The following is a 57671-nucleotide window of genomic DNA, read 5'->3' on the forward strand; positions in this document are numbered from 1 at the left end:
ACTGTTACCGGCTGCCTTATATTCCGTAGGCAGAACATGGTGCTCCGCCTTGAAAGCCCGCGTAAAATTTTCCTTAGAATTAAAACCGTATTCAAAAGCAATCTCTGATATGGGCCGGTCATGTTGCATTATTTCCCGTGCAATCTCTGAAAGCCGCCGCTTGCGTATGTAATCAGCAGGGGTTAAGCAGGTGACTTCTTTAAATACCCGTAAAAAATGGTATTCCGAATAACCCGCTGCCCGTGCCAGGTCAGCGACACCCAGATCAATCTTCAGGTTAAATTCTATGTATGCCAGCGCAATTTCAATATGTTCTTTATAGTTCATACCTCATTATACCCCAAAGTGGGCTTCTATGGTTGATAAAAATTGCGGAAATTAATTGGTATTAATAAATTCGGCTGCAACTTCCAGCCACTATGACTGGGCAATGAAAAAGAGGAAGGCCATAAAGGGCGGCTGCTTGGGAGGTATCGCTCCATCACCCGATTTCAGTGATGGAGCGATACCTTTGTTTGTTATAATATCACGATCCTGCCGCACTGCTTCTGCTATGGCCGGAATATCCCTATTATTTAGAGAAAAATGCATTATAGTTGCGGATGCTGGCTTTTCTGCCTTCTTCTGTCAGATTCACCAGCCCTTCAGAAAGATGAACAAAGCCTTCGTGCTTCAATGCTTTAATAATTTTCAATGTGAAATCCGCCGTCCAGTGAAGATGTGTCTGTATGGTGCCAATGCCTGCTTCTGCGATTTTCTCCTCGCCGTCTTCATGGTTGGAGAGGTGGAAGAGAAGGGTTGCTTTGGCGAAGGCAGTCTTCTGTTTCCTGCGCCGAAGCAGAGAGCTGATCAATCCTCTGCGGGGAGCAAGGATAAATACGGCCAGAAATACCAATCCGGTCACTACCGCCATGCTCCCGGCGATGGAGACATCCAGCAGTGCGGCTGCCTGGTACCCCAGGACTCCATTGACCGCTCCAATGGCTCCGCTTAAAACCAGCATCCGTTTGAGATCGTCCGTCAGCAGATAAGCCGTTACCGGAGGACCGATCATAAAGGCCACAACCAGCACCGAACCCACTGCCTGAAATGCGCCGACGGTGGTAAAGGACACCAGTGCCATCAAACCATAATGGACCAGTGCCGGGGAAAAGCCCAGCACGGCTGCCAGAATAGGATCAAAGGTTGCCACCTTCAGTTCTTTAAAGAAGATAAGAATAGCGGCGAGATTAATCAGCAGCAGGGCTCCGGTTGTATAGACCGCCTTTGCACCGATATCCACGCCGCCGATGACCATGCGGTCAAAAGGAGCGAAGGCCAGCTCTCCTAAAAGTACGGAATCCGTATCCAGGTGAACCGAACCGGCATATCGGGTAATTAAGATGATGGCGATGGAAAAGAGCAGCGGAAAAACCACACCGATGGCGGCATCCTCCGCCAGGAGATGTGTCCGGCTTAACAGCTCTGTCAACCAGACGGTTATCACCCCCATGATTGCCGCTCCGACAATCAGCAAGGGGGAGGAGAGGTCATGGGTGACAAAAAAGGCAAGCACAATACCTAACAGAATCGTGTGGGTAATGGAGTCCGACATCATGGACATCTTCCGAAGCACAAGAAACGTGCCTGGGAGAGCGCAGGCGACTGCCACAATTACGGCGATGATCTGGATTTCAATCTGAGGGGACATCCGGTGCACCTCCTTCCAATCGATATAGAATCTTGTTTCTCCTGCGCTGATGAAGCCGGTATAGCACGCCCCGGCCCGGAGCGAACAGAACACTGACGGCCACCATAGCGCTGACACAAATCACAATAGCCGGCCCGGTGGGAAGCTTTGGTACCAGAGAACTGGCGGCGGTACCCATGATGCCGGATACCGCTCCGAATAGTGCCGAAAGAGCTGCCATAACCCATAGCCTATTCGTCCACTGGCGTGCGGCAACGGCAGGGGTAATCAGCATAGCGCTCATGAGGATGACACCCACGGTCTGCAATCCAATGATAATAGCCAGCACAATCATGGATGACAGGAGCAGATTCAGCCTCTTCGGCGAAAAGCCAAGACTTTGCGCAAAATCCGGGTCGAAGGTAAAAAGCTTAAATTCCTTCCAGAACAGCAGCACCAATGAAAACAATACCAGACCGCAAATAGCCATTAAGAGGAGATCTCTTTGCAAAAGCGTGGATGCCTGACCGAAGATAAAGCGTTTTAATCCTGCCTGGTTGGAGTTGGGGATTTTCTGCACATAGGTAAGCAGCACCAGCCCCAAGCCAAAGAATACGGACATCACAAGTGCCAGCGCACTGTCAAATTTCACCCTGGTATGCCTTACGATACCGACAATGAACAGGGTTGCCAGCAAGCCGGAGAGTAAGGCACCCAGCAACAGCACCTCTGTGTTTTTGCTGCCCAGCAGGACAAAAGCCATAACTACACCGGGCAGGGCAGAGTGAGACACCCCGTCTCCCAGCAGGCTTTGCTTCCTCAGTACTGCAAAGCAGCCCAGCACACCGCTGATCAGCCCCAAAAGAGCGGAGCCCAAAGCCACTGTTTGAAATGTATAATCGGAAAGCAGAGCAATCATACCGCCCATATCACACAACACTCCTTAAAAGGGTGCCGGAGCTGTGATAGGTCTTTTTCAGATTGTCTTCGTGGAAGACCTCTTCCACAGGTCCGCAGGCAACCACGCGCAGATTAATCAGGGTCACCCAATCGAAATAGTCCGGAACCGTCTGCAAATCATGGTGCACCACCACTACGGTTTTGCCCTGTTCCTTCAGTTCCTTCAGCAGAGTTACGATAATACGTTCCGTCTGGGCATCTACTCCCTTGAAGGGTTCATCCATAAAATAAACATCTGCCTCCTGGGCCAGCGCCCGGGCAAGGAATACCCTCTGCTGCTGGCCGCCGGAGAGCTGGCTGATCTGACGGCTGCTATAGTCCTGCATGCCGACTTTGGCCAGCATCTGCTTTGCCAGCTCCTTATGAGCCTGGCGGGGGCGGCGAAGCCATCCCAGCTTGCCATAGCAACCCATCAGCACCACATCCTGTACCGTGGCCGGAAAGTCCCAGTCAACACTGCCGCTTTGAGGAACATAACCGATACGTTTTTTTAGCGTATGCATATTGCCGCCATCTAGGAAGCGAACCGCTCCGGTAACCGGTTTTAAGAGTCCCAGCATGGCTTTTATTAAGGTCGTCTTCCCGGCTCCGTTAGGGCCCACCACCGCCATCAGCTTTCCCTTTGGGATTTTCAGATCGATGTCCCAGAGAACCGGCTTGGCATCATAGGCTACGGTCAGATCCTCTACCTCAACCACATAGTTTTGTTGTTTCTCCATATACTTACCTCCCATCACTTTAAGGAATCCACGATGGTATCAATATTGGCCCTGACGGTCAGAATGTAGGTACCGGCTCCGGAATCCGCGTCACCCAGGGAGTCGGAGTAAAGTTCGCCGCCGATGGCAACATCAAAGCCCCTGGCTTTTACTGCGGCCTGCAAGGCTTCAATTGTCTTAGGCGGAACGGAAGACTCCACGAAGACGGCCTTAATCTGCCGTTCCATAATAAAATCAGCCAGACTGCTCACATCAGCCGTGCCGGCTTCCGCATCCGTGCTGATGCCCTGCAGCCCCCGTACTTCAAAGCCGTAGGCTTTACCGAAGTATTGGAATGCATCATGAGCCGTGACCAGTACGCGCTGTGCTTCAGGCAGCTCGGCAGCCCGATTGCGGATGTAGGTGTCCGTCTTATCCAGCTCTTCCAGGTAAGACTTCAGATTTGCTTCATAATCTGATTTTCCCTCGGGGTCGGTTTGAGATAATCCGTCGGCTACAATTTTTGCGGCTTCCTTCCATAGGGAAACGTCGAACCAGATATGGGGATCGTGGACGGAACTATCCTCCTCCCAGGCCAGAAGTCTGGCTTCGTCTAAGCCCTCCTCAATGCAGATAACGGTTGCTCCTTGCCCGGACAGATTTTCAAATATTTCTCCCATCTTTCCCTCCAGATGCAGACCGTTGTACACTACCGCATCCGCTTTCTGCATCAGGGAAACATCTCCCGCACTGGCCTGGTATAAATGCGGGTCGATGCCGGGCCCCATAAGACCGCTGACTGTAACCCGTTCTCCGCCGATGACGGCGGACAAATCAGCCAGCATGGTGGTAGTAGCAACAATATTTAGTTTATCTTTTGATGAATCCATATTCGCCGCCGGGGCAGAGCAGCCGGCAAGCAATAATGTGAAACTCAGGAATACGCCAATAAGGCCTTTCATTTTATGCTTCATAAGAAACCTCCTTAAATTGATTCAGTATGATTGCCCCTCTGCTATATCTACATAGATTTGACAGGCGGCCTTATAACTGATCTGAACACGTTTTTCTTCAAGGTCCAGTGTCAGCGGACCTTCATATGCTGCGGCATCCGCAATGCGGACGGGGCTTCCGATGGTAATTCCGTTCTCCTGCAGATAGTCCAGCAATTCCTTTTCTTCCGTTACACGCCGGATGTGAGAGCTTATGCCGACGGGAAGCAGGTTCAAGGTCTGCAGCGGAGTGGAGCTGACCTGCCCGTCAGGATGAGGAATTGCGCTTCCATGAGGACAGTACATCGGATAATTCAAAAATTTATCAAGGCGGGCGGTCAGGCGTGAGGGAGTAATATGCTCCAGCAGCTCCGCATCTTCGTGGGCCTCGCTCCAGGAGTAGCCCAAATGGCGCATGAGAAACACTTCCCAAAGACGATGCCCGCGCACCAGAGAAATGGCGGCGCTTATTCCTTCCGTCGTTAAACGGGACCCCTTATAGGGCTCATAATAAATAAATCCTTCCCGATTCAGCTTTCCCAGCATCTCAGTGACGGAAGCAGGGGCGATTTGCAAAGCTTCCGCAATCTGCTTATTGCTTACCAGTTCTTCCATGCCTCCCAGTTTATAGATAGCCTTTAAATAATCTTCTTTATTTGGTGTCATTTTATCTTCCTCCGTTTACAAAAATATACCCCATGAGTTGCGTAATCCTGTTTTAGAAATGTCATACTGAGAGTATCTTCACAAGCGTTCCAACCAGCAGGACGAGAGCGGTTACGATTAAAATAGGTATTTTACAACGGAAAAGCCGTTTCGTATCAGTATCCATGATGATCGTCCTCCAATAATATAATACATTTGTATAATTAAAAATAATTAGGTATACCTAAATTATATTATATTATATGCCTAAACACAAAAGATTGCAAGTCAATTATATAAAATTTATGATTATATAAAAGGAAATGTTTTTTCATCCACTTTGTTAGGGGCGGGAAATCATCTTTCCCTTGACTAATCTATGATGCCTAAGTGTAAAGTGTTACGAATATACTATATAAAATTTGAAAACAGAGGACGAATGATTATGAGCAAGGTTCCGTACAATGAATTCTATACGGTTCGGGGATATCAGCTGAAAAAGAAAAATGAGAGCGATCTCACGCCCGCTCTGGAGGATTATCTTGAAATGGTATACCGATTATGTATAGAGGAAAACTATACGCGTATCAATAAACTTTCTGACCGGCTGCATGTCAGGCCGTCATCTGCATCAAAAATGGTTTCCAGGCTGGTTGGGCTCGGTTATCTGGAATATGACAGCTTTGACAGCATTCTGCTAACCAATAAGGGAAGGGCAGCCGGATTTTATCTGCTGGAACGTCATAATATCATAGAACGTTTTTTTCTTATGCTGGGAAGTCCCCATCCTTTGGAAGAGACAGAGTTGATAGAACATACGCTGAGTCCTATGACGGTATTGGAGATAAAAGCATTATTGGATTTTTTTACACAAAATTCGGATATCGAAAGACAGTTTAAGGCATTCAGAGATTCCGTTGTCTTCCCGGAGGGCTAAGACAGCGGATATGATACAGCGCGTTTCCTTTTGGCTCACATAATGGAAAGAGAATCCCGTCCTGGCCTCATAAAAAAAGAACGCCTTCCGCGGCTGCTGTTCAGCCCCGGGAAGGCGTTTTTCAATTAAATAACCCTATCCAAAAGATATCCGTAGCCCTCCTGCTCCATCTTATCTTTCGGGATAAACCGCAAAGACGCACTATTGATGCAATACCGCAGACCGCCTGTCTTCCTGGGGCCATCGTCGAAAACATGACCCAGATGGGCGTTTCCCGCACGGCTTCGAACCTCTGTCCGGTGCATTCCATGAGAGGTATCCTGCTTTTCTTGAATGACACCCGGATCAATGGGTTTTGAAAAGCTGGGCCAGCCGCAGCCGGATTCAAATTTGTCACTGGAGGCAAAGAGAGGCTCACCGGTTGTGATGTCCACATAAATTCCAGATTGAAAGGTATTCCAGAATTCATTCCGGAAGGGCGGCTCGGTGGCATTGTTCTGTGTCACCTCATACTGTGAGGCAGTCAGGGTTTTGCGCAGCGTATCAGCATCCGGTGCCTTGTAAGTAACAGGATTTACAGTGGAGTTTGCCGCTTTTTCAAACTTGGCCTTTGAAATATGACAATAGCCTCCCGGATTCTTATCCAGATATTTTTGATGATATTCCTCGGCGGGGCTGAAGTTGCGAAGCGGCTCCGCCTGGATGGCAATGGGCTTGCTGAACCGCTTTTGCAGATGTGCCAGGGAGCGCTCAATTACCGGCAGATCCTTGTCATTGACATAGTAGATGCCGGTCCGGTACTGGGTTCCGCGGTCCCCTCCCTGCCGGTTTACAGAAACCGGATCAATGGCTTCATAATATAGCTCCAGTAAAAATTCCAGAGGAAGGATTTCAGAATCATAGGCAACACGCACCGCTTCCGCATGCCCTGTATCCCGGTAGCACACTTCCTCATAAGTGGGATTTTCCGTTTCCCCATTCGCATAGCCGACCTGTGTGGACAGAACACCCCGAATCAATGAAAAATATTTTTCACTTCCCCAAAAACAACCGCCTGCAAGATAAATTTCTGACATAATGCACCTCATTTCACTATTTATATTAACACATTTCACATCCTGAAACATCATTCTATTATTTTTCCGCTGAGGTTATTAATTATTCAAAGAATAAGGAGTTATTAGGAACGGAAGTCAGGATAAGCGAAAATATCAATATAAATTTGCTCCATGCATTTATATCTGCTGATACATTTCCCGGAAGGTTTGAACATGGCGTTCTTCGTCGAGTATGATGCGGTTTAATATGGCTGCAATGTTTTTATCGCGGATGCTGGCTGCCTGTTCACTGTATTTACAGATGGCAGTTTCCTCCGCTTTGATGGAGGCATTGATCAAGGCCCGCATTTCACGCGGATACTGGTTATAAGACGGACTCCACCATTCTTTGCATGTCCGGCCGGACCAGAGCCGCGGATCTGCCCCAAGCTGCAGTGCAAGCTCGGCAAAGATATCCAGATGATGCATTTCAACGATGCTGATATGATAAAAGCATTCGGCAATCCAACGATGCATCTGCCTTGTCACCACGGAGTTATAAAAATACCGGGCAGTATCGCTCATCTCAGAAACAACCCCTCCTATATTACTCAGTATTTCGCAGGCATAGACGGGGTTTTGCTCATCTACACGCACCGGCGGATAAGGGGCGTTTACTTTATAGATACATTGGTTTTCGGAATAAGAATGATCCATCTCCATATTCCTTTCTATTTGCTATGATACAATTTATTCGCAGAGGCAGGGGATTATGAAGTCAAATTCATCTTGACATATAGACCGATATGGTCTAAGATTGGATTTAATAAGGTTAATAACTTTTTGGGAGGTGGTCTAATGGAAAGTCGATTTGATGTGTTTCATTCCCTGGACAGGGAAAAGCAGCAGAGAATCATAAAAGCCGCTTTGGCGGAATTTGCCGCAAAAGGTTTTAAGCGGGCTTCTACAAATAAAATTGCTGAGAATGCACAAATTGGCAAGGGGATGCTGTTCTACTACTTTGGCAGCAAGGAAGAATTGTTCGATTTCCTCTGCGAATATACCCTTGCCTTTGCCAGGACGGAGTATATTAACCGATATGAAACGGATTCGGGTGATTTCCTTCAGCGATATAAGATGCTGACAGAGCTTAAGCGCAAATCACTGAAGGAATTTCCTGAGGTGATCAGCTTCTTCGAAAGCTTTTACCAGGAGGAGAATAAACATTATTTTGGAAAGTTCGCTGAAGATATTGAGGAAATGAGACAGCTCATCCTTCGGAGAATTTACGAAGGGATTGATTATTCCTTATTTCGCAGGGATCTGGATGGAACGGCAGTGGTCAAATACATGAAATGGCTGTTTGACGGCTATGAGGCCGACATTATGCATAGATTCAAAAGAGGAGAACTGAATACGTCGGATGAAGCCGCTCTGGCGGAGGAATGGTCAAAATTCTACGCGTTCACGGACGATTTGCGGCAAATATTCTATAAGGAGGAGAAGTGAAATGGAAGTCATTGATATTCGTGGTTTGGTGAAGAGGTTCGGGAAGTTCACCGCGCTGGACGGCGTAGATATGACGGTGAAGAAAGGGGAGGTTCATGCTTTCCTGGGTCCCAACGGTTCAGGAAAAAGCACGACAATCCGCTGTCTCCTGGGCATTCTCCGCTGTACGGAGGGAACGGTGCGGATCTTCGGGCAGGATGCCTGGAAGAACGCAGTGGAGCTTCACAAGCGGATTGCGTTTGTTCCGGGTGATGTTAACCTGTGGAACAATTTCACAGGGGGCGAGGTCGTAGACCTCTTCCTGTCCATGAATGGCGGAAGAGCGGACAAAGGGAAGCGGGAACGCTACCTGCAGCTGTTTGAGCTTGATCCGTCCAAGAAATGCCGTACCTACAGCAAGGGGAACCGCCAGAAGGTAGCGCTTGTGGCGGCCTTCGCATCGGATGCGGAACTGTTCGTCCTTGACGAGCCCACCAGCGGCCTGGATCCGCTGATGGAGAAGGTGTTCCAGGATGGAATCAGTGAGATGAAAAAAGAAGGAAAGACGGTTCTTCTGTCATCCCATATTATGAGCGAGGTGGAGAAGCTTGCAGACAGCGTCAGCATCATCCGCGAGGGCAGGATTGTGGCTGACGGCTCCATGGCGGATATCTCTGTGAAAGCCCAGGGACGAACACTGGAGGAGTTCTTCCTCTCGGAATATGAAGGGCGGTGAGTTTATGAACAATAGTTTTGCTCGGTTGGGAACCTATCTGCGATTTATATGCCGCCGGGAACGAATCAGCTCTGTCATCTGGATTATCTGCATTGCCGGGTTTGCGGCAATATTTGCCGGGATTTATCCGGGGCTTTTGCCCGGTCAGGCTGAGATCGTGCAAATGGCCGCCACAATGAGCAATCCGGCAATGGTGGCGATGATGGGCAATGTCTATGGAATGGAGAACCTGACCCAGGCCAGCGTAATGGCACAGGAATGCCTGGTATGGTTTCTGATCACTGCCGCGGTGATGAATATTTTTCTGATCAATCGTCACACGCGGGTGGATGAGGAGCTGGGACGCCTTGAAATCTTTCGCGCACTGCCGGTAGGCAGGCTGACCGGCAGCCTGGCGGCAATTAAGTTTGCCTTCGGTGTAAATCTGCTCATCTCCATATTTACGGCAGCCCTGCTCCTGGCTGTGAACATCGGCGGAACGACGGTCAGCGGCGTTTTTGCCTATGGTGTTGCCATTGGAGTTGTCGGATTTGTATTTGCGGGATTGACCCTCCTGGGAGCCCAGTTGTTTTCCACCGCCCATGGAGTAAGCGGCTTTAGCTTTGCACTGCTGGGGTTGTTTTATATTATGCGGGCACTGGGGGATGTGAGCTCCAACGCCCTCTCCTGGATCTCACCCCTTGGGCTTGGGCTGAAGGTCGAGGCATTTTACAGTGACGCTCTGATGCCTCTTATTATACTGCTTCTGGAGGGAGTTGTCCTCACTGTTACCGCATTGCTGATCGGTGCGATGCGCGATCATGGTGCCGGTGTTTTGCCGGCAAGAAAGGGCAGGGCAAGGGCATCGCGTTTCCTGCTCAGTCCCCTGGGCTTCGCCTGGAGGGTATCCCGCGGTTCCGTGTTGGGCTGGGCGGCGGCCGTGTTTTTGCTGGGAGCGTCCTACGGCAGCGTTTGTACCAACATCAATGATTTTGTTGAAAACAATGAGATGATGAAAAAAATATTAGGTGCGGAAGGCAGGACGACGCTTCTGGATAACTATATTGCCATGATATTTCTGATTATGTCCATCGTTGCCAGCATTCCCGCTGTAATGACCGCAATCCGGATTCATAGTGAAGAAAAACGCGGCAGGCTGGAGCAGATCTTCGCCAGATCCGTACCTCGCGGCAAGCTGTACACAAGCTTTCTTGCTGTGTCCGTGGCCGAGAGCATTGTGTTGGAGCTGCTGATGACCTTGGGACTCAGTATATCATCAGGAGGAGAGCTTACCGTGGGATCGCTCTTGAAAACAGGCTTTAATTATCTTCCCGCAATCTGGACCATGATGGGGATTGCCGCATTGCTGGCGGGTTTTATGCCGAAGCTGACCTCTCTTGTATGGGCGGTATTCGGGTATACCTTTATTGTAATGTATTTCGGCAGGATCATGAATATGCCGGAATGGGCTTCAAGAATAACGCCCTTTGGAAACATACCGCAGCTGCCCGTACAGGAATTTTCCGCGGCGCCTCTCATTATACTGACGCTGCTTGCGGCGGCATTTACCGTGATCGGTGTCTGGAGGTTCCGAGAGCGTGATATAGGATAGGGACAGAGGCATTCCATTAAAAAATGATTGACAATGTATGGGATTTGAGATAGAATTTAATTGGTTTAAATTAATTCGATGGGTTTTGATTGAGAAAGGAGTGTTGGATTATGGCAGGAAAATATATTGAGGTGACAACAATCTAACTGAATACCGGCAAGGCACACAGTGTGATTCTCGGCATGTGTAACCAGCCTTGCGCCTTCTTCGAGCAACCCGAATCGTGTATGAATCGTATTGATTAATTATGGAATATAAGCACGCTCTGGCAGCGTGCTTTTTGTATGCTCTTTTTTACCGCTGATTTGCAGGTGAGTCACGTAATCCGCCCTTAATCCGGTGAGACGAAGAAGAATATCAGAGAAGCAACAGGTAAAAGCAACAGATGGAAACAACAAATGCAAATAACAGATACAAACAACAGTATGGAAGGAATTAATGAATGAATAGAAATGACTATGGATGGAATGATTTTTTTGAAAAGGAATGGAACGAGAAGTCGGCAGCAGGAATGTTTCCCGGAAGAGTGATCGCTGACTACGGCCAGATCCTTCGTATAATGACGGAGGAGGGAGAGCTTTCCGTCAACAGACCGGTAAATAAGCAGGGAGAAGCTCTGCTTCTGGCTGTCGGAGACTGGGCCGCTCTGGAATATGTCAAAGATGCCGGAATGCATCAGATCCGCTTTATATTAACCAGGAAGACAAAATTTTCAAGGGCCGCTGCGGGAATTGAACTAAAGGAACAAATCGTGGCTGCCAATGTAGATACGGTTTTTCTGATTCAATCTCTTAACCGGGATTTTAACATGCGAAGGCTGGAACGGTATCTGATTACAGCCTGGGAGAGCGGTGCAACACCGGTGGTGGTACTGACTAAGGCGGACTGCTGCGATGATACAGAGGAGAAAACAGCCATTGTCCATACCTCTGCTCCCGGTGTGGAGGTGCATGCTGTCAGCTGCGTAACAGGAGAAGGGATCGATGGAATCAGAAAATATCTTGCATCTGGAAGAACCGTAGCATTGCTGGGATCCTCCGGCGTGGGAAAATCGACACTTCTCAATTATCTGGCGGGGGAGGAACTCTTAAAAACAGGTGAGATCCGGGAGGATGACAGAGGAAGACATACGACAACTCACAGAGAATTAGTGCTTCTTCCCGACGGAGGGCTAATACTGGATACACCGGGTATGCGTTCTCTATCCCTGTGGGAAGCGGATACCGGAATGGAGGTAATGTTCGGAGATATCGAGGAGACGGTGAGAAAGTGCCGGTTTCAGGATTGCAAGCATAGGAATGAACCGGGGTGTGCCGTGAGATTTGCCTTAAAGAACGGAACTCTGGATCAGAAACGCTGGGAAAGCTGGTTAAAGCTCCAGAAGGAGCAGGTGAGCTTTGAACATCGGAGGAGGATGAAGGAAAAAATCCGGGAAAAGCAATGGAGCAAGCAGATGTCGAGCGCCAAGGATAGCAGGCAGAGGGGAAAAACAGGCATCCGAACCATGGATATGGATTAGGTATATAGTTAATTTATACTAGACCGGAGAGATAAGCGGCTGTTGGCTTCTTGGATTTTGTATGATAAAATGAAGGCGATACAAAAGAAAGGAGCGGATAGTATGAGATCAATAAAATCAAGACTGGTCCTTATATTTACAGCAGTGATACTTTCTCTGATCGTTAGCATAAGTGTGATATCCATAAGTGTTATCAGCAAAAACCTGATGGAGGAAACATATACCAATTTAATGGAGATTGCAAAAGAGGAGGCAAAATACATCCAGTCCAGAAGAGACGGTGAACTGAAGTATGTGTATGCCCTTGCCCAGAATACAATGCTTTTGGACGAGGAGGTCTCTCTGGAGCAGAGGATTGCTTTTTATGAAACAGAAGCGGAGCGGTCCGGCTATCTGGCATTTGCCTATGCTGATAAAAACGGAAACAGCACGGTATTCAATTCCAAAAGAGAGACGACGAATATAGCGAATCGCGACTATTTCCAAACGGCGCTGAAGGGGGAGCCCATGGCTTCCGATCTGCTTATCAGCAGCGCTACCGGGGAGCTGGTACTGATCTATGCCGCTCCGGTTTATAAGAACGGGCAGGTGGAAGGGGTATTTTACGGAAGGAAGGATGGCCTGGCCTTGAACAATATCGTGCAGAGTGCCTCCTATAAGCAGACGGGTTATGCATATATGATCAACAATCAGGGCGTGACGGTAGCGGAAAAGGATGTTGAGCTGGTTTACAGACAGGAAAATGTCATAGAGGAGGCCAAGAATGACGAGTCCCTCCGGGCGCTGGCGGATCTTACAGAGAATCACATGATCAAAAGAGAGGTGGGCAGCGGAGAATATTCTTATGACGGAGTGGATTTGGTTGCGGGCTTCGCACCCGTTGAAGGCAGTCCCTGGATCGTGGTTATGGAGATGGAAGAACAGGAAGCAATGCAGGGCGTAAGGTTCCTTGAGAAAATTCTGATTGCCATATGTGTTGCGGCAATTGCGGCAGGCGTTGTCATTACTTATATTGTAAGTTCCAAGGTTGCAAAGCCGGTCAAGAAGGTGACGCAGGCTGCACGGCAGATTGCCGAGGGCAATTTTGATGTACAGCTTTCGGTAAAATCCCGTGATGAAGTGGGACAGCTGGCCCAGGCATTTAATCTCACCATTGAAAGACTGGTAAATTACCAGGGATACATTGATGAGATGTCCGACGCATTGATGCGCATTTCCGAGGGCGATCTTACGGTCAGGCTGAGGAGGGATTATGTGGGACAGTTTGAAAAGCTGAAGCTGAATATGGAATCCCTTCTCTCTAATTTGAACTATATAATGCAGCAGGTAAGGCAGTCGGCGGAGCAGGTGGCCAGCGGATCAGAACAGGTGGCAATGGGAGCCCAGGCGCTTTCCCAGGGAGCCGCCGAGCAGGCAAGCGCGGCGGAGGAGCTGTCTGCAACCATTGAAGAGATCACGTCACGAATCCGGCAGAACGCAGAAAATGCCCGGCAGGCAAGTGACAAGGCAGAGATTGCGGGAAGGGAGCTGCAGGACAGCAATGATCAGATGGAGAGCGTAGTTGCCGCCATGGATCAGATCACGTTGAAATCCTCTGAGATCTCCAAGATTATCAAGGTGATTGACGATATCGCCTTTCAGACCAATATTCTGGCCCTCAATGCTGCAATTGAGGCGGCAAGAGCCGGAGCTTCCGGAAAAGGATTTGCGGTGGTTGCAGAACAGGTGAGAAGTCTGGCTGCCAAATCGGCAGAAGCTGCCAAAAGCACGGCTGCTCTCATTGAGGAAACCATTGTAACCGTACAGAGCGGTGTGCAGATTACGGACAAAACAGCAGCCTCTTTAAGAGCGAGCGCTGCGGTGACCGAAGAAGCGGTGCTTCTGATTGACAAAATAGCGGCGGCTTCTTCCGAGCAGGCCACCTCCATTGTACAGGCAAGCCAGGGAGTAAACCAGATCTCCAATGTGGTGCAGACCAATGCCGCCACTGCGGAAGAAAGTGCTGCGGCAAGCCAGGAGCTGTCAAGTCAGTCAACCCTTCTAAAGGAACTTATTTCTAATTTTAAGCTGAACGAAGAATAGACCCGGGAAAAGACCCGGAATCATGGGAATGAAGGTTCTGTGGTTCCGGGTCTTTCTCTGCTCTAATATGGAATTAATACCTGTTTTCTTTTTTTATTGCAAGCTGTTCCCTATGTTTTAAATATTCCTGCTCCAACCGTTTCCACTCGCTGTCAGCCGCTTCAAATTTAGCGAGAGCCGTTTTCATCTGAGGAGAATCATAGGGCATCCTTTCCTCTACCAGCTGCCGCAGCTGTTCTCTGTGGTTTTCTACGGTTAGTCCCAATAAATAGAGCTTTCCGGCTTGTTTAATTAACATTGATTTTTCTTTTTCTGTCATTCTCTCTAATCCTTCCTTTTGTAACATTACAATTACCTAAGTATCATTATAGGATACAAAAAGAGAAAAGCAAGACAAAAAATAAGAAAATTCACCTGTTTTTGTTATTCTTTGTTATTCTTTCGTGGTGTGCCGGATCATTACCTCCACCATCTCATTGATCATTTCCACCTGCTCCGGCGACAGATGCTTCAGCTGCTTGCCCAGCTGCTTTACATTGTCCGGTATGACCGGATGATTCAGAAGCTCACCCAGCAGATAGTCTGCCGAGGTTCCTAGCACATTGCATATCTTCACAAAAAGAGTAAAACTGGGCAGACTACCTCCGCTTTCAATTCTGCGGATATGCACTGCATTTACTCCGCACAATTCCGATAGCTGCTCAGAGGTCATGCCTTTACTCTTGCGTAACTGATTTATTCTTTTGCCTAATCCTTGCCGCATTCGATTTCACCTCGATTTTGTAGCCTGTGACGTTTGTTTGTATGTTATAAGTTTACAAAATTAACCTTACTTACAATAGCTTTTGAAATGCTACATAAAAACATACTATGATACACTTTGTATTATTTCCATGTTTCATTAAAAAGATTCGGTTTTATTCCTCAGAAATTGTAGAAATTAATCGGATTATGAGATATAATCACAGGAAAGGGAAAAGCAGAATAAATTTTGCAGTTCCCCCCTATGAAAGTACCCGAATATCCACTATAATAACTTGTATAAAACCTATCGACTATAAACTGTATGGATTGAACGCCGGCAAGCTGACTTGTAACAATTTTAACGAATAAAGGGGCAAGTGTATATGGAAAATGTATTTTTGGCAGGAAAAAAACATAGCGTGTTCTCCTGGGAAAACATTGGTGACATTAAGGCAGGCCGTGAGGATTTAGGCGAGGATATGCCGGTCTTGGTATACCGCCTCATGCAATACACCATGCTGGATGTTCTAAGCAGGGAGATGGGGGAGGATACGGCCAATGAATATTTTCGCAAAGCAGGATTTTTAGCCGGGAGTGAGTTCGCTAAGAATGTTCTGGATTTAAAAGTGGATTTCAGCGCTTTTATTGCTAATCTGCAGACCTCTCTGCGGGATTTAAAGATCGGTATTTTGCGCATGGAGCATTTTGACATTGCCAGCGGCGATGCCACGCTCACGGTGGAGCAGGATCTGGATTGCAGCGGATTGCCGATAAGCGACGAAACGGTGTGCTATTATGACGAGGGCTTTATCTCCGGTATCCTTGAGGCATATACCGGCAGAAAGTATGAGGTCCGGGAAGTGGATTGCTGGGCATCCGGCAACAGAACCTGCCGATTTGAAGCTAAAGTCACTGATTAGGTGTACGCTTCCGGAAGAAAGAAAGGAGGGGCAGCCTTATGAATCCCAATGCACAGCTGTTATTTAACTATCTGAGGGATATAATCTATCATCCGTCCCAGGCCAGTCTGGATTTGGAGAAGCTGTCCGAGGACTTCCGGGAGCTTGGGAGCGGTATGACATTTCTGGCAAAATGCATTCAGGAGAATGCAACGCTGGCCAGAGCCCTTTCCAGGGGGAATCTTGATACCTGGCTTCCTCCTCAGGAAAATGAGATAGCGGCACCGCTGAAGGATCTGCACGCAAAGCTGAAGCATATAGCCTGGCAGGCACAGCAGGTAGCCCAGGGAGACTATCAGCACCGCATTGATTTTATGGGAGATTTTTCCGATGCCTTTAACCAGATGACGGAACATCTGGAGTATCAGCGTGCGGCACTTCTGGAGGAAATTGAAAAGGGACGGCGTAAAGCCAGGGCGTTAGAACAGAGCAACAGTCTGCTGGAGGTTATTACCGATAAGATTTCCCAGTGGATCATTGTGATGAATGGAACAACTTTTGAATGGCTGTTTTTTAATCAATGTGCCGGACAGGTTCTCAAGGATTCCGAATTTGAACCGGAGCTTCACCTTTGGATGAAGCAGCAGGCGGAGGCCTTGAGGGAGAATGGCCGACAGCCCTTTACGGCGGAGCTGAAATTACAGGGGAATGGCAGCTTTCAGTATTTTGCGGCGGAAATACATCCTATCAGCTGGCGGGGGCGCTGCGCGGTTGCATTTATGTTCACGGATGTAAGCACGGAGAAGGAGTATCTGGCTGATTTGCATGACATCGCTTATACGGACCGTCTGACCCGCCTGTATAACCGCCACTACGGTATGCAGGAACTGAATGAGTGGGTTGCGGAGCACAGGGCATTTGTTCTTTGCTTTGTGGATATTGACAATTTGAAATATGTAAATGACAGCTTCGGACATTCCGAGGGCGATAATTATATTGTGGCAGTGGCGGAGGCTCTGCGAAGCTTTTCCTCCGACGCGGTTCTGTGCCGGCTGGGCGGAGATGAATTCATGGTTCTGGCTCAAGGCTGGAAAGAAGGGAAAGCAAAGGAAAAGATGGAAGCGTTGAGAACTGCCCTGATTGGCTCCAGGCTGCTGGAGGGGAGCCATTACCACCGAGGCTTCAGCTATGGTTTGATTGAGATTAGCCAGGACAATGCTCTAACGGTCAATGATTTATTAAGCGTTGCAGATGGGAGAATGTACGAGTATAAGCACCGGAATAAAGTAAGAGCGAAGAAAAAGAGGGTGCCGTAAAACGGCAGGCCGGCATAGGGGACAGGTATGAAGGGTAAAGGATGGGTATGGATACAGAAGGAGCTTACCATAAGGAGAAAGATGTTTCTGATCTACATTATAGGCGGTTTCCTTCCGATGCTGTTTGTCAGCCTGTATCTGATTAATGGGACGAAGAACATTTTAATTCAGCAAAATAAGGATTCAGAGGTTTCAGAGCTTCAGCTGATAGGAGACGGAATTTATAAGAATGTCCGATCCATAGCGGAGGCTTCGAGGCGGCTGTATTTCCTTGAAATCATAGAAAAGCTGGGGACACATCAATACTACAGTTCGGAAGAGCTGGTCAACGATTACAATGAAATGAATAAGACTCTTCGAAATGTCTGCCTGCTGTACTATAACCAGGAGATTGAGAATGTCTGCTTCTATTTCAATAATCCTACCCTGTCCCGGAATCTAAGGGTAGCCATCATTGACGACGAGGTGAGGCAGCTGCCCTGGTTCCGGAAGACCTTGAGTGAGAACGGAAGATTAATCTGTGAATTTCACGGAGATTCCCTGAATTATAAGAAATACCTTTCCTTTTCCCGAATCATCCGGACCAAGGAGGGAGGCACGGTGGGGATTGCCGTCATCGCAATGAAGGAGGAACGAATTCTGTTTCCTTTGCGGGGGCATGATACGGAAACCGTGTTGGTATTAAATAATGATGAAGTGGTTTATAGTAATTCGGAAGGCACGGAGAAGGGCGAATTGCTGTCCCTGTTAAAAGAAATGCCGGAGAATGAAAAAAGCAGAAATGTGCTGTACAAGGGGGAGGATGCGGTGCTGACCGTGATCCCCGTGGTGTATACCGGTCTTGTGGATAAGCTTTCCGTGGTAAGCATCCGGCCCTATAAGGATATGTTGAAAAAGGCAAACCAGCAGAGCCAGCAAAGTATACTGATTATTATGGGGAGCTTCGTGTTCGCAATTTCGATTATCAGTATCTTTGCCTGGAATTTCAGCAGCAGAGTCAATAATTTCAAGATACAGATTCATAAAGCCTCCCGGGGACAGTTCGATATTGCGGAGAAGATCGGGGGAGAGGATGAGATAAGCTCCCTTTATGATGATCTGAGCCTGATGATTAATAATATAGAAGCTTTGATTAACCGGGTTTCGGAAGAGCAGATTCAGAAAGAGATACTGTACAGCAGGCAGAAGGAGATGGAATACAATATGCTTGCCAGCCAGATTAATCCGCATTTTCTGTACAACACCCTGGAGACAATCCGGATGAAGGCAAGAGTGAACGGAGAGTATGAGATCGAGGATATCACCAAGATGCTGGGCAAAATCATGCGCCATAATCTGCAGGTTAAGGATAAGCGGGTGACGCTGCGGCAGGAGCTGGCCATGGTAGAGGCGTATCTGAAGATACAGAAGTACCGGTTTGAGGACCGGGTTACCTATCATATCCAGGTGAATTGTGATGCGGAAGAGATTTATACCATTCCGCTGATCCTTCAGCCCATTGTGGAAAATGCCATGGTTCATGGAATCGAGACGAAGAAGGGAGCCGGGCATGTTGAAATTCTGGTGGACGAAGGGGAGGATACCGTCCGTATTCAGGTAATGGATAACGGGATCGGGTTTTCGGAAGAAAGACTGCAGGAGATGAGAGAGAGCATTCAGTCGGCTCCTGATAAGATGGGAAGTCATATCGGATTAAGAAATGTAAACCAGAGAGTAAAGCTGATGTATGGTGAGAAATATGGAATCACCATACAAAGCGAGCCCATGGTAAAAACAGTGGTACAGATCAGTATTCCGCGCAGGTAAGCAGCAAAGGGGGGCTTATGATACGGAGAATATTTAAGGGGAGGGTTATGTAAATGAAAAGAAGAAGGGGGACATGGCTGCTGCTGATGTGCATGCTGACGGTTATGCCGGCCGGATGCAGCATATCCGAAACAAAAAGCGGCTCTTCTGCGACAGAACCGGGAGCCGGGACATTGGAACCCATCACATTCACATTTTACAGTGCCGACGGAAGTAAAGAAGATCCCTGGATCGATCCTGTGGCACAGGAGATTACAAGGCGGACCGGAGTAACTTTGGAGCTGGATTTTCCTGTGGACGGCGATGATCAGAGAATCGCCCTCATGATCGCATCGGAGGAATATCCGGATCTGATTTTTGCAAAGGGGGATTCGGACGCCCTGGTCTATGCGGGAGCTTTAATTGATATGTCAGACCTGATCGATCAGTATGGGCCGAATATCAAAGCCTTGTACGGGGAGGAGTATAACAAGCTACGTTATACGAAGGAAGATCCCGGTATCTATCAGCTGTCCAGCAATCGTGTCGGAGGAACCTATTACAGTTCCAGCGGAACCGCGCAGCTGCAGTTTGCAGTGCTGGAGGCCAATAACTGGGAGATTCCCAGAACCTTAGAGCGGTATGGGGAGATGATCAAGGATTATAGGGAAGCCAATCCCCGGATTGACGGTCTCGAAACCATTGGTATCAGCTTATCCTGTTCCGACTGGCATTGGTATATTACCCTGTCAAATCCCTCCGGATTCATTGCCAACGCTTCACCGGATAACGGACAGTGGATTATAGATGACAAAAACAATTTCAAGGCGACTTACAAACATGCCGCGGAAGGTCAGAAGGAATATTATCAGTGGCTGAACCGGATGTATCTGGAAGGGGTTCTGGATAAGGATTTTGCCACACAGACACATGACGATTATATAGCCAAGATTTCCTCCGGACGCGTTTTGGGACTGATGGATGCCGATTGGGATTATGCGGAGGCCGAGACGGCATTGAGAGCCGCCGGAAAATCAGAGAGAAATTATGCGGGGCTTCCTGTAACCATGAGGGAAGATCAGAAGGCAGCCTCATTAATGAACCAGGGCCTTACCGTCGGCTGGGGAGTCGGCATTACAAAGGCCTGCAAGGATCCCGTCAGAGCGGTTAAGTTCCTGGACTGGCTCTGTACCGATGAAGCGCAGGTGCTGATTCACTGGGGGCTGAAGGATGTAAATTATTTTATTGATGAGAACGGACACAGATACAGAACGGAAGATGAGATCAGAAGATCCCGGGAAGAGGTGGATTACAAGGATAAAACCGGTATCGGACTTCATAACTATCCTTGGCCGTGCTATGGGGATGGTGTGGTGGATTCTACCGGGTCAACCTATACCACAACCTCAAAGGATTCCGTCATTATGAATTATACGGACATCCAGAACAAAGCAAGGAAAGCGTGGGGCGTTGATCTGCTGATTGATATCTTCCCTCAGCCCGATGAATTTGATATTCCTCCCTATGCACCGATTTATCGACAGAATGTACCGGATGAATTCAGCAGCCATGTTACAAGGCTGGATGAAATTGCCTGGCCGGGACTGATCGCCTGCGTTATGTCTAAGGAAGGCGAATTTGATGCCAATTGGGATAAGATGCAGAATGATTTTAAAGCGGCAGGAATTGATACGGCGAATGAGATGCTGACCAGGCTGATTCAGGAGCAGGTGGCATTCTGGTCAGGAGATTAACTGTAAAACCATGAGGAAATAAGAGCTCATCCTTCCTATCTATTTATGCTCTTAGTTTTTTATTTCCGTAGATCGCAATCAGCATTAATACGGGAAAGAGAATTGCCGCCAGAATCCCCAGCCTCAGATTATCACCGAAACGGCTGGAAACCAATCCTACCAGGGTAGGACCGCTGGAGCAGCCAAGATCGCCTGCCAGCGCCAGCAGTGCAAACATTGCGGTACCGCCTCGTTTAATGGAAGCGGAGGCCTGGCTGAAGGTACCCGGCCACAAAATACCTACAGATAGTCCGCACAGTGCACATCCCAATAACCCCAGGGCGGGAATGGGAATCAGGGAGATTCCCAGGTAGGAGAAGATGCATAAGAATACACTGTAGGTCATAAAACGGTCCAGATTAATTTTATCACCATATTTCCCATAGAATACCCGGGATAGTCCCATGAAGACCGCAAAGGCCATGGGACCGGCCAGATCGCCAACCGTCTTGCTCACTCCCAGACCTTTCTCTGCAAAGGTGGAGGCCCACTGACTGACCGCCAGCTCACTGGCACCGGCACATACCATCATCAGAATCAGCACCCAGAAGGTTTTAATTGAAAAAAGCTCCTTCAGTGTCAGTCCGGTCTCGCCGTCCTTGATCAGGGAAGCGATGGGAACCTTTGCGAAGAGGATGGCATTCATCAGTGGAATAATGGCCCAGATTACCGCCAGCATCCGCCAGCTGGATATCCCGAAGATACGGAAAAACAGGGTGGAGATCAGGACGACTCCCACATGGCCCCAGCAGTAGAAGGAGTGTAACAAGCTCATTGCTTTTTCCTTATTGTCCGTAGGGCAGGCTTCCAGGATGGGGCTTACCAGAACCTCCAGCAATCCTCCGCCTGTGGCATAGATCACTACCGAAATCAATATGCCGGCAAAGGGATCGGCGAAGAGATCTGGCAGCACGGCCAGGGATGCCAGCCCGACCGCCGGGAAGATATGTGCGATCAGCATGGAGATGCGATAGCCGATCTTGTCTACAAAGGATATGGCCAGTAAATCCACGGTTAACTGTATTCCGAAGTTGATTGTAACCAGCATTGTGATTTTTGACAGGGGAATGTGATAGGTCTGCTGAAAGGTGAGAAAAAGCAGCGGGACAAAATTATTGATAATTGCCTGTACGATATAGCCAATAAAGCAGGCATAGACTGTTTTCTGATATTTATTTTTCTTATTCATCATATGAATGGACTCCTCTTATTTTCCGGTGTTTTTTCTAGTGAGTATCAAGACGGCAATAATTAGAGAGTATAGCAAACTAACCCCGATACTGCAAGGGTAAAAAACCATAAGTGAAAAATTTTTATGTGATATACAAAAACATGCAACCCTGGCATTTTTTTCATCGTCTAATTGAGGAAAGGATGAATTCTGAAATCTATTTTAATGAAAGGAAGGGGTATTATGAAGAAAATGATTGCACTAATGGTAAGCGGTGTTGTTCTGGTATCTTCTTTGCCGATGCCCAGAGCGCTGGCCATGGCTGAGACTGCCGGGAAGGCAGGGATTGCAGCGGAAATAGCAGAAGAGGACGCGGTTGCGGATATCATCGCAGCTGCAGGAGAAGATAAAGCACCCGTAGTAACTGTATCAGAGGAAAAGAGGAATCTGATTGCGGCTTCCACCCCAGGGGGAAGTTCAGAGCAGCCCACCCAGGCGGCTCTTGAGGCGGCGATTAAGATGGTTAAGTCCAAGATTATGATTCCGGCAGAATATTCGGAATTTGATTACTATTTTAATGATTTCGGCTCCTACTCCGGTGCATACTGGAACATGAACTGGAGAACCAAGGACGGGAATGCACGGATTAGCGTCAGCTGTGATAAGGATTTCCATATCATAGATTACTACAAGTCCGATTATTCCAACCGGGAGACCGGGGTATCCAAGTATTTGAGGAAGGAGCTTAAGAAAACGGCTGAGGATTTCATTACCAAAACCGTTCCGGATACCTTTGGAAAGCTGAATTACATCAGCGTGGATTTCGACGGTGTGTACAACGGAAACTATGGATACCATTTCCAGAGAGTGGAGAAGGGCATCCCCTTCCCTGAGAATTATGTCAATGTGTCGGTGAACAGCATCACGGGAGAGGTTACCGCCCTTACGGTCAACTGGCTGTATGATGCCAAGATACCGTCATCAGCGACGAAGCTGTCCCTGGAGGATGCCTCTAAAAAGATCAAAGAAAGTATGCAGATGAAGCTGGAATACCGTTCAGGCTATGGATACATTCCCATATATGAAGACATAGCACGGACGGCGAAGAAGGCGTTTCTGGTATATGAGCCGACGCTGCCCTATATCTCCGTTGATGCGGTCACCGGAGAGGTATATCTGAACAAGGCGGAATGGAGGGATACCGGAGCAAAGGACAACTTTGCGGCGATGGAAACGGAGAGCGCGAAAATGGCAATGGGCGGAGACATGTCTCTTCAGCTGACCACAGAGGAGCTGGCCCGGATCGAGGAATTGGGAAAGGTCATTACCAAGGAAAAAGCCATCGAAGCGGTAACCAGTAATTCTGCTCTGTATCTGGATAAAAATCTCGTTCTGCAGTCGGCAACCCTGAACAAGCAGACGGACAGCAGCGGAAAAGCCTCCTATGTCTGGAATATCAGTCTGAATGATCCGAGAGAGATCAATTATGAGAAGGATGCAAGCTATTACCGGGCCTATGCCTATGCTACGGTAGACGGCGTAACCGGTAAGATTTTAAGCTTCCATGCTTCTGTAAAGAGCTATTATGACGAAGTGAAGCACCAGTGGACCGAAGTGAAGGTTCCCCATGATATAGAAAAAGCCAGAGCAGTTCTGGAGAAGTTTATGAAGGCGCAGGCAAAGGACCGTTTCAGTAAATCGGTTCTGTCGGAGGCCAGTAATGATTATGTCGTCTATTATAAGAATAACCAGAGCGTATACGGAGGCTATTCCTATCTCTATAACCGGACTAATGAAGGAGTAGAGTATCCCAACAACCGGCTTTACGGTTCCGTGGACGGCGTGACAGGCAAGATTTATTCCTTTGGCTCCTACTGGGATGACAGCGTTAGCTTTGAGTCCACCAAGGGCGCTATGGATGCTGCCAAGGCTATGGATGCCTATCTGGCGAAGGAAGGCTACGGGCTGAAATATGAGATTAACCAGATCGGGGAATATGATTCAAAAAGTAGCAGTCCTGCTTCCATAAAATATGAAGTACGTCTTGTATACCGTCCGGATGTCAACCCCTCCGCAATCTCTCCCTTTACCGGAGAGCAGCTGGATTATGACGGCAAGGCGTATCAGGCGGCGAAGTCCTATACCTATGAAGATGTTACGGATGAGAAGCTTTACCGCAATATCCTGCTTCTTGCAGATATGAACATCGGCTTTGACGGCGGCAAATTCCTGCCGGAGCAGGCGATTACGGCAGGCGAGCTGAATGAGCTGATGGATAAGATCGGATACGGTTATTATACCGATACCGCCCAGGCAGGCCAGAAGGATACCAGGCTGATTACGAGGGAAGAAGCGGCTCAGATCTTTATTTCCAAGCTTGGCTTAGATAAGCTGGCACAGCTGAAGGGTATCTATAAAACTGACTTTACCGATGAAGCTTCCATTGATACCAAGTATCTGGGTGCAGTTGCCCTGGCCAAGGGTCTGGGACTGGTGAAGGCGGATAATGAGCAGAGGTTTAATCCGAAGAGCAGTATCTCCCGCTACGATGCGGTGGAGCTGATTATGAATTATATCTCGGTACAGAGAAGCGGAGTATATTGATTTTGGGTATATTCGGTATGTTCTTGACAATGTATATTTTGACCTTATAATGAGAACTGCAACTTAAGATTTACTGAAGACCAAAGAGACAATATAAGGAGGAGAAATGAGAAGATTTTGCCTGTGTACTGTGCTCACATACTAACGGGGGATGAAGCCTGAGCCGGTGAGATTTAAGATACACCTACTGCTGGATGGTGGTTAGGACTGCCATACATTGACCGATACAATATAAAGTCGGTAACAGTTCGGATCAGGGGATGCGACAGGCCCTTGTGAAGCAGGAAGCAGAAGTATTCGCCGTTTCCAGAGAATGGCGGAGAATAGGTCAATGCTTTTATCAAGCCCGGAGGGATAAAATCCAAGAAAGAACAGAACCCCGCCCCTTAATATTTGAAAATTCAAATATTAGGAGGGCTCGGTGTGAGCAGAGAACAAGAAAATTGCGGATTTATCTGCGGACATTGCGGGAAGAAGGTCCTGCCGCTGTCCAACGGAAGTTATCGGAACCACTGTCCTTTCTGCCTGTATTCCTTGCATGTGGACGGAATTCCGGGTGACAGGAGCAGCGGCTGTAAGGGGCTGATGAAGCCCGTAGGAGTTGTTTATAACAGCAGGAAAGGATATCAGATCCTGCACCGATGCAATGTATGCGGCTTTGAACGGGTGAACAAAATTGCCGAGCATACGGTAATGCCCGATGATTTTGATGAAATCGTACGGTTGGGCAGGATAGGATAAGAATCAAAAAAGGGCTGCTTTCAAGGCAGCCCTTTTGTAAAACAGAATTACTTCTATTTTACACCTCTTAATTTTATAGGAGCATAAAGATTCATCTGATGGTAGCCAAGACCTTCTTTAATTTCATCGTCCACATAAATCATGTGTCCCATCAGCTCGCGATCACTGTCAATGATGAAATTTGTACCTTCAAGCCATTTCTCCATCTTGCTCCTCACCCTGTCGTGGCTTTCACCGTCCCCATCCACGCTGACCGCAACGGCATACAGCCCGCCGGTGTATTCGATAATTTTATATGGGTGGGTATCGGTTTCAGTGACTTCGTCTTTGATTGCCCAAATCCATTCTGCCTTTCCGTCTTTTCCATACAGGAAATCGGGAGAATCGAAAATAACAGGTTTAAATAAATGGTTGTGCGCTTCCTGCCACGGCCCGAAGCCTCCGCCAAACAGTTCGTCAAATGTCATAAGCCCTGAGGTCACTGCTCTGAACCTGTGTATTCTGACAATCATGATATCCGGTATCTTGTTGTCCAGTTTCTCCGTGACCTCCAGCAAACGCTTCACCGTTGAAGGATTGCCATTGTAATCCACATTTACAATTTGAGTTTCAATTTCTTTTGCCTTCTTATATAGAAAATTAATATCCGATTCCTTGCCAAAATCGGCTTGCTGGATTTGACGGATAAATTCTAGCACAATTTCTTTCAGTTCATGTAAAAGGGCGACTTCTTCATCAATATCATTAACCTTTTTCCCCAGAACCTCTAAAACAATCTCGGAACCGGATGTATGGAAGATACGTTGAATGTCCTTAATACTGATATTTAATTTACGCAGGATTAAAATTTGTTCCAATCGCTTTACGGAAGCTTCATCATACAACCGGTAAGCGTAATCCTTGCTGCGGGTGCTGGTTATCAGCCCCATATCCTCATAATAGCGGAGTGTGCGGGCGGATATATCGTACTTGACCGACACGTCTCTGATTTTTACCAACTCATTCATAAACAATCCTCCTGATCACTGATATACGTATACTATATACTGTTCCCCAACGGCAGAGTCAAGAGGGCTTTTATGTATTTATGAATTTATTATATGTCGAAGCTCTCCGCGCCCAAAGAAGCCGGTTATCTTATTCCGGCTGCGATTCTGCAGCAGTATTTTCCTCATCAGAAACAACGTGATAGAAGGTGGTCTCGTATTTTTCTATGGCTTTCTGCATCAAGTAATTCAAGTCTTCACATCCGGGCTCGCGGCTGTTCAAAGGCTTTCGTTCCCCATTGTCCTGTGCATTATGAATGGGAAGGGACTGCTTCATAGAGAGCTTACCGGAGAAAACATTGCCGTTTCCGATACGGATCAGATATTGGATATCCCTGTCTTCATATTTTTTGTGGCCGTCAATAGAGGATTGCAGGCCATTATCCTGATACTGGTCTAAATTGAAATCGACGAATGGATACTCCTCGCCGATGGCTTCCGGCCTGCTGCCAGTAAACAGTTTTTCCTGAATCCTGCGGCCGCTGTAGGACATATATTCGGATAGAAACTCTTCGAAGTTTCTTCCGGCATCCAGACTGAAATTAAGCTGGTCACCTGAGACATCAATATTGTCAAAGCGTTTCACCAGACGCTGGAGCAGGTTTCCCTGGCCATCTGCAATTTTTATGTCGATATCTATAATCATATGTCCACCCTGAAAATTTGTTAGTAAATAGTAATGTTACTACAAATATCGGCCAAAAGGGAGGATAAAGTAACTGCATTTTGATAAAAAGAATAGATCAGCCCGCGGCAGGAAAAGGGGCGCGGTGATCCTTCCTGACACAGGCTGACCTATTACAAAAAACAGGATATACATTATTGATAATGTACATCCTGCAAATTCTTATGCAATCGTATTGATAGCCTTGGATAAACGAGATACTTTTCTGGAAGCTGTGTTCTTGTGATATACACCCTTTGAACAAGCCTTATCGATCTCAGAAACTGCAGCAACCAGGTTCGTCTTTGCAAGATCCTTGTCACCGGCAGCAACAGCTGCATCTACCTTCTTGATCATCGTCTTAACCTTGGACTTAATTTGCCTGTTTCTAGCAGCCTTAGTCTCATTTACAAGAATTCTCTTCTTTGCAGATTTAATATTTGCCAATTCGTACACCTCCAATGATTAATATAATGGTCAACCGCAGTGCCAAGTACACCAAAGTGAGAGTGAGATGCAATCTTGGAGTTGGTTGCTCGAATAATTTGTTTCATTAAATCCGGACACGGACGTTCTAATGGAAACATACTATTACATAGTAGTCCATCGGGTTTATTCTGTCAATACATAATTTTTAAAATTTTGCAAAAAATAAAAAATGTGAATGTTAGCGAATGTAAGAAATCAGCCTGTGGCAGGGAGGAGGGCATGGTGCTCCCTCACATACAGGATGGAAGACATATGACTGGATTTGTATGTCACACCCGTACAAGCTTGTTCGTCTGTGCCATACAAATCCAATCACATCTCTTCCATATAGTGCATTACGGGAGCACCATGCCCTCCTCCCTGCCACAGGCTGATTTCTTACAGGTGTAGGTTACGGAGCAATAGGTTACGGAGCAAATAAGTTATGAAGCAAATAGGTTATGGAGCAAATAGAAATGCGGAATAAATAGAATACGAAATAAATAGGATGCGGAGGGAAAATAAGTGAGTTGTAAGGTTAGGACGGACTTGGCGCTGGAAATGCGGGAGAGCTTTCCGGAGGATGATGTTGAGATTAAAGGGGTTATTTTGACGGAGAATTATGACGAAGCCAATGATATAAGGGTATCCGTGGTAGAGATTAAGGATGAACGCGGAGCAAAGGCAATGGAGAAACCCATTGGGGTGTATATTACTATTGAGGCCCCTAAGATTAATAATACCTCGGAGGATTATTATCAACCGGCGGTGGAGGAGATTGCAAGGCAATTGAGAACCCTGTCCGGAGATTTGAAGCGGGAAGAGATTCTGGTGGTAGGCCTGGGGAACCGGGAGGTAACGCCGGATGCCCTGGGGCCGCAGGTGGTGGATAGCCTGTTTATTACCAGGCATCTGATCCGTGAGTACGGCAAGGAGTTCAAGGAGAGAAACCATCTGGGCAGTGTCAGTGCAATTTCACCGGGAGTGATGGCACAGACCGGAATGGAGACCTTGGAGATTATTAAGGGTATCGTTAAGGAGACTTCTCCGAAATTGCTGATTGTAATCGACGCGCTGGCCTCCCGGAGTGTCAGCCGGGTGAATACCACAGTCCAGCTGACGGACACAGGCATCAGTCCGGGCTCCGGTGTGGGGAATAACCGAAAGGCTCTGAATGAAGAGAGTCTAGGGACGAAGGTCATCGCCATAGGGGTTCCCACTGTTGTGGATGCAGCAACGATTGTGGCGGATACTTTGACAAAGTACATGGAGAAGAGCGGTTTTGATGAGCATGATATCAATCAGTTCATCAATGAAATCAGGGAGCAGCAGATTGAAAATATGTTTGTTACGCCAAAGAATGTCGATGAGGCGGTGAAACGGCTTAGTAATACGATCTCCGAGGCGATCAACTCCTGCTATGCGCAAGCGGAATGTGGGTAATAAGTAAGAGGTAATAAATCACATGTATGTGAATATAATAGAGCGTAGAGGAGTATAGTGTGAATTACTGTAAGGCGTAATTCACACTGCAAGCTTGCTTGCAAGTATACGAACGTAGCGAAGATCATGAACCTGGTTTTGGTTCATGATCTAATAGAGCGTAGAGGAGTATAGTGTGAATTACTGTAAGGCGCAATTCACACTGCAAGCTTGCTTGCAAGTATATGAACCAGGCAGGGAGCAGGCTTGCTTACAGGTTTTTAACAGGCAGGAGGCAGTTATAATGAAGCATCGTATCCGGTTTCTATTTCGTAGGAGGAAATACCCGCAGCGGTATCGTTTCAACATTTATTTCATTCTATGGACCATGATTGTGGCGGGATCAGTCTATCTTCTGATCCGGTTTGCCCTGGTTTCCTTTTCAGAAGAAATTGGTCAAGCTGAAGCAAGCTATTCCGATGCGATTCTTTATTATATCAGCAATAAGGCAATGGAGTCGGGGTCATCTCTTCTTGCATATACCATGGCAGAGGAAGGGGAAGAGGCCCCATTTCCATTGGGACTGATTGGCAATCCATTTAAATTGGCGAACTTTACTGAGGGCAGTTTGGAACGGTCCGTCAGCGCCAAGGAATATAATCTTTATGATCCTTATGCCAAAGCCTATGAGGATATGGCGTTGAAAAAAGACAATATCAGCGTCAATGACAGTATTGCCGGGGAAGAGGAAGCAGCAGAGGTCATGAAGTATGGCAGCTCCGCCGTTAGGGAAGCCGGTATTAGATTATATGAATTTAAGGAAGGGATTCTGAGTCAGGAGTATATTTTGACCAATGGAGTAATTTATAATGAGCGGGCCAGCCTTTATTTTAGCCAAGGGGCAGACATATTGGATTCTTCGGATGCTCAGTTAGAGAAAGTGGAAATGGTTTCGGTCTATGGGGATATCCCCGTGCTGGAGACGGATCATGAGGAAAGCATCAAGGTATCCAATCCCGGTAATCTGGGGGGATATACATTGGAGCAGATGAAAAATATAAATTTTCTGATTAACAATTATTATATTGTCGACGGAGCTACCAAGGTTACAGATGACATATTTGACGGAGAAGTGCTGATAAACAAGGACATGACCATAGAACAGCGTAAGGACGGACAGCCGCAGATATTGATCTATCATACCCATTCCCAGGAAGCTTATATAGACAGCAGAGAAGGGGTGCTGGAGGACGGCGTGGTAGGGGTTGGCAGTTATCTTGAGGATATCCTGACGGAACGTTATGGTTATCAGGTGCTTCATGACACCAGCACCTATGATATTGTTCATGGGAGACTGGATCGTAATATCGCCTATAATCAAGCCAGGGACGGAGTGTCAAAGATATTGGAGGAAAACCCCGGAATTGATGTGATTATTGATTTACATAGGGACGGCGGGGCGAGGAGATCCACCCTTCTGAACGGAGAGGAAACGGCTCAGATTATGCTGTTCAATGGACTAAGCAGGGACCAGAACGGCCCGATTGCCCATCTTGCCAATCCGAATCTTCAGGATAATCTTGCTTTCAGTCTTCAGCTTCAGCTGAAGGGGATAGAAAAATATCCCGGATTGTTCTATAAAAATTATCTTAAATGCTGGAGATATAATCTGCACCTCAGGCCAAGATGCATCCTGGTGGAGCTGGGTACCGATAAGAACAGCCTTCAATCAGCGATGAATGCGATGGAACCCTTTGCGGAGGTTCTCGACGCTGTCCTGCAGGGGAAATAAATAATATATATAATCGTTCCATCCTGTGCGTGAGGGAGTCATGCTCTCCTCCCTGCCACAGACGGAACGATTACAATAATATTTCAGATGCATATGTATCTTCTTGCAGTGAAAAAAACAGTATGATATAATGAAGCGAATGAGAAGATGCAGGTTGGTTCCTACAGGTATGGAATGTCTAATCTGCAGACATTGGATATTTACAGGAGGATGAGCATGTCTTTAGATCAAAGCAAGATAAGAAATTTTTGTATTATAGCTCATATAGATCACGGGAAATCAACGCTGGCAGACCGTATCATTGAGATGACCGGGCTGCTGACCAGCCGGGAGATGCAGGCGCAGATTCTGGATAATATGGATCTGGAACGGGAGAGGGGCATCACCATCAAGGCTCAGACGGTGCGTACGGTATATAAAGCGAAAAACGGTGAGGAATACATCTTCAACCTGATTGATACTCCGGGGCACGTGGATTTCAACTATGAGGTATCCAGAAGCCTGGCGGCCTGTGAGGGCGCGATTCTGGTAGTGGATGCCGCCCAGGGAATCGAAGCCCAGACGCTGGCGAATGTATATCTGGCACTGGATCATAATCTGGATATCATGCCGGTTATCAATAAGATTGATCTTCCCAGTGCGGATCCCCAGCGTGTTATTGCTGAAATCGAGGATGTAATCGGGCTGGAGGCCCAGGACGCGCCTCTGGTATCCGCCAAGACCGGTGTTAATATCGAACAGGTTCTGGAGCAGATCGTCGAGAAAATTCCGGCGCCCAAGGGGGATCCGGAGGCACCGCTTCAGGCCCTGATTTTTGACTCCATTTATGATCCCTATAAGGGGGTAATTGTGTTTTGCCGGATTAAAGAGGGCAGGGTTAGAAAGGGAACCCAGATAAGAATGATGGCCACCGGAGCAACCGCGGAGGTGGTAGAGCTGGGAATTTTCGGACCCGGACAATTCCTTCCGGCGGAGGAATTAAGCGCGGGCATGGTAGGTTACCTCATGGCCAGCTTAAAGAATGTGAAGGATACCCGTGTGGGAGATACGGTTACCGATCATATGAGGCCCTGTTCCCAGCCCCTGCCCGGCTATAAAAAGGTGCAGCCCATGGTGTTCTGCGGGATGTATCCGGCGGACGGCGCAAAGTATCCGGATCTGAGGGATGCGCTGGAGAAGCTTCAGCTGAATGATGCCGCCCTCCAATTTGAACCGGAGACCTCGGTAGCCCTGGGCTTTGGCTTCCGCTGCGGCTTCCTGGGCTTATTGCATCTGGAAATCATCCAGGAACGGCTGGAGAGGGAGTATAACCTGGATCTAGTTACGACCGCACCCAGTGTTATTTATAAGGTGTATAAGACCAATGGAGAGGCTTATGACATTACCAATCCCACCAATCTGCCGGATCCTGCGGAGATTGAATATCTGGAAGAACCCATGGTGTCGGCGGAGATTATGGTTACGACGGAGTTTGTGGGTTCCATCATGAGTCTGTGTCAGGAACGCCGGGGAGTATACCTGGGAATGGAATATATGGAGACAACAAGAGCTCTGTTAAAATATGAGCTTCCCTTGAACGAGATCATTTATGACTTCTTCGATGCGCTGAAATCCAGATCAAGGGGATATGCCTCCTTTGATTATGAGCTGAAGGGCTATGTGCGTTCCGAGCTGGTGAAGCTGGACATCCTTATTAATAAAGAAGAAGTAGATGCCCTGACCTTTATCGTTCATGCGGAGAGTGCCTATGAAAGAGGCAGAAGGATGTGCGAGAAGCTTAAGGAAGAGATACCCAGACAACAGTTTGAAATACCGATTCAGGCGGCAATCGGCAGCAAGGTCATTGCGAGAGAGACAGTAAAGGCGGTTCGCAAGGATGTACTGGCAAAATGTTATGGCGGTGATATTACAAGAAAGAAGAAGCTTCTGGAAAAGCAGAAGGAAGGTAAGAAACGAATGCGGCAGGTTGGTAATGTAGAGATTCCACAGAGAGCTTTTATGAGTGTTTTGAAGCTGGATGAGGATTAGGAATAAATCAGACAGAAGGATCAGAAGATTGTGCTGCAGTGCTGAAAACAGTATTGCAGCATTGATTTTGGATCCTTTTGTTGTAGTATAATGAGCTAAATGATATTGAAAATGATAATTTGAATATGGAATGAGGAGTAGAACAGAAGAAAAATGAAATAGAAGAATGAGATGAAAGAAGGGTAAGGAAGGATATAATATTAAGAAAAAAGCGAGGAGGGGAAGGGATGGAGTTTAAGAAGAGAACGGACGGTGAACCATTGGGTGGAGTCAGAAGCTTGAAAACAGAACATGAGCGGGAGAGGTTAGGCCTATATATTCATATTCCCTTCTGTGTGAGAAAATGTGATTATTGTGATTTCTTGTCGGCTCCGGCAACGGAGCAGCTTCAAAAGGCATATGCAGAAGCTCTTCTTGCGGAAATTGAGAGTTATGCAGGGAGGACCTCGGATTATCGTGTGGCGACTTTGTTTTTTGGGGGCGGGACTCCTTCCTGCATCGAAGGGGAAGCAATTAAGAGGATTATGGATCGGATAGCACGGGTGTTTGTACTTAGCTGCGATGACTTGGAGGCGACTATTGAGGTGAATCCCGGAACCATAACCAGGGAGAAGCTGCTGTACTACCGGGAAGCAGGGCTGAACCGGATCAGCCTTGGGCTCCAGTCGGCGGATGACCGGGAGTTGAAAAGATTGGGAAGGATTCATTCCTTCCAGGAATTTCTTGAAAATTACCGGTTAGCCAGGGAGCTTGGCTTTCATAATATTAATGTGGATCTTATGTCTGCCCTGCCGGGACAGACACAAGAATCTTGGGAGAGAACCCTGCGCACCGTGGCGGAGCTTGGGGCGGAGCATGTTTCGGCTTACAGCCTGATTATTGAGGAAGGAACTAAATTCTATGAACGTTACCGGCCCGGAGGACCCCAGGAAAAGGAGCTTCCGGATGAGGATACGGACCGGCGGATGTATTATAGGACGAAAGAGATACTGGAGGAATACGGATATCACAGATATGAGATCTCTAATTATGCAAAGGAGCAGTATGAGTGCAGGCATAACAATTCCTACTGGGAACGGACTTCGTATCTGGGACTCGGACTGGGAGCGGCATCCTTGATTGATAATATTCGATTTACAAATAAAAAGAAGCTTACTGAGTATATTGATTTGTGCGGAGCGTATGGCAGGAACAGGGAAAGAGCGGAAGGCGGGGAGCCTTTAAGCCGGGATTTGATTGGGATCAGGGAGGATATTGCCTCTCTTACCCGGGAGGAACAAATGGAGGAGTTTCTGTTTTTGGGATTGAGGAAATGCGAGGGCATCGGGTTAGCGGATTTTGAGCGGCAGTTTGGACAGGAGCTCTCCGAGGTCTATGGAGAGCAGTTAAAACAACTGGAGGGGAAGGAATTGATTGTAATCCGGGATGGCAGACTTCAGTTAACGGAGCTGGGGTTTGATCTCAGCAATTCGGTGCTGGCGGAGTTCCTGCTGGATTAAGGGCCGTGCTTTTTGTGATATTCTCACCATATTTTAATAATTAATTTTTAAAACTGCCTTGACAAAAGAAAATGTTAGTGCTATTTTATTTATAGATATTAGCACTCTATCGAGTTGAGTGCTAACAACAAAGATGGAAAGTGAATATACGTTGTGATGCAACGTATGGTACATGGGAATTTATAACGGATCGAGGTAGGTCATGCAGCAGTTGGATGAAAGAAAACGAAAGATATTGCAGGCTGTTATCCGTAATTATCTTGAGACTGGGGAGCCGGTGGGCTCCAGAACCATTTCCAAGTATACGGATCTCAATTTAAGTTCCGCAACCATACGCAACGAGATGTCAGACCTGGAGGAGATGGGATATATTATCCAGCCCCATACCTCCGCGGGACGTATTCCCTCAGATAAGGGCTATCGCTTATATGTGGACACCCTGCTGGAGGATAAGGTCAACGAGGTGGCGGATATGAGGGAGATGCTGATCCAGAAGGCGGACCGGTTGGAAAGCCTGCTGCAGCAGGTGGCGAAGCTTCTTGCGGTGAACACCCAGTATACCACCATGGTTTCCGCACCCCAGTATAAGAAGAAGGTTAAGTTCGTACAGCTCACGGAGATGGACGAGAAACAGCTGCTGGCGGTGATTGTATTTGAGAGGAATATTGTTAAGAATAAGATACTTCAAGTAACGTCATCCTTAAATAAGGAAACGATCTTAAAGCTTAACATTATCATCAATACATTTTTACAGGGCCTGGATCTGGGAGAAATCAATCTTCCGGTCATTTCCCAGATGAAGGAGCAGGCAGGCGAATACCGCAATCTGGTGAATGACATACTGGATGCCATCATGCAGGCGGTCAATGAAGAGGAGGATCTGGAGATCTACACCTCCGGAACCACCAATATACTCCGCTATCCCGAATTAAGTGATAAGGAGAAGGCAAGCGAGATACTCTATACCCTGGAAGAGAAGAAGGCCTTGACGGAGTTGATCCAGGATAAGATGGAGGATGAGGATAACCGGGGCATCCAGGTATACATCGGTGACGAGACACCGGTGGAGACCATGAAGGAATGCTCGGTAGTGACGGCTACCTACGAGATAGAAGAAGGGGTATACGGCAAGGTGGGAATTATCGGACCCAAGAGAATGGATTATCAGAAGGTAGTGAGCACATTGCAGTCACTGATGATGCAATTGGATGATATATTCAAGAAGAAAACATAGGACAAAAGAGTCTTGTAAAGGAAAGGTGGTATTCATCCCTTGGAAGATATGGATAAAGCAATAGAAATAATAAAAGCTGCCATGGAGAAGGAGAAGGAAATGAAGGAAAAATCAAATGACAGGACGGATCAGCAGACAGAGGATATTCCAGTGACCGAAGCCGGAGAGGGATCCGCACAAGAGCTGGAGAGCTGTCCGGAGACAGAGGCCGTTGATGAGACGGTGGAGGAGGAGACTCCCGCGGAGGCTGCAGAGAAGACTGAGAAATCCGGAAAGGGCTTTTTCAAAAACTCCAAATCAAAGGAATTAGCAGCCAAGGATCAGAAAATCGAGGAGCTTACGGACCGCTTAATGAGAACCATGGCGGAATTTGATAACTACCGCAAGCGCTCCGAGAAGGAAAAAACCATGATGTATGATATGGGCGTCAAGAGCTTTATTGAAAAGATGCTCCCCATCATAGATAATTTTGAGCGTGGCCTGGGTGCCATAACGGATAAGGAAAAGGAAGGTGCATTTGCACAGGGAATTGAATTGATTTACCGCCAGCTGCTGACAGCGCTGGAGGAAATCGGAGTAAAGCCCATTGATGCCGTAGGGAAGACCTTTGACCCTAATTTTCACAATGCGGTGATGCACGGTGAGGACGACAGCGTGGGAGAGAACATCGTAACAGATGAGTTCCAGAAGGGCTATATGTATAAGGATATCGTGGTACGTTACAGCATGGTGAAGGTTGTGAATTAGTGACAAACACAGAGGTTGTGATAAAGGCTGCGAGTTAGCAGCGGGCACAGGGCTTCGGAAAGAAGCCGGATATCGTAATACATCAGGTTCATGAAGTATCATCGTGACAATCTTAATAATATTCAGGAGGAAATGATTATGGGAAAAATAATAGGAATTGACTTAGGTACAACCAATTCATGCGTCGCCGTTATGGAAGGCGGAAAGCCGGTAGTAATTGCAAATACAGAAGGCGCAAGAACCACACCAAGCGTTGTGGCATTTACAAAGACAGGAGAGCGTCTCGTTGGTGAGCCTGCCAAGCGTCAGGCAGTGACCAATTCAGATAAAACAATCTCCTCTATTAAGAGACATATGGGCACGGATTTCCGTGTGAAAATTGATGACAAGAGATATTCCCCCCAGGAAATCTCCGCAATGATCCTTCAGAAGCTGAAGGCAGACGCCGAGGCTTATCTGGGTGAGAAGGTAACCGAGGCAGTTATTACGGTTCCCGCGTATTTCAACGATGCCCAGAGGCAGGCAACCAAGGATGCCGGTAAGATCGCCGGTCTTGATGTTAAGAGAATCATCAATGAGCCTACGGCGGCAGCTCTGGCCTATGGTCTTGATAATGAGCATGAGCAGAAGATCATGGTATACGATCTGGGCGGCGGTACCTTCGACGTATCCATCATCGACATCGGTGACGGTGTAATCGAGGTGCTTGCAACCTCCGGCGACAACAGGCTGGGCGGTGATGATTTTGATGAAAGAGTTACCAGATATATGATCGATGAGTTCAAGAAGTCCGACGGTGTTGACTTATCCACAGATAAGATGGCCCTGCAGAGATTGAGAGAAGCAGCAGAGAAGGCGAAGAAGGAATTATCTTCCGCCACCACCACGAACATTAACCTTCCTTTCATTACGGCAACCTCAGAGGGTCCGAAGCATTTTGACATGAACCTAACCCGTGCCAAATTTGATGAGCTGACTCATGATCTGGTAGAAAGAACCGTAGTTCCGGTTCAGAACGCACTTCGTGATGCAGGACTCAATGCTTCCGATATCAAGAAGGTACTGTTGGTAGGCGGTTCCACAAGAATGCCCTCTGTTCAGGAGAAAGTAAAGCAGCTGACCGGCCAGGAGCCTTCCAAGTCTCTGAACCCGGATGAATGTGTTGCCATTGGTGCTTCCATCCAGGGCGGCAAGCTGGCAGGCGATGCAGGCGCAGGAGATATCCTTCTCCTTGACGTAACCCCTCTGTCTCTTTCCATTGAGACTTTGGGCGGCGTAGCAACCAGATTAATTGAGAGAAATACCACAATTCCCACGAAGAAGAGCCAGGTATTCTCCACAGCAGCCGACAATCAGACTGCGGTAGATATCAATGTGGTACAGGGTGAGAGACAGTTTGCGAAGGACAACAAGAGTCTCGGACAATTCCGTCTGGATGGAATTCCGCCGGCAAGAAGAGGCGTTCCTCAGATCGAGGTTACCTTCGATATTGATGCCAACGGTATCGTAAATGTATCCGCCAAGGATCTGGGAACCGGAAGAGAGCAGCACATTACCATTACCGCAAGCTCCAACCTGTCGGATACCGATATCGATAAGGCGGTCAGAGAAGCTGCCGAATACGAGGCTCAGGATAAGCTGCGTAAGGAAGCGGTGGATGTAAGAAATGATGCTGACTCCATGGTATTCCAGACAGAGAAAGCCCTTGGAGAGGTTGGCGATAAGATTGATGCCGCAGCCAAGGAGACCGTAGAGGCTGATCTGGCAAGACTGAAGGAATTAATTGAGAAATCCAACCCTGAGGTTATGAGTGAGGGTGAAGTAGCCGATATTAAGGCTGCAAAGGATAAATTAATGGAAGATGCCCAGGCATTATTTGCAAAGCTTTATGAGCAGAGCGGTGCTGCCGGAGCAGGCGGCCCCGGCCCCGATATGTCAGGTGCTGAGTTCAACGGCGGACAGAGCGGCGGCAGCTATGGCGATGATGTTGTAGACGGGGATTACCGTGAAGTATAAAGTGTTATGAATGTAGTTTTATGGAGGAATGAAATCATTTCCGGGTTTCATTTCTCCATAGCAAGGGGCGGTCAGAACTGACTGCCTATTTGCAATTGTATGGAGGATAAAGCATAGCTATGAAAGGTGAAGAGGAAAATGGCAGATAAACGTGATTATTATGAGGTCTTAGGTGTCGGAAGGACGGCCACGGATGACGAGCTCAAAAAAGCATACAGACAGCTGGCGAAAAAGTATCATCCGGACACCAACCCCGGAGATAAGGCTGCGGAGGCAAAGTTTAAGGAGGCTTCGGAAGCTTATGCCGTATTAAGTGATGCGGATAAGCGCAGGCAGTATGACCAGTTCGGACATGCCGCCTTTGATGGAAGCGGAGGAGCCGGAGCAGGCGGCTTTGATTTCAGTTCTATGGATATGGGAGACATTTTTGGAGATATCTTCGGAGATCTCTTTGGTTCCCGTTCCCGCCGCGCTAACAATGGCCCGATGCAGGGGGCGAATCTGCGTACTTCTATCAGAATCACCTTTGAAGAAGCGGTGTTTGGAACGGAGAAAGAGCTGGAGTTGACCTTAAAGGATGACTGTCATACCTGTCACGGTACCGGAGCAAAGCCCGGAACCAATGCCGATACCTGCCCCAAGTGCGGCGGAAAGGGGCAGGTGGTCTATTCCCAGCAGTCTCTGTTCGGCATGGTGCGCAATGTTCAGACCTGCCCGGACTGTAAAGGTACCGGTAAGATCATAAAGGATAAATGTTCCGATTGTTACGGAACGGGTTACATCAGCAGCAAAAAGAAGATTAAGGTCAGTATTCCGGCGGGAATTGACAGCGGTCAAAGTGTCAGAATCCGCGGGAAGGGCGAGCCGGGAACCAACGGCGGGCCCAGAGGTGATCTGCTGGTAGAGATTGATGTGAGCAGGCATCCCATCTTCCAGAGACAGGATTACGATATCTTCTCCACGGCACCGATTTCCTACGCAACCGCAGTTCTGGGCGGTGATGTGAAGATTAATACGGTGGACGGGGATGTGATCTATAATGTGAAGCCCGGCACACAGACGGATACCAAGGTGCGGTTAAGGGAGAAGGGTGTGCCCAGCCTGAGAAACAAGGCAGTCCGCGGGGATCATTATGTTACCCTGGTAGTACAGGTTCCTACCAGCCTTAATTCGGAACAGAAGGAGCTTCTGAGGAAGTTCGATGAAGCTATGACAGGTAAGGCTGATCGCGGTGCAGAGGGAGCAGAACCCGAGAAAACAAAGAAAAAGTTCTGGAAGTAGTGTGAGAAGAGTTTCTGAACCTGTAAAATATACAGGCTGCGAATTCTAAGTTTCATATTAGAAGAAACCCGGAATGGCTCCCGTTGGAACCTGGAATAGGTTTTGACAGGAGGGATTTCGGGTTTTATAGAGTTGGAAAGCAATTCTTCCGGATTTTTGTGCCGCGGATGGGCGGTAGAATGGATGTTGACATGAAATGGACAAAGTTTACCTTGGATACAACGACAAAAGCCGTTGATCTGATTAGTGATATGTTAAACGACCTGGGGATCTCAGGAATTGAAATCAGCGATAATGTACCGATTACAGAGGAAGAGAGAAAGCAGATGTTTATTGACATTCTGCCGGAGCTGCCGAAGGACGACGGATGGGCGCAGGTCAGCTTTTATCTGGATGCGGAGGAGGATGCCGAGGCCCTGCTGGACAAGGTACGGGAAGGGCTCCTGGAGCTGTCGTCCTATACCGAGATTGGAAAAGCCAGTATCCATAAATCTGAGACAGAGGACAAGGACTGGATTAATAACTGGAAGCAATTTTTCAAACCCTTCCGGGTGGATGATACCATTGTGATCAAACCGACCTGGGAAGAGCTGGAGGAAACCTGGGAAGGGGATCTGGTAATCGAAATTGATCCGGGCATTTCCTTTGGCACAGGCTCTCATGAGACCACAAAGCTCTGTATTATAGGAATGAAGAATTATATGAGTGAGGATGCTGTGGTTCTGGATGCGGGCAGCGGCAGCGGAATTCTGTCCATTATCGCGAAAAAGCTTGGTGCAAAAGAGGTTCTGGGCATAGATATTGATTCTAACGCCACCGATTCGGCTATTGAGAATGCTCAGGTCAATCAGTTGGAAATTAAAGAAGGAAATCTTAGATTTATTACTGCTAACATCCTTGAAGAAGATAGTATCACGGATTTGCCTGAAAGAGAACAGTACGATATGGTAGTGGCTAATATTCTGGCCGATGTAATCATTCCTCTGTCTAAGGTGATTGGTAACTATCTGAAACCGGGCGGTATCTTCATCAGTTCAGGGATTATTCATATGAAGGAAGCCGCCGTAAGGGAGGCAATCCTGGAAAATCAATTTCAGATATTAGAGGTCAACCGTATGGGGGACTGGGTATCCTTCGTAGCGCAAAAGTAAATCGAAAATAGATGGAATTATGTATTAAAGCCACTCGAAAACCGTTGAGAACGGTGGATGGGAAGGATAAGCATGAAAAAGAAGCATTTGTTTCGATTTGTATTAGCTCTAGTTGTTTATGCCGTTTTCTTGATAGTCATTGATTGGATTTTAGGAATTGGCATTCATGATACCTGGGATAAGCTTATGGATTGGGCCAATAAAAAAAATCATAAACGATGATAGTCAAGCAGAGCTCAAGGATAAAAAAGCAGGGCAATATCTGGCAAATCAAAATTTGCTACTTAAAATTTTATCCCGGTACTGCTGGGGAGAGAGGTTAGTCAGCCGCTTGATATAATTATTGAAATAGGTCCTTGAATGAAAACCCACTGCATTGGCAATATCTCCTATATTGAGAGAGGGATCCAGCATTAGCTCTTGAATCTTAGCAAGCTTCTTTCTTGCAATATAATCGCTTATGGTATAGCCTAAGTTCTCGGAAAAGAACTTGGACAGATAGGTTGCGCTGTAACTGGTTAGGGCAGACAAATCAATCAATGAAATATCTTCCGTAATATGGCTATCAATATAATCCTTTACACGTTGTATCGTATCAATAGAGGATCTTTTTTTGGCATCACTTTGCAGGGTGAAGAGAACCTTGGAGATTTCGTTTAAGTGAGATGCGATTTCCTGCCAGGAGGGCAATAGCCAAGGCCGAAACAGAATTCCTGTTCCGGTGTAAAAGGCAATCTTTGTGGTCAGGTTCCGCTCGTTGATATAGGAGATGATAACCATAATGGTATTATAATAAATCTCCAGTACGATAGTATTGTGCCAGTTGACATTGTTTTCAAGATATTTGCAGACCGTATCCAGAGCTTTAAAGTAACTGTCCTGTTTACCGTATTCCAGACTCTTCTTCATGTTATTAAAAAAGGAAGGCTTAAATATATCCTCTTCTCTTACCGGCCTTGCTTTTGCGTCGGGCAGGTATAGTTCATTGGCATGGTAAACATAGATGAATTCTTCATCAGAATCGAAGACATTCATCAGATTTCGTCCCGTATAATACAGATCAGATAATTCCGAGGGGCTGTTCACGTAGGAGCCAACCAGAAAATTAATTCCGGCTGCCAGCGTCTCGCGGCAGGATTTTTGAGCAAGCTCCAGCGCACCGGTCAGGATGGAGGAAAAGTTATTTATGAATAAGGTTCTAGGCTCAATAATCCAATAAATCTGGTTTGATTTTATCTCAAAGACTATTTTCTTAACATAAGGCTCCATATAATGCATGGTAATTTTATTGATTTGGAAAGGTTTAATGACATCATTCATGTTCTTAACTTCCTGCCCATCTATGGAAGAATTACTTAAATCGCCAATTACAAGGCAGTACTGGGATGTCTCTTCGGTAAAGCCAAGGGCTTCCTTGGCCTGAATTAATTCCTCCTCGGAAGAATAATGGCCCTGCAGCCAGAGGAAGAAGAGCTGGCGATTCAGTTGAGTCTGGGATATCTTCAGGTCCTTTTGGATATCGTTGATCAATTTATTTTGATTCGTTTCTTTTTCAATCAGTTGTATTGCTTGGAATACTTCCTGCAGAATCTCATTATCACTTGCTGTCTTTAGAATGTAGCTGGACACACCTTGCTGGATTGCCTGAACTGCGTAGTCAAATTCAGAATACGCGGTAAGCAGGATGCATTTACAGGAAGGCCAGAGCTGGGTAATCTGTCTGGATAATTCAAGACCATTCATATTCGGCATGCTGATATCGGTGATTAAAAGATCGATTCTGGACTTCTTAATAATCTCCATTGCACTCAAGGAATGATAAGCCCGGTAAACATTATAATTCACATTACCCTGCTTCTCAAGTAGATCGGAGAGCCAATCTACTATGAAGGCTTCGTCGTCTACAATGAGTATCGTATATAAGTTCATTTCAGAACCTCCTTTGGTATTATAATTTAGTCTAGATCATCTTATTCCGATTGGATGGAGTAACTTCTAAGGGGATGTTTAACCGTACTATAAGGCCGGAGGGCAGATTCTTTTCAAAGCTAATCCCTCCCATATCACCGTATACCAGTCTCAGACGCTTATGAATATTAACCAGGGCGGTTGTTTCCTGTTCAGGACTGATGGGACTGTCCAGAATACGTTCAAGCTGAGCGATCATTTCTTCATTAACGGCTTCGCCATTATCAGACACCTCAATAATTAATAAAGTATTTTTGGCTGTACAGCTTAGAGTAACAATTCCCTGTTCCAGCTTCTGGTTTAAGCCATGTTCCAGGGCATTCTCCAGCAGAGGCTGAAGAATTAGCCGCGGAACCTCCAGCATCCGATATTCTTCCGGAAGGGGCTTAATCTCTATCTTAATTCGCATGGAATACCGGATTGCCTGGATTTCCAGGTAATTAACGGTATGAGCCCATTCTTTCTCCAAGGTTTCCATATCATTCTTGTTCCGTGTTATATATTGAAAATAATTGCCCATATGTGCGGAGAGTTCTTTGGCACTCTCCAGATCCTCATTGCCGATCATGCGATGAAGTATGAAATAGGTGTTATATAGAAAATGAGGATTAATTTGCATCTGCAATTGTTTCAGCTCCATCTTTTTGGAATAGATCTCATATTTATATACCTGATCAATGGAGAGGCTTAATTGTGCGGCCATCTTATTAAATCCCCGGATCAAATAGTCGAATTCCTTTGAGGTGCGCATGGAAGGGAGTTCTATGTCGTAATTACCGGATTGAATGGAGTGATAACCGCCTAAGATTGTGCTAATCGGCCGATTCACCAATATAACTGAGGTAATGGTATAGGCTGCAATTCCGATGATGGATAATAAGGTAAACACGAACAAATATCCGCTCATTTTCCTGGGGAGATAAAGTAATTTATCAATCGGTATGAATTGTACAAAGGAACAGTTTAGATAGGGTGAATACTCTGCTATGATATAATAGGAATCCTTCTTGAAGGAGGTTGTTGTGCTATTAGAGCTATCGGATAACAATTTCTGCTCAAGCAGAGGATAATATGCTTCATAGGGGTTATTCTTCGGAATGATTGACGAAGCATGAATTGGGTTATGATAGGTATGATCATAAACAATCGTGTCATAATCAATATTCGAAGAGGAGAGATAATCCAGGATATAGCCTTCTGAAAGCGACATGGTAATGATATAGAAAGGCTCCGAGTTTGTAAACTGAGTATTAACCGGATACATAGTTCCGAGAATAAGCTGGTTGTTGTGCCTTTTGAGCGGATGATAGGTATCCTTTAATATTGTAGTAAGGGCATCAAAATGGCTGTTATCGGTAGGAATCAGTCCTTTACCGGCGGTTAGTGATTTAGACAAATTTTGATAATATATCGTTACATTAGTCACAAGACCATAATTGGTAGGGTAATGCTTGATCAAATCATATTGATCCAGAAGGCTGATATAATATTCTGCTGCGGAATAACTGGAATTATTTAAGGAGAATTGGCTGAACAGATTCATATTTGATAACCGTTCCAATTGACTGGATAATTCGTAAATCTCCGTCTCCAGATGTTCTTTCAGGTAATGTACCTTTAAGGCTGAGGTGTCTTCGATTTCTCTTTGTATGGTATTCTTGGTCCAGGTAAAAAGAATAAGCCCGGTTGCTTCGAAGGGAATCATTATAATTAAAAAGGTTAGGAAAAGTCGAAAGAATATGGAGTCAAAGGACAGAAATCGATGCTTCATCATCAGCACCTCCTTATATATAGGATACAATAGCATAGCGAGCATATGCTTTTCTTCATGCTATAATTAAAGTCTAGCATAATAGAATTCCTAAAGCAATTTATAGATTTTGTGATTCTGTTGTTTGAATAGAAAAATGATAAAATATGTGAAACAATACAAAAAAACAAAAAAATGATAAGTAGGATCAAAAGCATTTGGAATAGAGGAGAGGGGCGGGTACCGGTATAATAGTCTGTGTAATACACTAACCACAATATTACAAGGAGGATATTTATGAAAAAGAAACTAATTGCAATGTTATTAGTATTTGCTATGGTTGTGTCGGTTTTCACAGGCTGCAGTGGTAAAAAGGAGAACGAGACGGACCAAAAAGCAGGGAATAACGAAGCTAAGCCTACACAGACTGATGAGGCAGAGGAAGAGGAAGAGGAAGTGGAAGCTGCAGATCCTTTTGGTAAATATGAAGAGGGAGTTACGTTAAGAGGCGCCTGGCTTGATACAGGAGGCACCGTATTTGTTCCGGGCAACCCGGATTATGATTCGGCAGAAAAGAATGTCTATATTACTGCCTATAAAGAAAATCTGGGTATTGACGTGGTTTATGACTGGGTGTCCTCGGATACAGATGCATATAATACAAAATGGAACATGGCCATGGCTCAGAATGATCTGCCTGACTTTGGCATGGTTTATGAGGAACAGTACAAATTGCTGCTGGATGCAGGCTTAGTAATGGATATGACGGATATCTTCGAAAAGTATGCCAGTGATAAATATAAGGAATTCTTAGCAGCGGACGGCGGAGCAACCCTTGGTTACAGTACGCAGAACGGAAGGATGATGGGTCTGCCTATCACCGGTGCACAGCCTGACTCTGTTGCATTGTTCTATATCAGGCAGGATTGGCTTGACAAGGTGGGCATGCAGCTTCCCAAGACGATGGATGAGCTGGTTGCTGTGGCGCAAGCCTTTGTAGACAACAAATTAGGCGGAAAAGATACCTATGGTTTAGTTGGTTCCAAGGAAAGCTTTGGTCTTGATTTAGGCTTTCAAGGTTTCTTAAACGGTTACGGCGCTTATCCGGATTCCTGGATTATGGATGCTTCCGGTAAGCTGATATACGGAACCACAATGGAGCAGACAAAAGCAGGATTACTTAAGCTGCAGGAGATGTATGGTAAAGGATTAATCAATAAGGACTTTGCTGTTACGGATAAAACCATTGCGAAGGAAGATGTTGCAGCCGGTAAGGTTGGTATTGTTTATGGCACTTATTTTCTGGCATCCGGTGTTTCGGACAGTGCGACAAAGGATCCCGAGGCAAACTGGGTGATTACCGATATTCCTACTGCAGATGGAAGCGCACCCATAGTGCAAGGCTCTGTCAGCCGTAATCAATTTATCTTTGTTAATAAGGAATGTAAAAATCCCGAAGCAGTTGTTAAACTGATTAACCTTGAAATTAGCTTGATTTTCAATGAAGATCCTGAAATTGTTAAGAAGTACACTACGCATCTGGGACCGGATGGAGAGAAAAATGTTCAGACATCAAAATATGTTGCTACCGTACAATTTTGTGGTATGCCCTGGCAGAATTTGACCCGTTATCAAGAGTCGGTAAAAGCCCTTGAGACAGGAGTGGAGGATTTCTCCATTGCCTTATCTCAGACAACCTACCAAAATCACTTGAAATATGAGAGCGGAGATATCACTCAATGGAATAGCTATCATATTTTCGGACCGCAGGGAACCTTCTCTGTTATTAAGAGAATAAAAGAGGAAAACAGAATTATTATAGATGCTTATCAGGCAATTCCTACCGAGACTATGAGTGCAAAGAAGAGCATTCTGATGGATTATCTGAATACAGCTATGACCAAGGTAGTTATGGGTGAGGATATTTCTGTATATGAAGGAGCTGTGAGTGATTGGTATAAGAATGGCGGCCAGATTATGACGGATGAAGTGAATGCATGGTATGAGAACAATAAATAAGTAACCATTGTATATAATGCCGATTGTAGAATTTCTATAATCGGCATTATAAATCAGGAGGAACGATATGAAACAAAGATCAAGAAAGGAAAAATTTATTCGGTTAATGAAACGGGACGGAGCATTGCATCTGATGCTGCTGGCTCCGGTCACTATGCTGCTCATTTTCCACCATATACCACTGTTTGGAATTGTCATTGCATTTCAGAATTATAATCCTGCGAAAGGCTTCGCAAAGTCGCCCTTTGCAGGGCTGGGTAATTTTAAGGAACTATTCATGACACCGGGTTTTATACAGTCCGTTGAGAATACAGTCATTATTGCCTTGGGTAAGATAGTCCTGGGTATCCTCGTACCGGTTACAGTGGCATTACTCTTGAATGAAATGAGAAAAGCCCGAGTGAAGAAAACAATTCAGACAATGATTTACCTTCCTCATTTTATTTCCTGGGTTTTGATGGCGGGTATTATCATAGAGATTTTAAATCCGAGAAACGGTATGCTCAATCAATTCCTTGGTCTGTTTGGTGTTGAGCCGATTTTTTTCCTGGGAAGAAATGATATCTTCCGTAAGATCATCTGGGCGACCGACACCTGGAAGGAATTCGGTTATGCAACCATCATCTATATGGCGGCACTTACCAGCCTGGACCCTGCGCTCTATGAAGCCGCATCCCTGGACGGAGCAGGATATTTAAAAAAAATGCGGCATATTACATTACCGGGAATCAGTGTGACCATTATTCTGCTTATGACCTTGAAGATGGGGTCTATCCTGAATGCCGGATTTGATCAGATCTATAATCTTTACAGCACCATTACTTATGATAGCGGAGATATTATCGATACCCTGGTTTACCGGTTAGGACTCGGAGGCGGCCGTTTCAGTCTTGCATCTGCTGCCGGATTATTTAAGTCGGTAATCTCGGGCACATTGCTTGTTCTTTCCTATAAAGTCGCCTATAAAACAAGTGGTTACCGGGTGTTTTAAGAGAACATGCGCATAAGAAATGTGCAGGAATGGGGGTATCTATGTTATATAAAGAATCGATTGGAAGAAGGATTTTTGTGATCTTCAATTATGCCTTCTGCTCTTTACTGGCAATCGTATGTATATTGCCGTTAATTCATATATTTGCTATTTCATTAAGTGATAATATAGCAGTCAACGCCGGCGAGGTTAAGCTGTGGCCGGTGAATTTCACCTTAGCTTCCTACGAATACATACTTGGGGAGGTAAAATTCTTTCGCGCCATGTCCGTCTCCGTTATGAGAGTTGTGTTAGGGATTGCGGCGGGAATGCTGATGACGGTATTGGCAGCTTATCCGTTATCTAAGACAAGGCGCCAGTTTGCCGCGAGACAGTTCTATGTATGGTACTTTATGATTGCTATGATGATCAGCGGCGGATTGATTCCGAATTACTTATTAATAGCCGGCCTTGGTCTCTTGGACAGTGTATGGGCTCTGGTGCTTCCTGTTGCTGTTAATGTGTTTAATATTATTTTGCTGCAGAATTATATGAAATCATTGCCGGAGGAAATTATGGAGTCCGCATTTGTGGATGGAGCCGGACATTTTAAAGTGTTATTCAGAATTGTACTTCCCTTATGCAAACCGGTATTAGCTACCCTGGTACTGTTTATTGCGGTAGCCCACTGGAACAGCTGGTTCGACGGATTGATCTATATGAACCGGGTACAGAACTATCCGCTGCAATCGTATCTGCAGACGATCGTTGTAGATATTGATATGGATCTGGTTCAGAATGTGGATGATCTGCTGTTAAATGTTACTCAAAAGAGCAGTAAATCGGCCCAGATATTTCTGGCGATGCTGCCGATCTTATGTGTATATCCCTTCCTGCAGAAGTATTTTACCAGCGGCATTGTAATGGGAAGCGTTAAGGGATAAAGGAAGATAGTGTGAAAATTAAAATTTTCACACGGCAAATTTGTACCGGAGCCCAAATTTCCGGGCATCGGCAGTATGGAGGATTGAGATGATAGAACGTAAGAAACCGAGAAATGCCAGAATAGGGGTATTCGGGGTTGGCCATGCCACCTACTGGAGCCAGTTTGACGGTTTATATATTTCGTTATCAGGTTATCACCGGGAGGCGGTACGGCTCATTGGTGAGAATGAGGTTGAGACCATTGATTATGGCATGGTTGATTCCAGCGAGGCCGCCTATGAGACTCTGAAGAAGATGAAGCGGGATGATCTGGATATGGTATTCTGCAATATGGTTACCTATGCCACCTCCTCCGTCTTTGCACCAATCATGCGGGATATTAATCTTCCCGTCGTATTGCTGGCCTTACAGCCTCTGCATGGACTGGATTACAGCAAAGCCTCGACACATATGCAGCTGGAGAATGATAATATCTGTTCTGTGCCGGAATTTACAGGAGTAGCAATTCGCCTGGGGAAAAGGGTAGCAGATGTGATCATCGGAACTTTATATGAGGATGAGGAGGCAAAGAGGGAGATCCGTACCTGGTGTGAGATCGGAAAGGTGCTGCATGACCTGAAGGGAGCGAGAATCGGCCTGATGGGTCATGTTATGGAAGCAATGTATGATATGCATACGGATCCGACTGCAATTTCGGCGGCTTTTGGACTTCATATTCCCTTGCTTGAGGTGGAGGATGCGGTACGCCTCTTTCACGAAGTTACCGACCAAGAGGTAGAAGATAAGATTAAGATCATCGGGGAAGAGTTTGATATGCCGGAACCTGTGAGCGATCCCGTAACCAAAAAGCTGACCGGGGAGGATCTGTACCAGGCAGCGAAGAATGCCGTTGCCTTGGATAAATTAGTGGAGCAATATCATTTGACAGGCTTAGCGTATTATTACGAAGGAGAAGGCAACAGCATTCAGCAGAAGGTGGCGACTACCTTTATCGTAGGCAATTCCATTCTGAATGCACAGGGAATACCCATGTGCGGCGAGTATGATGTAAAGACCTGTATCGCCATGCTGATTATGGATCGTTTGAATATCGGCGGAAGCTTTGCGGAATTCCATCCCTTTGATTTTAAGGAGGACTTTATTCTGGTAGGACACGACGGGCCCCACCATATTGCCATCGCAGAAGGGAAGCCGGTACTGCGAAGCCTTACCAAGTATCATGGAAAGCCGGGAAACGGAGCCTCTGTGGAATTCAAAATAAAAGAGGGGCCCATTACGATGTTGGGCATCACACAGAACGCGGAGGGCAAGTTCCGCTTTGTTATCGGAGAAGGCTTCTCAAAGAAGGGGCCGATTCCCCCAACGGGCAATACCAATACCAGAGGCTTCTTTGAGCCAACCACAAAAGAATTCGTAAAGAAGTGGGTAATGCAGGGACCGACCCATCATTATGCTCTTGGTATCGGACATTATGCCAAAACGATACAGAAGATTGCGGATGTCCTGGGCATTGATTCGGTCATCGTATCGGGAAGGGACTAGAAAGGAGCAGGTATGACTGCGGATAAGAGCACTTATCTCTCTGAAGAAGTAAGAAGGTTGAAGCAGGTATGGCCGGAGAATAAGAATTACCATATTGTATGCCATGGCCATAGCATACCCTGCGGATATACGGCGGCACATGTGGTAAGGACCTTTGATGCTTATCCTCATCAGCTGCATCAGATATTAAATCAACGATTTCCTACTGCTGTGATCAATATAATTACCAGTGCCATCGGCGGTGAAAATTCTGTCTCCGGTGCGAAGCGCTTTCGAGAGGAGGTTCTGTGTCACAGACCGGATCTGGTTACCCTTGATTATGGCAGAAATGATATGTATCTGACGAGGGAAGCCGCTGAGGCGGCCTGGCGTCAGATGATAGAGGCAGGATTAGCCTTCGGGGCCAAGCTGATCCTTATCACTCCGGCCCCTGACTGCAGGAAAGAATATTATACCGCCAGAAGTTCCGGTGATGAAGAATTATCGGATATGATCAGAAGATTAGCCGCAGAATACGGGGTCGGTCTGGCGGATGCGGCACAGACATTTGATCAGAGACTGGCTTTAAGCCATTTGCTCAGTTCTTATTTGATCAGCGTCAATCATCTGACCAGAGAAGGACATGGCGTCATTGCAGCGGATTTGGCGGATTGGTTTCCCTATGTCTGTTGAGTGGCCGGGCATCTGAGTAATGAAATAACCTGGCAAAGGTTTGGAGGTTAAGATGAAGAAGTTCAAAAATATTACATTGGAAATCAGCTTAAAGCCCTTTTATTCCCTGGAGGAGGAAGCGATAAAAGAGGTATGTACAAGATTCTTCCGCCAATGGAATGATCTGTTGGAGGATGCAGCTATGGTATCCGTATTATTGTGGACCTCAGATGGGTCAGAGATACTGGAATACACTGGTGATACGGAGGAGAAGTTTGAATGGGCCAGGTATATCGGGGGTGCGAATCCCAGAATGGACTGGGACCGGGAGAATGATCCGAAGCGTATCAATCTGCATGCCATCTATTATCCATACCGGGAGAATCCCATTGAACCGACTTATGGGGATTACAAGGCTTTAATAGGATATATAAAGGAGATTGGAAGAAAGGAAACCGGTAGGGAGATCCGTGTGGGAGCGACCTTTGATCCGGGTCCGGAATTTGCAAAGTCAGAATTTAAATATATACGTCACAATGAGATCTGCATTGGTGAATCCATGGGTAAATCCAGCATGGTCTGCTGTTATGCCAGGCTGAAGGCGGAGGACAGAGCATATGCCGGATTTCCGGAGGGGATTCAGGAGGGGACTCCTTTTGGAACCTTTTTTGGCCGGCAAGCCCGGATATTTCTCCAAGATATGGGCTTTGACTATCTCTGGCTCTCCAACGGCTTTGGCTTTGGTACTGAGACCTGGGGCATGATCGGTGCCACCTTTGATCGAAATCAGTTCTACGAGGATAGAATGGAGCAGGTACAGAAGCAAATCATGGAGTTTTGGAAGCTGTTTCGGGAAGAATGTAATTTCCCGGTTGAAACCAGAGGAACCAACCTGACACTGGGAATCGATCTGGCCTCGGATGCCGTGAATTTAAAGAAAATCTATGAGGGCGGCTTTGATATCCTGCCTCCCTGTAATTCCCCCTGGGCAGCCATTAATGGGGACTATGGCATGGAATTAGCCGGCTATATGTCACGTATGGCACATCTTCCGGAAGAGGATTATATTTATCGTTTTTATGTCCATGATCCCTGGTGGATGAATAGCCCCTGGCTTGACCGGTACGAACGTCAGCCCCATGATATCTATCTGCCCCTGGCAGTTGCAAGAATCAACAGAGACGGTGAGATGGTACTCCCCACCCATCTGAATTTCCTTACCATAGACAACTCTCTGGGAGAGCTGCCGGATATCTGTCCCCGGGAGATTATTCCCCATATACAGGAGGCCATGAGAACGGCTCCTGATGAAGCATCACCGCTGGTATGGGTATATCCCTTTGATGAGTATTGTGATATCGAAGCCAGGAGAGCCTCCAAGCCCTTCTTTGAGGATATGTATATTCGGGGTGCAATTAATCATGGTTTCTCCCTGAGCACCGTGATTGCTGCCGATTACTTTGAGGCATTGCTTAGAGAGGGGACGCTGGAGGTGTCAGGTCACATCTATGTTACTCCGGTTCCGGCCAGAGGCAGCAGGATGAACCAGGTTTTATGCCGCTTTATCAAAGAAGGGGGTAAGCTGATGCTGTATGGAAGTGTCAGTGAGGCGGAGGAATGCCTGCTGGACTTACTGAATCTTCGCTGCGAATCCGCCATCAGCGGTATCTGCCAGGTGAAGAGCTTTCTGGAGGAAGATGGATGCGAGGAGGAAGGAGCAGACAAGGTAGTGATAGATCCGACCCTGTCGGACGGGGGAATCGACACCCTGTTAAAGCATGAATCAGATCCCTCCACCAGAGTACTTGCTGTATTAAGCTCAGAAGACAAGGAACGGGTAGCAGGAATTTACCGGGCGATGGAAGCCTGGATGGGCGGAGCAGTAATTTGGCTGAGGGGGAATAACAGCGGCCGCTTCTTGGGAAAGGATGCGAATATGACCTCGTATTCCGAGAAAGAGATCTATCCGACAGAGCGCTTCCCAAGACAGGCAGCCGGACTCTTTGGATTTGAAACAATATACAGCAAGAAAAAGCAAAACAGTAGGGAGCCGGTAGTGATGCTGTCCCGTCATGAAAATGCCTTTTTCTATTCCGGCTATTCACCGGATACCACAGTAAGATTGAAGCTTCGAACTCCCCTGGGCGCACCGGTACTCCTTGGCGAGGAGACCTATCTGGATCGGAACAGAAGCGTTTACCAACTGCCAAGGGCATGGCATAAGGAGTGCCGGGTATTCGTCTCCCAGGAGGACAATGGGGTAATCAGCTGCAGAGACATTGCCCCGGCAAGCTACTATATGTACCGAAGGATTGAAGTTACCGGCCTGGTGAATGCAAAGGTGTATGCGGCTCCAAGAACAGGATACGAGGGCAGGACACAGATATTATTAAATCCCAGAGGACCTCTGGTTACGGGAGAGGAGCTTGAGATTAAGCTTGTGGATACTCCCTACGGACCGATGTTGGAACTGAATAACATTACCGGAAGAATCATAATATCAGAACAGCATGTTGATTTTGACAGGGAGGAAGCAGAGTATGTATAAAAAATTTCTTAACCAGGGTTGGCAGATGCGCGGCAGGAAGGAAGAGAATTACCTTCCCGCTGCCGTGCCCGGATCCGTATATTTGGATTATCTGCTGGCAGGCAGAATGGAAGACCCCTATTATAGAGACAATGAATTAAAGGCATTAAAGCTGATGGAGGAGGATTATGAATACCGGACGACTTTTTCCGCTCAGGAATTACTAAGCTTTGACAGAACCATCCTGAGGTTTGAAGGTCTGGATACCCTGGCGGAGGTATCAATCAACGGTAAGGTGTATTCCGTGGACAATATGCACCGTACCTGGGAATTTGATATTAGTGAATTGCTGAAACCGGAAGGAAATGAGATAAAAATCCTGTTCTATTCGCCCACGAAGTATATTAGTGAAAAATATGAGAAGAAGCGTCTCCATGGATCAAGGGACGCCATGAAAGGATTTCCTTATTTAAGAAAGGCGCACTGTATGTTTGGCTGGGATTGGGGCCCCAGGCTGCCGGATGCAGGGATCTGGCGTGATGTAATTCTATATGGTTACAATACGGCCAAACTGGATCAGGTGCTGATCAGGCAGAGACATGAGGCGGATAAGGTCAGGTTAAATCTTCAGGTTGAATTGGAAAAGCCGGCATGGGCGGAAAATGTGAAATTACATTACTGTGTTACGGTGACCTCCCCGGAGGGAATAAGCAGGACCTTTGAGAATTCCCCTTCAGAGATAGAAATCGGGAATCCCATGCTGTGGTGGCCCAATGGACTGGGGGATCAGCCTCTTTATGAGGTGAGAGTTGATTTATACCAAGAGGAAGAGCGGCTGGACTCCTGGGAGAGAAGGATTGGCCTTCGAACCGTCAGTATCTCTCAGAAGGAGGACGAATACGGTAAAAGCTTTGCCCATATTATCAATGGTGTGGAATTCTTTGCTATGGGAGCCGATTATATTCCCGAGGATAACCTTTTTGGAAGAATTACCAAAGAAAGAACGGATAAATTATTAAAGCAATGTGCAGCCGCGAATTTTAATACGATCCGGGTATGGGGAGGCGGTTATTACCCGGATGACTTCTTCTTTGATGCCTGCGACCGGTTAGGGTTATTGGTATGGCAGGATATGATGTTCTCCTGTGCTGCATATGAATTATCCGAGGAATTTGAGGAAAGCATCACCCGGGAACTGGAGGATAATATTAAAAGAATTCGTCACCATGCATGCTTAGGTCTATGGAGCGGCAACAATGAGATGGAAATGTTCATCATGGATAAGAATGGCTATACGGATGAGAACCGGGCTGATTATATTAAGATGTATGAATATATCTTTCCCAAGCTGCTGAAGAGGCTTGACCCGGATACCTTTTACTGGCCCTCCAGTCCCTCCTCCGGCGGCAATATGGATCATCCCAATGCCTTTGACCGCGGAGATGTTCATTACTGGTCCATCTGGCATGGGGATATTCCTTATACGGATTACCGTAACTATTATTTCCGCTATTTAAGTGAGTTTGGCTTCCAATCCTTCCCGTTGCTGAAAACGGTAGAAAGCTTTACTCTTCCCGGGGATCGTAATATATTCTCTTATGTAATGGAGAAGCATCAGCGTAATAATGCCGCCAACGGCAAGATTATGAAATATCTGAGCCAGTACTTCCTTTATCCCAATGATTTTGGTTCACTGCTGTATGCTTCCCAGGTATTGCAGGCCGATACCATCCGCTATGGTGTGGAGCATTTCAGAAGATACCGGGGGCGTTGTATGGGTGCGGTATATTGGCAGCTCAATGATATCTGGCCTGTGGCATCCTGGTCCTCCATCGACTATTTTGGCAGATGGAAGGCCCTGCATTATCATGCGAAGAAGTTCTTCGCGCCGGTTCTTCTATCCTGTGAAGAAGAAAGTATCACGACCCAGGATTATAATGTGAATGCGCAGCCTTACACAGAGAATAAATCCGTGAGATTTAATATCAGTAATGAGACCTTTCATGTGCAGAACCTTAAGGTGCATTGGTGTGTACGTAACCAGAAGGCAGAGATCCTTTCGGAGGAATGGATGGAGGCTCAGGTAGAGCCGTTTTCCGCCTACTTCTTTCATAAGGTTGAACTTCCCCATCTGGACCGCTTTACAGAGTATGTGAGCTATGATTTATACCGGGAGGGCAAGAAGCTCCAGGGAGGAACCGTTTTATTTCTGCAGCCAAAGCATTATCCGTTTGTGAATCCGGAATTGGAATGCTTTGTCCTGGGAGATGAAATTATTGTAAGGGCAAAGGCTTATGCCAGAAGTATTGAGATATTGAATGAAAATGAGGACATGGTGCTCTCAGATAATTATTTTGATATGAATGCGGGTGAATATCATGTCAGGATATTAGAGGGTAAGCCGGAGAACTTAAGAATTAGAAGCGTATATGATATTAAGTAATAGCCCTACTAACAAAGTGCCAAGATAATCAATGATGAAAGCTTACTGTTTTTTAAGTATATAATGAAAGGAAGCCCGCAATGCTGGCTTTCTTTCCTGTAATGGGATAAATAATTTGATTCCAGGGAGATGCATATGAATATAAATGAATTAATACATGAGATGACATTGGAGGAAAAATGTACGCTTTTAACCGGAGGCGGAGCTTTGAAGACGGCAGCAATAGAACGTCTAAATATTCCTAAACTGGAGATGAGCGATGGACCCCACGGTGTTCGGCGCCTGCTAAAGCACCCGATTCCGGAATATGTACAGGAGTGTAATATCGACGGGGGAGATGTATGCTTCCCTACCGCCTCTGCCATGGGCAGTACATGGAATAAGGAACTGGTTTATGAGACCGGGCAGGCAATTGCCAGGGACTGTATCGAGGAGGGGATTGAGATGCTATTGGCTCCGGGCGTGAATATGAAACGAACCCCCTTCTGCGGCAGGAATTTTGAGTATTTTTCTGAAGATCCGTTATTATCCGGAGAGCTTGGAGCAGCTTTCATTCAGGGAGTGCAAAGCAAGGGAGTCGGAACCAGCTTGAAGCATTTTGCTGCAAACAACCAGGAAATCTGGAGATCCTCCATATCGGTAGAGGCGGATGAGAGAACTCTGCGGGAATATTACCTGAAGCCCTTTGAAATCGCTGTGAAAAAGGGGAAGCCGGTCAGTGTGATGTGTGCCTATAATAAGCTGGGCGGTATCTGGTGCTCGGAGAATAAGTGGCTGCTGCAGGATGTATTACGGAAGGAATGGGGGTATGACGGTCTCATTGTATCGGACTGGCATGCGGTTCATAACCCTTCTAAGGCACTGGCGGCAGGAATGGATCTTCAAATGCCAAGAAATCTTGAGATCATCGGGCAGCTAAGGCAGGGCTTGGAACAAGAGCTGATTACAGAAGAGGATATCAATCGTGCCTGCTCCTCCATTCTTGGGCTGATTGCCCGCCTGAAGGAACAGAAGAAGCCGAAGGAAGCATATCATCGGGGGAAGCAGCATGAGGCCGCTTATCATTGTGCGGCAGAAGCAATCACTTTGTTAAAAAATCATGAGTCAATTCTTCCGATACAGATGGAACAATATAAAGGCATTGCAGTTTACGGCGAATTCGCAAAGACCCCGGTGATTATGGGCGGGGGCAGCTCAAAGGTTACCGTGGAGGAGGAATCCATTGACCGGCCCCTGGATTATATGATTGAGTACACGGCCAACAGAACAAATCTTGTCTTTGAACCGATCTATGGTGCAACGATTGACGGTGTCCGCAGAGTCCAAAGAATTCAGGAATTAGCACAGACCACAGATCTGGCCATTGTATTCGCGGCGAATGAGCCGGGGCTTGAGACAGAGGGGGCAGACCGCAACAGGCTCACCTTCTCTGACTATATCAACGATACCATGGAGGAGATTTGTTCGTATTATGAGAATGTTATTATAGTAATGCAGTCAGGTTCCTGTATTATTCCCGCTAAATGGGCGGAGAGGGCAAAGGGTATCCTTCAGATGTGGTACAGCGGAGAAGCCGGCGGAAGAGCCATTGCAGATATCTTATTCGGTACAATAAATCCTTCCGGAAAGCTGTCAGAAACCTTCATAAGTAAGGTACGGGAAGGGCTGGATTATCCGGGAAACGGAAGATTTATACGGTATAATGAAGGCAGCTTCCATGGCTACCGTTATTACGACTGTCATCCCGAGGAGGTTTGGTACCCCTTCGGTCATGGACTTTCCTATACAAATTATGATTATTCCGATCTTAGCATTACCCCGGAGACCTCCGCCAATGAGAAGCAGGAGGTTATAGTGTCCTTCCGCCTCAAAAATATTGGCAGGATGCGCGGCAAGGAAATTGTCCAATTATATGTAGGACAGGAGGAACCGGTTATTATGAGGCCGGACAAAGAACTGAAGGCTTTTGACAAGATCGAATTGGAGCCCGGCGAGGAAAAGCTTGTTGTATTCCCTTTGGATGCGGAGGCATTCTCCTATTACAATCCCTATCTGAAAGCCTGGCATGTGGAAAGCGGATATTATACCATTAAGATCGGAG

At 46.6% G+C, this 57671-nt stretch carries 46 protein-coding genes and 1 other annotated feature (2 of these 47 running past the window's edge); of the genes, 30 read left to right on the top strand and 16 right to left on the bottom strand.

Going from position 1 to position 57671, the window contains the following annotated elements:
* From HNQ56_RS11425 to HNQ56_RS11450, 6 genes are all read right to left on the bottom strand, one after another.
* On the bottom strand, window positions 1-327 hold the start of the coding sequence (locus HNQ56_RS11425) for a helix-turn-helix domain-containing protein (protein WP_429145934.1). It extends 504 nt beyond the left edge of the window; only the first 327 of its 831 coding nucleotides appear in the window; it begins with the start codon at window positions 325-327; its stop codon lies beyond the left edge, outside the window.
* A gap of 244 nt (window positions 328-571) precedes the next feature.
* On the bottom strand, window positions 572-1690 hold the full coding sequence (locus tag HNQ56_RS11430) for a metal ABC transporter permease (RefSeq protein ID WP_429145937.1): 1119 nt from the start codon (window positions 1688-1690) through the stop codon (window positions 572-574).
* A complete protein-coding gene (locus HNQ56_RS11435; RefSeq protein WP_429145940.1) occupies window positions 1674-2597 on the bottom strand; it encodes a metal ABC transporter permease in 924 nt (307 codons plus the stop codon). Before HNQ56_RS11435 ends, HNQ56_RS11430 begins: the two co-directional genes overlap by 17 nt.
* A 1-nt stretch (window position 2598) precedes the next feature.
* Window positions 2599-3348 carry a metal ABC transporter ATP-binding protein gene (locus HNQ56_RS11440; protein ID WP_429145943.1) on the bottom strand — a complete coding sequence of 250 codons (750 nt, stop codon included), beginning with the start codon at window positions 3346-3348 and terminating at the stop codon, window positions 2599-2601.
* 14 nt (window positions 3349-3362) lie between these two features.
* Window positions 3363-4301 (bottom strand): metal ABC transporter solute-binding protein, Zn/Mn family, encoded by a 939-nt coding sequence (locus HNQ56_RS11445; protein ID WP_429145946.1) that lies wholly within the window; start codon window positions 4299-4301, stop codon window positions 3363-3365.
* A 21-nt stretch (window positions 4302-4322) separates the two neighbouring features.
* Window positions 4323-4985, bottom strand: coding sequence for a metal-dependent transcriptional regulator (locus tag HNQ56_RS11450; protein ID WP_429145948.1), 663 nt, complete (start codon window positions 4983-4985; stop codon window positions 4323-4325).
* 424 nt (window positions 4986-5409) lie between these two features.
* On the opposite strand from HNQ56_RS11450, the gene HNQ56_RS11455 reads away from it, so the two are divergent.
* Window positions 5410-5901, top strand: a complete 492-nt coding sequence (locus HNQ56_RS11455) for a metal-dependent transcriptional regulator (RefSeq protein ID WP_429145951.1) — start codon at window positions 5410-5412, stop codon at window positions 5899-5901.
* Window positions 5902-6026: 125 nt separating this feature from the next.
* Here HNQ56_RS11455 and msrB read toward each other — a convergent pair whose 3' ends face one another.
* Together msrB and HNQ56_RS11465 are read right to left on the bottom strand one after the other, a co-directional pair.
* Window positions 6027-6977, bottom strand: coding sequence for a peptide-methionine (R)-S-oxide reductase MsrB (gene msrB / locus HNQ56_RS11460; RefSeq protein WP_429145954.1), 951 nt, complete (start codon window positions 6975-6977; stop codon window positions 6027-6029).
* Between the two features lie 159 nt (window positions 6978-7136).
* The gene (locus HNQ56_RS11465) at window positions 7137-7655 is read right to left on the bottom strand and encodes a ferritin-like domain-containing protein (protein WP_429145957.1); all 519 of its coding nucleotides are present in this window, start codon (window positions 7653-7655) and stop codon (window positions 7137-7139) included.
* A 141-nt stretch (window positions 7656-7796) separates the two neighbouring features.
* Here HNQ56_RS11465 and HNQ56_RS11470 point away from each other — a divergent pair, with 141 nt between their 5' ends.
* From HNQ56_RS11470 to HNQ56_RS11490, 5 genes are all read left to right on the top strand, one after another.
* Window positions 7797-8447: a TetR/AcrR family transcriptional regulator gene (locus HNQ56_RS11470; protein WP_429145960.1), complete on the top strand. Its 651-nt coding sequence runs from the start codon at window positions 7797-7799 to the stop codon at window positions 8445-8447.
* Window position 8448: 1 nt separating this feature from the next.
* Window positions 8449-9162, top strand: a complete 714-nt coding sequence (locus HNQ56_RS11475) for an ABC transporter ATP-binding protein (RefSeq protein ID WP_429145962.1) — start codon at window positions 8449-8451, stop codon at window positions 9160-9162.
* Between the two features lie 4 nt (window positions 9163-9166).
* A complete protein-coding gene (locus tag HNQ56_RS11480) occupies window positions 9167-10753 on the top strand; it encodes an ABC transporter permease (protein WP_429145965.1) in 1587 nt (528 codons plus the stop codon).
* A gap of 442 nt (window positions 10754-11195) precedes the next feature.
* A complete protein-coding gene (gene rsgA / locus HNQ56_RS11485) occupies window positions 11196-12272 on the top strand; it encodes a ribosome small subunit-dependent GTPase A (RefSeq protein WP_429145968.1) in 1077 nt (358 codons plus the stop codon).
* Between the two features lie 102 nt (window positions 12273-12374).
* Window positions 12375-14354: a methyl-accepting chemotaxis protein gene (locus HNQ56_RS11490; RefSeq protein ID WP_429145971.1), complete on the top strand. Its 1980-nt coding sequence runs from the start codon at window positions 12375-12377 to the stop codon at window positions 14352-14354.
* A gap of 73 nt (window positions 14355-14427) precedes the next feature.
* Here the strand turns inward: HNQ56_RS11490 and HNQ56_RS11495 are convergent, their stop codons facing one another.
* A complete protein-coding gene (locus tag HNQ56_RS11495; protein WP_429145974.1) occupies window positions 14428-14652 on the bottom strand; it encodes a hypothetical protein in 225 nt (74 codons plus the stop codon).
* Between the two features lie 135 nt (window positions 14653-14787).
* A complete protein-coding gene (locus HNQ56_RS11500) occupies window positions 14788-15117 on the bottom strand; it encodes a helix-turn-helix domain-containing protein (protein ID WP_429145977.1) in 330 nt (109 codons plus the stop codon).
* A gap of 364 nt (window positions 15118-15481) precedes the next feature.
* Between HNQ56_RS11500 and HNQ56_RS11505 the strand changes: the two genes are divergently transcribed.
* The 4 genes from HNQ56_RS11505 to HNQ56_RS11520 are packed head-to-tail and all read left to right on the top strand — an operon-like array spanning window position 15482 to window position 20852.
* A complete protein-coding gene (locus tag HNQ56_RS11505) occupies window positions 15482-16018 on the top strand; it encodes a V4R domain-containing protein (RefSeq protein ID WP_429145979.1) in 537 nt (178 codons plus the stop codon).
* Window positions 16019-16056: 38 nt separating this feature from the next.
* Entirely contained in the window at window positions 16057-17313 is a 1257-nt protein-coding gene (locus HNQ56_RS11510) for a sensor domain-containing diguanylate cyclase (RefSeq protein ID WP_429145982.1), read from the top strand.
* Window positions 17314-17340: 27 nt separating this feature from the next.
* Entirely contained in the window at window positions 17341-19119 is a 1779-nt protein-coding gene (locus HNQ56_RS11515; protein WP_429145984.1) for a cache domain-containing sensor histidine kinase, read from the top strand.
* A 53-nt stretch (window positions 19120-19172) separates the two neighbouring features.
* The gene (locus HNQ56_RS11520; protein ID WP_429145986.1) at window positions 19173-20852 is read left to right on the top strand and encodes an extracellular solute-binding protein; all 1680 of its coding nucleotides are present in this window, start codon (window positions 19173-19175) and stop codon (window positions 20850-20852) included.
* Window positions 20853-20895: 43 nt separating this feature from the next.
* On the opposite strand, the gene HNQ56_RS11525 is transcribed toward HNQ56_RS11520, so the two are convergent.
* A complete protein-coding gene (locus HNQ56_RS11525; protein WP_429146437.1) occupies window positions 20896-22080 on the bottom strand; it encodes an MFS transporter in 1185 nt (394 codons plus the stop codon).
* A 225-nt stretch (window positions 22081-22305) separates the two neighbouring features.
* Between HNQ56_RS11525 and HNQ56_RS11530 the strand changes: the two genes are divergently transcribed.
* A complete protein-coding gene (locus HNQ56_RS11530) occupies window positions 22306-24666 on the top strand; it encodes a YcdB/YcdC domain-containing protein (RefSeq protein ID WP_429145989.1) in 2361 nt (786 codons plus the stop codon).
* Window positions 24667-24850: 184 nt separating this feature from the next.
* Window positions 24851-24994: a sequence feature (16S ribosomal RNA rRNA prediction is too short), on the top strand.
* 95 nt (window positions 24995-25089) lie between these two features.
* Window positions 25090-25407, top strand: a complete 318-nt coding sequence (locus HNQ56_RS11535; RefSeq protein WP_429145992.1) for an RNHCP domain-containing protein — start codon at window positions 25090-25092, stop codon at window positions 25405-25407.
* 53 nt (window positions 25408-25460) lie between these two features.
* Here the strand turns inward: HNQ56_RS11535 and HNQ56_RS11540 are convergent, their stop codons facing one another.
* From HNQ56_RS11540 to rpsT, 3 genes are all read right to left on the bottom strand, one after another.
* Entirely contained in the window at window positions 25461-26414 is a 954-nt protein-coding gene (locus HNQ56_RS11540) for a MerR family transcriptional regulator (RefSeq protein WP_429146439.1), read from the bottom strand.
* Between the two features lie 130 nt (window positions 26415-26544).
* Entirely contained in the window at window positions 26545-27099 is a 555-nt protein-coding gene (locus tag HNQ56_RS11545) for a hypothetical protein (RefSeq protein WP_429145993.1), read from the bottom strand.
* A 201-nt stretch (window positions 27100-27300) separates the two neighbouring features.
* The gene (rpsT, locus tag HNQ56_RS11550) at window positions 27301-27564 is read right to left on the bottom strand and encodes a 30S ribosomal protein S20 (RefSeq protein ID WP_429145996.1); all 264 of its coding nucleotides are present in this window, start codon (window positions 27562-27564) and stop codon (window positions 27301-27303) included.
* A gap of 582 nt (window positions 27565-28146) precedes the next feature.
* Between rpsT and gpr the strand changes: the two genes are divergently transcribed.
* The 10 genes from gpr to HNQ56_RS11600 all read left to right on the top strand — a co-directional run bounded on the left by gpr (window position 28147) and on the right by HNQ56_RS11600 (window position 40977).
* Complete coding sequence (gpr, locus tag HNQ56_RS11555) at window positions 28147-29028, top strand: GPR endopeptidase (RefSeq protein ID WP_429146442.1); 882 nt, start codon at window positions 28147-28149, stop codon at window positions 29026-29028.
* Window positions 29029-29311: 283 nt separating this feature from the next.
* Window positions 29312-30799: a stage II sporulation protein P gene (locus tag HNQ56_RS11560; protein ID WP_429145998.1), complete on the top strand. Its 1488-nt coding sequence runs from the start codon at window positions 29312-29314 to the stop codon at window positions 30797-30799.
* 216 nt (window positions 30800-31015) lie between these two features.
* A complete protein-coding gene (gene lepA / locus HNQ56_RS11565; RefSeq protein WP_429146001.1) occupies window positions 31016-32827 on the top strand; it encodes a translation elongation factor 4 in 1812 nt (603 codons plus the stop codon).
* Window positions 32828-33054: 227 nt separating this feature from the next.
* Window positions 33055-34326 carry a radical SAM family heme chaperone HemW gene (gene hemW, locus HNQ56_RS11570; RefSeq protein WP_429146003.1) on the top strand — a complete coding sequence of 424 codons (1272 nt, stop codon included), beginning with the start codon at window positions 33055-33057 and terminating at the stop codon, window positions 34324-34326.
* A gap of 202 nt (window positions 34327-34528) precedes the next feature.
* Window positions 34529-35560: a heat-inducible transcriptional repressor HrcA gene (gene hrcA, locus HNQ56_RS11575; protein WP_429146005.1), complete on the top strand. Its 1032-nt coding sequence runs from the start codon at window positions 34529-34531 to the stop codon at window positions 35558-35560.
* A gap of 48 nt (window positions 35561-35608) precedes the next feature.
* The gene (gene grpE, locus HNQ56_RS11580; protein ID WP_429146008.1) at window positions 35609-36307 is read left to right on the top strand and encodes a nucleotide exchange factor GrpE; all 699 of its coding nucleotides are present in this window, start codon (window positions 35609-35611) and stop codon (window positions 36305-36307) included.
* Window positions 36308-36445: 138 nt separating this feature from the next.
* A complete protein-coding gene (gene dnaK, locus HNQ56_RS11585; RefSeq protein WP_429146011.1) occupies window positions 36446-38323 on the top strand; it encodes a molecular chaperone DnaK in 1878 nt (625 codons plus the stop codon).
* A 138-nt stretch (window positions 38324-38461) separates the two neighbouring features.
* Complete coding sequence (gene dnaJ / locus HNQ56_RS11590; RefSeq protein WP_429146014.1) at window positions 38462-39604, top strand: molecular chaperone DnaJ; 1143 nt, start codon at window positions 38462-38464, stop codon at window positions 39602-39604.
* A 191-nt stretch (window positions 39605-39795) separates the two neighbouring features.
* Window positions 39796-40755, top strand: coding sequence for a 50S ribosomal protein L11 methyltransferase (gene prmA / locus HNQ56_RS11595; protein ID WP_429146017.1), 960 nt, complete (start codon window positions 39796-39798; stop codon window positions 40753-40755).
* Between the two features lie 72 nt (window positions 40756-40827).
* The gene (locus tag HNQ56_RS11600; protein WP_429146020.1) at window positions 40828-40977 is read left to right on the top strand and encodes a hypothetical protein; all 150 of its coding nucleotides are present in this window, start codon (window positions 40828-40830) and stop codon (window positions 40975-40977) included.
* 48 nt (window positions 40978-41025) lie between these two features.
* Here the strand turns inward: HNQ56_RS11600 and HNQ56_RS11605 are convergent, their stop codons facing one another.
* Both HNQ56_RS11605 and HNQ56_RS11610 read right to left on the bottom strand, forming a co-directional pair.
* A complete protein-coding gene (locus HNQ56_RS11605) occupies window positions 41026-42684 on the bottom strand; it encodes a response regulator transcription factor (protein ID WP_429146023.1) in 1659 nt (552 codons plus the stop codon).
* A 31-nt stretch (window positions 42685-42715) separates the two neighbouring features.
* Entirely contained in the window at window positions 42716-44494 is a 1779-nt protein-coding gene (locus HNQ56_RS11610; protein WP_429146026.1) for a sensor histidine kinase, read from the bottom strand.
* Window positions 44495-44770: 276 nt separating this feature from the next.
* On the opposite strand from HNQ56_RS11610, the gene HNQ56_RS11615 reads away from it, so the two are divergent.
* The 8 genes from HNQ56_RS11615 to HNQ56_RS11650 all read left to right on the top strand — a co-directional run.
* The gene (locus HNQ56_RS11615) at window positions 44771-46492 is read left to right on the top strand and encodes an extracellular solute-binding protein (protein ID WP_429146029.1); all 1722 of its coding nucleotides are present in this window, start codon (window positions 44771-44773) and stop codon (window positions 46490-46492) included.
* A 67-nt stretch (window positions 46493-46559) separates the two neighbouring features.
* Complete coding sequence (locus HNQ56_RS11620; protein ID WP_429146031.1) at window positions 46560-47483, top strand: ABC transporter permease; 924 nt, start codon at window positions 46560-46562, stop codon at window positions 47481-47483.
* A 41-nt stretch (window positions 47484-47524) separates the two neighbouring features.
* The gene (locus HNQ56_RS11625) at window positions 47525-48406 is read left to right on the top strand and encodes a carbohydrate ABC transporter permease (protein WP_429146034.1); all 882 of its coding nucleotides are present in this window, start codon (window positions 47525-47527) and stop codon (window positions 48404-48406) included.
* An 88-nt stretch (window positions 48407-48494) separates the two neighbouring features.
* Complete coding sequence (locus HNQ56_RS11630) at window positions 48495-49949, top strand: L-arabinose isomerase family protein (protein ID WP_429146037.1); 1455 nt, start codon at window positions 48495-48497, stop codon at window positions 49947-49949.
* A gap of 12 nt (window positions 49950-49961) precedes the next feature.
* Window positions 49962-50621: an SGNH/GDSL hydrolase family protein gene (locus HNQ56_RS11635; protein ID WP_429146040.1), complete on the top strand. Its 660-nt coding sequence runs from the start codon at window positions 49962-49964 to the stop codon at window positions 50619-50621.
* A 52-nt stretch (window positions 50622-50673) separates the two neighbouring features.
* Window positions 50674-53148, top strand: a complete 2475-nt coding sequence (locus tag HNQ56_RS11640; protein ID WP_429146043.1) for a hypothetical protein — start codon at window positions 50674-50676, stop codon at window positions 53146-53148.
* A complete protein-coding gene (locus HNQ56_RS11645; protein WP_429146046.1) occupies window positions 53141-55570 on the top strand; it encodes a glycoside hydrolase family 2 protein in 2430 nt (809 codons plus the stop codon). The genes HNQ56_RS11640 and HNQ56_RS11645 overlap by 8 nt, the downstream gene beginning before the upstream one ends.
* Window positions 55571-55705: 135 nt before the next feature.
* A protein-coding gene (locus HNQ56_RS11650) for a beta-glucosidase (RefSeq protein ID WP_429146049.1) crosses the window boundary here: on the top strand, window positions 55706-57671 show its 5' portion. The gene runs 95 nt beyond the window's last position; only the first 1966 of its 2061 coding nucleotides appear in the window; it begins with the start codon at window positions 55706-55708; the stop codon falls past the right edge of the window.

It is taken from the genome of Anaerotaenia torta (assembly GCF_050433395.1).
Lineage (GTDB): Bacteria > Bacillota > Clostridia > Lachnospirales > Lachnospiraceae > Mobilitalea > Mobilitalea torta.

Excerpts from the sequence above, each read along its gene's own strand:
- HNQ56_RS11510 (WP_429145982.1), top strand. The coding sequence starts at position 16,057 with ATGAATCCCAATGCACAGCTGTTATTTAACTATCTGAGGGATATAATC.
- HNQ56_RS11525 (WP_429146437.1), bottom strand. The coding sequence starts at position 22,080 with ATGAATAAGAAAAATAAATATCAGAAAACAGTCTATGCCTGCTTTATT.
- HNQ56_RS11610 (WP_429146026.1), bottom strand. The coding sequence starts at position 44,494 with ATGAAGCATCGATTTCTGTCCTTTGACTCCATATTCTTTCGACTTTTC.
- HNQ56_RS11635 (WP_429146040.1), top strand. The coding sequence starts at position 49,962 with ATGACTGCGGATAAGAGCACTTATCTCTCTGAAGAAGTAAGAAGGTTG.
- HNQ56_RS11640 (WP_429146043.1), top strand. The coding sequence starts at position 50,674 with ATGAAGAAGTTCAAAAATATTACATTGGAAATCAGCTTAAAGCCCTTT.
- HNQ56_RS11540 (WP_429146439.1), bottom strand. The coding sequence starts at position 26,414 with ATGAATGAGTTGGTAAAAATCAGAGACGTGTCGGTCAAGTACGATATA.
- HNQ56_RS11495 (WP_429145974.1), bottom strand. The coding sequence starts at position 14,652 with ATGTTAATTAAACAAGCCGGAAAGCTCTATTTATTGGGACTAACCGTA.
- HNQ56_RS11470 (WP_429145960.1), top strand. The coding sequence starts at position 7,797 with ATGGAAAGTCGATTTGATGTGTTTCATTCCCTGGACAGGGAAAAGCAG.
- HNQ56_RS11465 (WP_429145957.1), bottom strand. The coding sequence starts at position 7,655 with ATGGATCATTCTTATTCCGAAAACCAATGTATCTATAAAGTAAACGCC.
- rsgA (WP_429145968.1), top strand. The coding sequence starts at position 11,196 with ATGAATAGAAATGACTATGGATGGAATGATTTTTTTGAAAAGGAATGG.
- HNQ56_RS11605 (WP_429146023.1), bottom strand. The coding sequence starts at position 42,684 with ATGAACTTATATACGATACTCATTGTAGACGACGAAGCCTTCATAGTA.
- HNQ56_RS11620 (WP_429146031.1), top strand. The coding sequence starts at position 46,560 with ATGAAACAAAGATCAAGAAAGGAAAAATTTATTCGGTTAATGAAACGG.
- HNQ56_RS11435 (WP_429145940.1), bottom strand. The coding sequence starts at position 2,597 with ATGGGCGGTATGATTGCTCTGCTTTCCGATTATACATTTCAAACAGTG.
- msrB (WP_429145954.1), bottom strand. The coding sequence starts at position 6,977 with ATGTCAGAAATTTATCTTGCAGGCGGTTGTTTTTGGGGAAGTGAAAAA.
- HNQ56_RS11630 (WP_429146037.1), top strand. The coding sequence starts at position 48,495 with ATGATAGAACGTAAGAAACCGAGAAATGCCAGAATAGGGGTATTCGGG.
- dnaJ (WP_429146014.1), top strand. The coding sequence starts at position 38,462 with ATGGCAGATAAACGTGATTATTATGAGGTCTTAGGTGTCGGAAGGACG.
- HNQ56_RS11560 (WP_429145998.1), top strand. The coding sequence starts at position 29,312 with ATGAAGCATCGTATCCGGTTTCTATTTCGTAGGAGGAAATACCCGCAG.
- HNQ56_RS11490 (WP_429145971.1), top strand. The coding sequence starts at position 12,375 with ATGAGATCAATAAAATCAAGACTGGTCCTTATATTTACAGCAGTGATA.
- HNQ56_RS11645 (WP_429146046.1), top strand. The coding sequence starts at position 53,141 with ATGTATAAAAAATTTCTTAACCAGGGTTGGCAGATGCGCGGCAGGAAG.
- HNQ56_RS11430 (WP_429145937.1), bottom strand. The coding sequence starts at position 1,690 with ATGTCCCCTCAGATTGAAATCCAGATCATCGCCGTAATTGTGGCAGTC.
- hrcA (WP_429146005.1), top strand. The coding sequence starts at position 34,529 with ATGCAGCAGTTGGATGAAAGAAAACGAAAGATATTGCAGGCTGTTATC.
- HNQ56_RS11440 (WP_429145943.1), bottom strand. The coding sequence starts at position 3,348 with ATGGAGAAACAACAAAACTATGTGGTTGAGGTAGAGGATCTGACCGTA.
- lepA (WP_429146001.1), top strand. The coding sequence starts at position 31,016 with ATGTCTTTAGATCAAAGCAAGATAAGAAATTTTTGTATTATAGCTCAT.
- HNQ56_RS11475 (WP_429145962.1), top strand. The coding sequence starts at position 8,449 with ATGGAAGTCATTGATATTCGTGGTTTGGTGAAGAGGTTCGGGAAGTTC.
- HNQ56_RS11520 (WP_429145986.1), top strand. The coding sequence starts at position 19,173 with ATGAAAAGAAGAAGGGGGACATGGCTGCTGCTGATGTGCATGCTGACG.
- gpr (WP_429146442.1), top strand. The coding sequence starts at position 28,147 with ATGCGGGAGAGCTTTCCGGAGGATGATGTTGAGATTAAAGGGGTTATT.
- HNQ56_RS11480 (WP_429145965.1), top strand. The coding sequence starts at position 9,167 with ATGAACAATAGTTTTGCTCGGTTGGGAACCTATCTGCGATTTATATGC.
- hemW (WP_429146003.1), top strand. The coding sequence starts at position 33,055 with ATGGAGTTTAAGAAGAGAACGGACGGTGAACCATTGGGTGGAGTCAGA.
- HNQ56_RS11600 (WP_429146020.1), top strand. The coding sequence starts at position 40,828 with ATGAAAAAGAAGCATTTGTTTCGATTTGTATTAGCTCTAGTTGTTTAT.
- HNQ56_RS11625 (WP_429146034.1), top strand. The coding sequence starts at position 47,525 with ATGTTATATAAAGAATCGATTGGAAGAAGGATTTTTGTGATCTTCAAT.
- HNQ56_RS11455 (WP_429145951.1), top strand. The coding sequence starts at position 5,410 with ATGAGCAAGGTTCCGTACAATGAATTCTATACGGTTCGGGGATATCAG.
- HNQ56_RS11530 (WP_429145989.1), top strand. The coding sequence starts at position 22,306 with ATGAAGAAAATGATTGCACTAATGGTAAGCGGTGTTGTTCTGGTATCT.
- HNQ56_RS11500 (WP_429145977.1), bottom strand. The coding sequence starts at position 15,117 with ATGCGGCAAGGATTAGGCAAAAGAATAAATCAGTTACGCAAGAGTAAA.
- dnaK (WP_429146011.1), top strand. The coding sequence starts at position 36,446 with ATGGGAAAAATAATAGGAATTGACTTAGGTACAACCAATTCATGCGTC.
- HNQ56_RS11545 (WP_429145993.1), bottom strand. The coding sequence starts at position 27,099 with ATGATTATAGATATCGACATAAAAATTGCAGATGGCCAGGGAAACCTG.
- grpE (WP_429146008.1), top strand. The coding sequence starts at position 35,609 with ATGGATAAAGCAATAGAAATAATAAAAGCTGCCATGGAGAAGGAGAAG.
- HNQ56_RS11445 (WP_429145946.1), bottom strand. The coding sequence starts at position 4,301 with ATGAAGCATAAAATGAAAGGCCTTATTGGCGTATTCCTGAGTTTCACA.
- HNQ56_RS11505 (WP_429145979.1), top strand. The coding sequence starts at position 15,482 with ATGGAAAATGTATTTTTGGCAGGAAAAAAACATAGCGTGTTCTCCTGG.
- prmA (WP_429146017.1), top strand. The coding sequence starts at position 39,796 with ATGAAATGGACAAAGTTTACCTTGGATACAACGACAAAAGCCGTTGAT.
- HNQ56_RS11515 (WP_429145984.1), top strand. The coding sequence starts at position 17,341 with ATGAAGGGTAAAGGATGGGTATGGATACAGAAGGAGCTTACCATAAGG.
- HNQ56_RS11615 (WP_429146029.1), top strand. The coding sequence starts at position 44,771 with ATGAAAAAGAAACTAATTGCAATGTTATTAGTATTTGCTATGGTTGTG.
- HNQ56_RS11450 (WP_429145948.1), bottom strand. The coding sequence starts at position 4,985 with ATGACACCAAATAAAGAAGATTATTTAAAGGCTATCTATAAACTGGGA.